General features: G+C 62.1%; 53 protein-coding genes, 1 tRNA gene and 1 pseudogene (1 of these 55 running past the window's edge). 33 read left to right on the top strand and 22 right to left on the bottom strand.

Annotation, left to right across the window (positions count from 1 at the left end):
- Window positions 1–1,043: the 3' portion of a chorismate synthase gene (gene aroC, locus NKH73_RS30210; protein WP_352938685.1), read on the top strand. Its footprint begins 58 nt before the window's first position; the window shows 1,043 of its 1,101 coding nt (coding positions 59–1,101); the start codon falls outside the window, past its left edge; it ends in the stop codon at window positions 1,041–1,043.
- 101 nt (window positions 1,044–1,144) lie between these two features.
- A complete protein-coding gene (ribB, locus tag NKH73_RS30205) occupies window positions 1,145–2,245 on the top strand; it encodes a 3,4-dihydroxy-2-butanone-4-phosphate synthase (RefSeq protein WP_352938683.1) in 1,101 nt (366 codons plus the stop codon).
- A 60-nt stretch (window positions 2,246–2,305) separates the two neighbouring features.
- On the opposite strand, the gene NKH73_RS30200 is transcribed toward ribB, so the two are convergent.
- Complete coding sequence (locus NKH73_RS30200; RefSeq protein WP_352938680.1) at window positions 2,306–3,529, bottom strand: MFS transporter; 1,224 nt, start codon at window positions 3,527–3,529, stop codon at window positions 2,306–2,308.
- A gap of 118 nt (window positions 3,530–3,647) precedes the next feature.
- On the opposite strand from NKH73_RS30200, the gene NKH73_RS30195 reads away from it, so the two are divergent.
- From NKH73_RS30195 to NKH73_RS30150, 10 genes are all read left to right on the top strand, one after another.
- Window positions 3,648–4,313 carry a TetR/AcrR family transcriptional regulator gene (locus NKH73_RS30195; RefSeq protein ID WP_352938677.1) on the top strand — a complete coding sequence of 222 codons (666 nt, stop codon included), beginning with the start codon at window positions 3,648–3,650 and terminating at the stop codon, window positions 4,311–4,313.
- 113 nt (window positions 4,314–4,426) lie between these two features.
- Window positions 4,427–5,353 carry a histone deacetylase family protein gene (locus NKH73_RS30190; protein ID WP_352938674.1) on the top strand — a complete coding sequence of 309 codons (927 nt, stop codon included), beginning with the start codon at window positions 4,427–4,429 and terminating at the stop codon, window positions 5,351–5,353.
- A gap of 3 nt (window positions 5,354–5,356) precedes the next feature.
- Window positions 5,357–5,608 carry an exodeoxyribonuclease VII small subunit gene (locus tag NKH73_RS30185; protein ID WP_352938671.1) on the top strand — a complete coding sequence of 84 codons (252 nt, stop codon included), beginning with the start codon at window positions 5,357–5,359 and terminating at the stop codon, window positions 5,606–5,608.
- A 96-nt stretch (window positions 5,609–5,704) separates the two neighbouring features.
- Entirely contained in the window at window positions 5,705–5,971 is a 267-nt protein-coding gene (locus NKH73_RS30180) for a DUF2277 domain-containing protein (RefSeq protein WP_126039692.1), read from the top strand.
- A gap of 10 nt (window positions 5,972–5,981) precedes the next feature.
- Window positions 5,982–6,902: a pirin family protein gene (locus NKH73_RS30175; RefSeq protein ID WP_352938669.1), complete on the top strand. Its 921-nt coding sequence runs from the start codon at window positions 5,982–5,984 to the stop codon at window positions 6,900–6,902.
- Window positions 6,903–7,008: 106 nt separating this feature from the next.
- On the top strand, window positions 7,009–8,949 hold the full coding sequence (dxs, locus tag NKH73_RS30170) for a 1-deoxy-D-xylulose-5-phosphate synthase (protein WP_352938667.1): 1,941 nt from the start codon (window positions 7,009–7,011) through the stop codon (window positions 8,947–8,949).
- 79 nt (window positions 8,950–9,028) lie between these two features.
- A complete protein-coding gene (locus NKH73_RS30165) occupies window positions 9,029–9,814 on the top strand; it encodes a TlyA family RNA methyltransferase (protein ID WP_352938665.1) in 786 nt (261 codons plus the stop codon).
- Between the two features lie 5 nt (window positions 9,815–9,819).
- Complete coding sequence (locus NKH73_RS30160; protein ID WP_352938663.1) at window positions 9,820–11,061, top strand: class I SAM-dependent RNA methyltransferase; 1,242 nt, start codon at window positions 9,820–9,822, stop codon at window positions 11,059–11,061.
- Window positions 11,062–11,157: 96 nt separating this feature from the next.
- The gene (locus tag NKH73_RS30155) at window positions 11,158–11,526 is read left to right on the top strand and encodes an antitoxin Xre/MbcA/ParS toxin-binding domain-containing protein (protein ID WP_126103242.1); all 369 of its coding nucleotides are present in this window, start codon (window positions 11,158–11,160) and stop codon (window positions 11,524–11,526) included.
- Window positions 11,519–12,025 carry an RES family NAD+ phosphorylase gene (locus tag NKH73_RS30150; protein ID WP_352938660.1) on the top strand — a complete coding sequence of 169 codons (507 nt, stop codon included), beginning with the start codon at window positions 11,519–11,521 and terminating at the stop codon, window positions 12,023–12,025. Before NKH73_RS30155 ends, NKH73_RS30150 begins: the two co-directional genes overlap by 8 nt.
- Window positions 12,026–12,063: 38 nt before the next feature.
- On the opposite strand, the gene tldD is transcribed toward NKH73_RS30150, so the two are convergent.
- Both tldD and NKH73_RS30140 read right to left on the bottom strand, forming a co-directional pair.
- Window positions 12,064–13,476: a metalloprotease TldD gene (gene tldD / locus NKH73_RS30145; RefSeq protein ID WP_352938658.1), complete on the bottom strand. Its 1,413-nt coding sequence runs from the start codon at window positions 13,474–13,476 to the stop codon at window positions 12,064–12,066.
- 139 nt (window positions 13,477–13,615) lie between these two features.
- The gene (locus tag NKH73_RS30140; RefSeq protein WP_352938656.1) at window positions 13,616–14,188 is read right to left on the bottom strand and encodes an invasion associated locus B family protein; all 573 of its coding nucleotides are present in this window, start codon (window positions 14,186–14,188) and stop codon (window positions 13,616–13,618) included.
- A 374-nt stretch (window positions 14,189–14,562) separates the two neighbouring features.
- Between NKH73_RS30140 and coxB the strand changes: the two genes are divergently transcribed.
- The 11 genes from coxB (at window position 14,563) to rnhA (ending at window position 23,862) form a co-directional block, all read left to right on the top strand.
- Window positions 14,563–15,447 carry a cytochrome c oxidase subunit II gene (gene coxB, locus NKH73_RS30135; RefSeq protein ID WP_352938654.1) on the top strand — a complete coding sequence of 295 codons (885 nt, stop codon included), beginning with the start codon at window positions 14,563–14,565 and terminating at the stop codon, window positions 15,445–15,447.
- A gap of 37 nt (window positions 15,448–15,484) precedes the next feature.
- The gene (gene ctaD / locus NKH73_RS30130; protein ID WP_095486177.1) at window positions 15,485–17,137 is read left to right on the top strand and encodes a cytochrome c oxidase subunit I; all 1,653 of its coding nucleotides are present in this window, start codon (window positions 15,485–15,487) and stop codon (window positions 17,135–17,137) included.
- A 77-nt stretch (window positions 17,138–17,214) separates the two neighbouring features.
- The gene (locus tag NKH73_RS30125) at window positions 17,215–18,156 is read left to right on the top strand and encodes a heme o synthase (protein WP_352938650.1); all 942 of its coding nucleotides are present in this window, start codon (window positions 17,215–17,217) and stop codon (window positions 18,154–18,156) included.
- Window positions 18,153–18,320: a cytochrome c oxidase system small membrane protein gene (locus NKH73_RS30120; RefSeq protein ID WP_502894124.1), complete on the top strand. Its 168-nt coding sequence runs from the start codon at window positions 18,153–18,155 to the stop codon at window positions 18,318–18,320. Before NKH73_RS30125 ends, NKH73_RS30120 begins: the two co-directional genes overlap by 4 nt.
- Before the next feature lie 8 nt (window positions 18,321–18,328).
- Window positions 18,329–18,970: a cytochrome c oxidase assembly protein gene (locus tag NKH73_RS30115; RefSeq protein WP_352938648.1), complete on the top strand. Its 642-nt coding sequence runs from the start codon at window positions 18,329–18,331 to the stop codon at window positions 18,968–18,970.
- 1 nt (window position 18,971) lies between these two features.
- A complete protein-coding gene (locus NKH73_RS30110; protein ID WP_352938645.1) occupies window positions 18,972–19,853 on the top strand; it encodes a cytochrome c oxidase subunit 3 in 882 nt (293 codons plus the stop codon).
- 80 nt (window positions 19,854–19,933) lie between these two features.
- Window positions 19,934–20,320, top strand: coding sequence for a DUF983 domain-containing protein (locus NKH73_RS30105; protein ID WP_352938642.1), 387 nt, complete (start codon window positions 19,934–19,936; stop codon window positions 20,318–20,320).
- Window positions 20,317–21,114, top strand: coding sequence for an SURF1 family protein (locus tag NKH73_RS30100; RefSeq protein WP_352938639.1), 798 nt, complete (start codon window positions 20,317–20,319; stop codon window positions 21,112–21,114). Before NKH73_RS30105 ends, NKH73_RS30100 begins: the two co-directional genes overlap by 4 nt.
- Window positions 21,115–21,353: 239 nt before the next feature.
- Window positions 21,354–22,364 carry a 4-hydroxy-3-methylbut-2-enyl diphosphate reductase gene (gene ispH / locus NKH73_RS30095; protein ID WP_352938636.1) on the top strand — a complete coding sequence of 337 codons (1,011 nt, stop codon included), beginning with the start codon at window positions 21,354–21,356 and terminating at the stop codon, window positions 22,362–22,364.
- Window positions 22,365–22,369: 5 nt separating this feature from the next.
- On the top strand, window positions 22,370–23,332 hold the full coding sequence (locus NKH73_RS30090; protein WP_352938634.1) for a homoserine kinase: 963 nt from the start codon (window positions 22,370–22,372) through the stop codon (window positions 23,330–23,332).
- Window positions 23,329–23,862, top strand: a complete 534-nt coding sequence (gene rnhA / locus NKH73_RS30085; RefSeq protein WP_352938632.1) for a ribonuclease HI — start codon at window positions 23,329–23,331, stop codon at window positions 23,860–23,862. Before NKH73_RS30090 ends, rnhA begins: the two co-directional genes overlap by 4 nt.
- A 19-nt stretch (window positions 23,863–23,881) precedes the next feature.
- Here the strand turns inward: rnhA and NKH73_RS30080 are convergent, their stop codons facing one another.
- From NKH73_RS30080 to NKH73_RS30070, 3 genes are all read right to left on the bottom strand, one after another.
- On the bottom strand, window positions 23,882–24,358 hold the full coding sequence (locus tag NKH73_RS30080) for a DUF2938 domain-containing protein (RefSeq protein ID WP_352938630.1): 477 nt from the start codon (window positions 24,356–24,358) through the stop codon (window positions 23,882–23,884).
- 120 nt (window positions 24,359–24,478) lie between these two features.
- Window positions 24,479–24,961 (bottom strand): peroxiredoxin, encoded by a 483-nt coding sequence (locus NKH73_RS30075; RefSeq protein WP_352938628.1) that lies wholly within the window; start codon window positions 24,959–24,961, stop codon window positions 24,479–24,481.
- A gap of 121 nt (window positions 24,962–25,082) precedes the next feature.
- Entirely contained in the window at window positions 25,083–25,889 is an 807-nt protein-coding gene (locus NKH73_RS30070) for a protein-disulfide reductase DsbD domain-containing protein (protein ID WP_352938626.1), read from the bottom strand.
- 192 nt (window positions 25,890–26,081) lie between these two features.
- Here NKH73_RS30070 and NKH73_RS30065 point away from each other — a divergent pair, with 192 nt between their 5' ends.
- Window positions 26,082–26,690 carry a YqgE/AlgH family protein gene (locus NKH73_RS30065; protein ID WP_352938624.1) on the top strand — a complete coding sequence of 203 codons (609 nt, stop codon included), beginning with the start codon at window positions 26,082–26,084 and terminating at the stop codon, window positions 26,688–26,690.
- 25 nt (window positions 26,691–26,715) lie between these two features.
- Here the strand turns inward: NKH73_RS30065 and NKH73_RS30060 are convergent, their stop codons facing one another.
- Entirely contained in the window at window positions 26,716–27,048 is a 333-nt protein-coding gene (locus NKH73_RS30060; RefSeq protein ID WP_352938621.1) for a hypothetical protein, read from the bottom strand.
- 28 nt (window positions 27,049–27,076) lie between these two features.
- Window positions 27,077–27,955, bottom strand: a complete 879-nt coding sequence (locus tag NKH73_RS30055) for a LysR family transcriptional regulator (RefSeq protein ID WP_165848460.1) — start codon at window positions 27,953–27,955, stop codon at window positions 27,077–27,079.
- Window positions 27,956–28,106: 151 nt separating this feature from the next.
- Between NKH73_RS30055 and NKH73_RS30050 the strand changes: the two genes are divergently transcribed.
- Entirely contained in the window at window positions 28,107–28,370 is a 264-nt protein-coding gene (locus tag NKH73_RS30050) for a DUF4242 domain-containing protein (RefSeq protein ID WP_095492388.1), read from the top strand.
- Window positions 28,371–28,459: 89 nt separating this feature from the next.
- On the opposite strand, the gene NKH73_RS30045 is transcribed toward NKH73_RS30050, so the two are convergent.
- Genes NKH73_RS30045 through thrC form a run of 4 tightly spaced genes read right to left on the bottom strand, consistent with a single transcriptional unit; the run spans window position 28,460 to window position 34,668 of the window.
- Window positions 28,460–31,348: an EAL domain-containing protein gene (locus tag NKH73_RS30045; protein ID WP_352938618.1), complete on the bottom strand. Its 2,889-nt coding sequence runs from the start codon at window positions 31,346–31,348 to the stop codon at window positions 28,460–28,462.
- Window positions 31,349–31,351: 3 nt separating this feature from the next.
- Window positions 31,352–31,948: a GNAT family N-acetyltransferase gene (locus NKH73_RS30040; RefSeq protein ID WP_352938616.1), complete on the bottom strand. Its 597-nt coding sequence runs from the start codon at window positions 31,946–31,948 to the stop codon at window positions 31,352–31,354.
- Window positions 31,949–31,963: 15 nt separating this feature from the next.
- A complete protein-coding gene (locus tag NKH73_RS30035) occupies window positions 31,964–33,256 on the bottom strand; it encodes a M16 family metallopeptidase (protein WP_352938614.1) in 1,293 nt (430 codons plus the stop codon).
- A 14-nt stretch (window positions 33,257–33,270) separates the two neighbouring features.
- Window positions 33,271–34,668: a threonine synthase gene (thrC, locus tag NKH73_RS30030; RefSeq protein ID WP_352938612.1), complete on the bottom strand. Its 1,398-nt coding sequence runs from the start codon at window positions 34,666–34,668 to the stop codon at window positions 33,271–33,273.
- Window positions 34,669–34,796: 128 nt separating this feature from the next.
- On the opposite strand from thrC, the gene NKH73_RS30025 reads away from it, so the two are divergent.
- The gene (locus tag NKH73_RS30025; protein ID WP_352938610.1) at window positions 34,797–35,477 is read left to right on the top strand and encodes a hypothetical protein; all 681 of its coding nucleotides are present in this window, start codon (window positions 34,797–34,799) and stop codon (window positions 35,475–35,477) included.
- 38 nt (window positions 35,478–35,515) lie between these two features.
- Here the strand turns inward: NKH73_RS30025 and NKH73_RS30020 are convergent, their stop codons facing one another.
- Window positions 35,516–36,202, bottom strand: coding sequence for an HAD family hydrolase (locus NKH73_RS30020; RefSeq protein WP_352938608.1), 687 nt, complete (start codon window positions 36,200–36,202; stop codon window positions 35,516–35,518).
- A 175-nt stretch (window positions 36,203–36,377) separates the two neighbouring features.
- On the opposite strand from NKH73_RS30020, the gene NKH73_RS30015 reads away from it, so the two are divergent.
- Window positions 36,378–37,511 (top strand): site-specific DNA-methyltransferase, encoded by a 1,134-nt coding sequence (locus tag NKH73_RS30015; RefSeq protein WP_352938606.1) that lies wholly within the window; start codon window positions 36,378–36,380, stop codon window positions 37,509–37,511.
- Between the two features lie 106 nt (window positions 37,512–37,617).
- Here NKH73_RS30015 and vapC read toward each other — a convergent pair whose 3' ends face one another.
- The 4 genes from vapC to mutY form a co-directional block, all read right to left on the bottom strand.
- Window positions 37,618–38,007, bottom strand: a complete 390-nt coding sequence (gene vapC / locus NKH73_RS30010; protein WP_352938604.1) for a type II toxin-antitoxin system VapC family toxin — start codon at window positions 38,005–38,007, stop codon at window positions 37,618–37,620.
- Window positions 38,004–38,216 carry a type II toxin-antitoxin system VapB family antitoxin gene (locus tag NKH73_RS30005; RefSeq protein WP_352938602.1) on the bottom strand — a complete coding sequence of 71 codons (213 nt, stop codon included), beginning with the start codon at window positions 38,214–38,216 and terminating at the stop codon, window positions 38,004–38,006. Before NKH73_RS30005 ends, vapC begins: the two co-directional genes overlap by 4 nt.
- A gap of 348 nt (window positions 38,217–38,564) precedes the next feature.
- Window positions 38,565–39,176 (bottom strand): HAD family hydrolase, encoded by a 612-nt coding sequence (locus NKH73_RS30000; protein WP_352938599.1) that lies wholly within the window; start codon window positions 39,174–39,176, stop codon window positions 38,565–38,567.
- Window positions 39,177–39,214: 38 nt separating this feature from the next.
- Complete coding sequence (gene mutY, locus NKH73_RS29995) at window positions 39,215–40,399, bottom strand: A/G-specific adenine glycosylase (protein WP_352938597.1); 1,185 nt, start codon at window positions 40,397–40,399, stop codon at window positions 39,215–39,217.
- 55 nt (window positions 40,400–40,454) lie between these two features.
- On the opposite strand from mutY, the gene NKH73_RS29990 reads away from it, so the two are divergent.
- From NKH73_RS29990 to NKH73_RS29975, 4 genes are all read left to right on the top strand, one after another.
- Window positions 40,455–40,955 (top strand): DUF721 domain-containing protein, encoded by a 501-nt coding sequence (locus tag NKH73_RS29990; RefSeq protein WP_352938594.1) that lies wholly within the window; start codon window positions 40,455–40,457, stop codon window positions 40,953–40,955.
- Between the two features lie 130 nt (window positions 40,956–41,085).
- A complete protein-coding gene (locus NKH73_RS29985; RefSeq protein ID WP_352938592.1) occupies window positions 41,086–41,823 on the top strand; it encodes a DsbA family protein in 738 nt (245 codons plus the stop codon).
- Window positions 41,824–41,940: 117 nt separating this feature from the next.
- The gene (smc, locus tag NKH73_RS29980) at window positions 41,941–45,399 is read left to right on the top strand and encodes a chromosome segregation protein SMC (protein WP_352938590.1); all 3,459 of its coding nucleotides are present in this window, start codon (window positions 41,941–41,943) and stop codon (window positions 45,397–45,399) included.
- A 168-nt stretch (window positions 45,400–45,567) separates the two neighbouring features.
- Window positions 45,568–46,554, top strand: a complete 987-nt coding sequence (locus NKH73_RS29975) for an NAD-dependent epimerase/dehydratase family protein (protein ID WP_352938587.1) — start codon at window positions 45,568–45,570, stop codon at window positions 46,552–46,554.
- 426 nt (window positions 46,555–46,980) lie between these two features.
- On the opposite strand, the gene NKH73_RS29970 is transcribed toward NKH73_RS29975, so the two are convergent.
- Complete coding sequence (locus NKH73_RS29970; RefSeq protein ID WP_352938584.1) at window positions 46,981–48,624, bottom strand: ABC transporter substrate-binding protein; 1,644 nt, start codon at window positions 48,622–48,624, stop codon at window positions 46,981–46,983.
- Between the two features lie 125 nt (window positions 48,625–48,749).
- Between NKH73_RS29970 and NKH73_RS29965 the strand changes: the two genes are divergently transcribed.
- Entirely contained in the window at window positions 48,750–49,649 is a 900-nt protein-coding gene (locus NKH73_RS29965; protein ID WP_352938581.1) for a LysR family transcriptional regulator, read from the top strand.
- Window positions 49,650–49,726: 77 nt separating this feature from the next.
- Here NKH73_RS29965 and NKH73_RS29960 read toward each other — a convergent pair whose 3' ends face one another.
- From NKH73_RS29960 to NKH73_RS29950, 3 genes are all read right to left on the bottom strand, one after another.
- A complete protein-coding gene (locus NKH73_RS29960) occupies window positions 49,727–50,677 on the bottom strand; it encodes a phytanoyl-CoA dioxygenase family protein (RefSeq protein WP_352938579.1) in 951 nt (316 codons plus the stop codon).
- A gap of 66 nt (window positions 50,678–50,743) precedes the next feature.
- Window positions 50,744–50,818 (bottom strand) — tRNA-Gln (locus NKH73_RS29955).
- Between the two features lie 148 nt (window positions 50,819–50,966).
- Window positions 50,967–51,311: a VOC family protein gene (locus NKH73_RS29950; protein ID WP_352938576.1), complete on the bottom strand. Its 345-nt coding sequence runs from the start codon at window positions 51,309–51,311 to the stop codon at window positions 50,967–50,969.
- 210 nt (window positions 51,312–51,521) lie between these two features.
- Between NKH73_RS29950 and ppdK the strand changes: the two genes are divergently transcribed.
- Window positions 51,522–54,209: a pyruvate, phosphate dikinase gene (gene ppdK / locus NKH73_RS29945; protein WP_352938574.1), complete on the top strand. Its 2,688-nt coding sequence runs from the start codon at window positions 51,522–51,524 to the stop codon at window positions 54,207–54,209.
- Between the two features lie 238 nt (window positions 54,210–54,447).
- Here ppdK and NKH73_RS29940 read toward each other — a convergent pair.
- A pseudogene (locus tag NKH73_RS29940) lies at window positions 54,448–55,547 on the bottom strand (calcium-binding protein); the annotation flags it as partial.

Below are 55,547 nucleotides of genomic sequence, written 5' to 3'. Positions count from 1 at the left end.
GCGCAGCGCTCGGCTGCGTGGTCGACGGCTGTCCACCCGGCATCCGCTTTACGCTGGAGGAGATTCAGGCCGAGCTCGACAAGCGCCGTCCCGGTCAATCGCGTTTTGTCACGCAGCGCCGCGAACCCGACGAGGTCAAGGTCCTGTCCGGCTTCATCCTGGATGAGGACGGCGAGACCATGATCACCACCGGCACGCCGGTGTCGATGATGATCGAGAATGTCGACCAGCGCTCCAAGGACTATGGCGAGATCGCCCGCCAGTATCGGCCGGGTCATGCCGATTATACCTACGACACCAAATACGGCCTGCGCGATCATCGCGGTGGCGGCCGCTCTTCGGCCCGCGAGACGGCGGCGCGGGTGGCGGCCGGAGCCTTGGCCCGCAAGGTCGTGCCCGGCATGACCGTGCGCGGCGCATTGGTGTCGATGGGCGAAAAACGAATAGACCGCGCCAACTGGAACTGGAATTTCGTCGGCGATGCCGAAAACCCGTTCTTCACGCCCGATCCGGCCTCAGTCGCCGTGTTCGCCGCGTATCTCGACGGCATCCGCAAGGCGGGTTCGTCGGTCGGTGCGGTTATCGAGATCGTTGCCGACGGCGTTCCGGCAGGCCTCGGAGCGCCGATCTACGCCAAGCTCGACCAGGATATCGCCTCGGGCCTGATGTCGATCAACGCCGTCAAGGGTGTCGAGATCGGCAACGGCTTCGAGGCCGCCCTCATCACCGGCGAAGAGAATGCCGACGAGATGCGCATGGGCAATGACGGCAAGCCGGTCTTCCTGTCCAACAATGCCGGCGGTATCCTCGGCGGCATCTCGACCGGCCAGGCGATCGTCGCCCGCTTTGCCGTCAAGCCAACCTCGTCGATCCTGACCCCGCGGAAGTCGATCGACAAGGACGGCAACGACATCGAGATCATGACTAAGGGCCGGCACGACCCGTGTGTCGGCATCCGCGCCGTGCCGATCGGCGAGGCGATGGTTGCCTGCGCGATCGCCGATCACTATTTGCGTCATCGGGGACAGACGGGAAGGCAGTAGGGCAGTAGGGCCCGTTGTCGCTGAGCCCCCAGTCATTTTTTCCTTTCCCCTACTCTCTTACTGCCCTATTCCCCTACTCCCTGCGAGTGAAACGAGCGCCCATGCCTTACGACCAGAAGAAAATCGTCGAAGCTCTGCGCGCCTTCGAACGCGGCGAGATTGTCGTCGTCATGGACGATGATGGACGCGAGAACGAAGGCGATTTGATCGTCGCGGCCGTCCATTGCACGCCGGAGAAGATGGCCTTCATCGTCCGCAACACCTCCGGCATCGTCTGCACGCCGATGCCGCGCGAGGAAGCCAAGCGGCTCAACCTGCAGCCGATGGTCGCCGACAATGATTCGGCCCACACCACCGCCTTCACCGTCAGCGTCGATTTCAAGCACGGCACCACAACGGGCATTTCGGCCGACGACCGCACGCTGACCGTGCGCAACCTCGCCAACGGCAATGTCGGCGCTTCCGACTTCGTCCGCCCCGGCCACATCTTTCCGCTGATCGCTAGGGAAGGCGGCGTGCTGATGCGTTCGGGCCACACCGAGGCTGCGGTCGACCTCTGCAAGCTCGCCGGCCTGCCGCCGATCGGCGTCATTTCCGAGCTGGTCAACGACGACGGTACCGTCATGCGCGGACCGCAGGTGCAGGCCTTCGCCGAAAAGAACGGGTTGAAGCAGATTTCGGTCGCCGACCTCATCGCCTACCGCCAGCGCAAGGAAACGCTGGTCGAGCGCGTTGCCTGTTCCGAAATCGACACGCCTGGCGGCAAGGCGCAGGTCTTTACCTACACGCTGCCCTGGGACTCGATGCACCATGTGGCGATCGTCTTCGGCGATATCCGCGACGGCGAGGAGGTGCCGGTGCGGCTGCATTCCGAGGACGTGGTGACCGACGTCTTCGGCACCAGCCACAGGCTGGACGGCATCATGAAATCGATGGGGGAGCGCAAGCGCGGCGTCATCGTTTATCTGCGCGAGGGCTCGGTCGGCGTCGCCCATCAGGAGCGCAACCGGCCGGCTGCCGGCGACCGCGAGGATCATGAAGAGGCGCGTCGCCGCGAAAACGAATGGCGCGAGATCGGTCTCGGCGCGCAAATCTTGAAGGATCTGGGCATTTCCTCGATCAACCTGATCGCTTCGCGCGAACGCCATTATGTCGGGTTGGAAGGTTTTGGCATCCATATCGCCAACACCGAGATCCTCTAGGCGGGCCCAGCGACGCTGGCATTCGTCCGGCCCTGTCGGGACCGGACGTACAGCCGGACATTATTCAGCAGGAACCGCGGCTGCCTCGCATGCGGAGGTGTCGCAATCCCGTGTGGCAAGGCTGCGCTGGCCGGCGAGCACGATGACCAGCGCGATTGCGCCCGCCGCCACCGACACCAGAAACCCGCTCTGCGCGCCGAAGGCGTCCACCACCCAGCCGGCGGCGAAGGAGCCGAGCGCCATGCCGATGCCTATGCCGGTCATCACCCAGGTGACACCCTCAGTCAGCATCGCCTCCGGCACGCGCCGCTCGATCAGGCCGAATGCCGTGATGAAGGTCGGCGAGATCGCTACGCCGCTGACGAAGACGGCCAGCGCCAGAAGAGGCACCGTGTCGGCGACGAGCAGCGGCAGCGCGGTGAGCGCAATGATTGCGACCGCGATGGCGAGCTGAATTTGCAGCGGCGTTTTCAGGTTCAGGGCACCGATGACAATACCGACCACGAACGATCCGAGCGCGTAGACGCCGATGACGAGGCTGGCGGCGCCCGGCTGGCCGAGCTCCTTGGTGATCGCGACGGTGCTCACCTCCGTGGTTGCGAAGGTCGCGCCGATAAAGATCAGGGCCAAGGTGATGATTTGGACTGGCCGCAGGCGGATTGCCGAGCCGCCCGAACCAAGTTCCACCGGTCGCACTCGCGGCTCGGTCGAGCGCTGCATGATGAAGGCGGTCGAGCCGAAGGCGAGAAACAACGTGCTCGCCAACATTCCCGCTTCCGGGAAAAGGGCGACGCTCAGGCCTACCGACAGCGAAGCCCCGGAGATGTAGACCAGCTCGTCGGCCGCCGACTCGAAAGCGAACGCGGTGTTCATCTCGGGGCGATCCCGGAAGAGCTCTGTCCAGCGCGCGCGCACCATTGCGGGGATGCTGGGCATCGCGGCGGCCAGCAGCGCTGACGCGAACAGTGTCCATATCGGCCAGTCCTGATTGGCCGCTGCAATCAGCACTACAAAAGCGAGCACGGAAATGACGGTGGTGGGCACCACAATCCGAGCCTGGCCGAGCCGGTCGACCAGCCGCGATATCTGCGGCGCGGCAAAAGCATTGGCCAGCGCATATGTCGCGGAGACGGCGCCGGCCAGCCAGTACTCGCCATGTGTCTGCGACAGCATCGCGACGATCCCGATCGGAGCCATGGCCATCGGCATCCGGGCAACGAAGCCGGCAGCGGCGAAGCCTTTGGCTCCCCTTGCCTTGAAGATTTCGCGATAGGGATTGGGCATGTGAATACTCCTGGATTTTTGAGGCCGGGCCACTTATATACGTGGCGTATGCAAATCAGATAATGGCATACGGGGCGTATGTCAATTAATATACGAGGCGTATGAGAAAGAAGGGGCAATGGCGCACAAACCACGCAAAGAGATGATCACCGAGACCCGCGCCAAGCTGGTCGCTGCGGCGCGCCATGCCTTTGGCACTGTCGGCTATGCCGAGGCCTCGATGGACGACTTCACCGCATCGGCCGGGCTGACGCGCGGCGCGCTTTATCACCACTTCGGCGACAAGAAGGGCCTTCTCCAGGCAGTTATCGCCGAGATCGATGCGGAAATGTTGGCCCGGCTGAAAATCGTTTCGGCCAGGGCGGACACTCTCTGGCAGGGTTTTGTCGACGAATGCACCGCCTACATCGAGATGGCGCTGGAACCGGAGATTCAGCGTATTGTGCTTCGCGATGGGCCGGCGGTGCTCGGCGATCCTTCGCAATGGCCGAGCCAGAACGTATGCATCCGCTCGATGAGCGAGAACCTTCAAAAGCTAAGGGACGAGGGAACCATCGTTGCCGTCGATCCCGAAGCCGCAGCAAGGCTGGTCAGCGGCGCCTCGCTGCATGCGGCGCAGTGGATCGCAAATTCGGAGGATCCTGAAGCGACGTCGAAAAAGGCGGTGAAGGCGTTTAATGTGCTTTTAGAGGGGCTGCTCAAGCAAGGCCGCAGGCCTGGTCGTCCGCAAGTACTGGCTGAGATTGGAGAAGAGGGCCATCCCCGAGCGGAGGTCGGGGCATAATAGGACGGCTCGCGCTAGATCTAACCAGCACCCGGCATCTAAAGCCTGTTGAACGTCTGCCTTTGGTGGCGTCAAAACATGGTCAAAGCCGCCGGGCGCGCCTATATCGGGGCATGGTCACAAGGCTTTATACCCATCCGATCTTTCTTGAGCATATAACGCCGCCCGGTCATCCGGAGCGGCCGGACCGCCTGCGCGCCATCGAACGCGTGCTCGACGACGGGGCCTTTGCCGCGCTTGATCGTGCCGAGGCGCCGGAAGGCGACGAGGCGACCGTTCTCTACGCGCACCCGCAGGAATTCGTCGATCGGGTCCGCGCAGCGATACCGGATACCGGTATCGCTCGCGTCGACGCCGACACCACCGCCAGCCCGAAAAGCTGGCAAGCTGCGATTACGGCAATAGGTGCCGCCAACGCGGCCGTCGATGACGTTTATCGGGGGCGCGCCGATAATGTTTTTGTCGCTGCGCGGCCGCCCGGCCACCACGCCGAAAAGACCACGGCCATGGGCTTCTGCCTGTTCAACACCGCGGCGATCGCGGCGCGCTACGCGCAAAGGCAGCACCAGGCCGAGCGCGTCGCAATCGTCGACTGGGACGTGCACCACGGCAATGGCACGCAGGACATTTTCTGGGACGATCCGTCGGTGCTCTATTGCTCGACGCACCAGATGCCGCTTTACCCAGGGACCGGGGCCGTGAGCGAGACCGGGGCCGGCAACATCGTCAACGCGCCGCTGGCGCCGCAGACCGGCAGCGAAGTTTTCCGCGATGCTTTCCTGTCGCGTATCTTGCCGGCGCTCGACAATTTCGCGCCCGACCTCATCATAATCTCCGCCGGTTTCGACGCGCATCACCGCGATCCGCTGGCCGAGATCAACCTGACCGAGGACGACTTCGACTGGGCGACCGGCCAGTTGATGCAGCGAGCCGGTCGCCACAGCGACAACCGGCTCGTCAGCCTGCTTGAGGGCGGCTACGATCTGCAGGGATTGGCATTTTCGGTCGCCGCCCATGTCGGGCGACTGATGAAAGGATAGACGATGGATGGTGAGACCAACGAAGACGTCAAGGCGATGAGCTTCGAGCAGGCGCTCGACGCACTGGAGAAAATCGTCGATGATCTGGAGCGCGGCGACGTGCCGCTTGACCAGTCGATCCGCATCTATGAGCGCGGCGAGGCACTGAAGGTGCATTGCGATCGGCTGCTCAAGGCGGCCGAGGACAAGGTCGAGAAGATCAGGCTTTCGCGCGACGGCAAGCCGGTCGGGACAGAGCCGCTGGACGCGGAGTAAGCATGATCCACCCGAAGGTTGCGTTAGCGAACCGATTTTCGGACAAGATCATGCTCAAAGCGAGGATAAAAGCGAGACACGGAGGTCCGGAAAGCAATGTGCAGAAACATCAAGACCCTGTTCAATTTTGATCCGCCGGCAACCAATGACGAGGTCCGCGATGCCGCACTTCAGTTCGTCCGCAAGCTGAGCGGAACGACGCGGCCGTCGAAACAGAACCAGCATGCGTTCGATCATGCTGTCGAGGCCATTGCCGCATCGGCACGCGAACTGCTCGACAGCCTCGAGACGACGCAGCATCCGCGCAATCGCGAAGAGGTGGCGGCCAAGGCGAAAGCCAGGTCCGCACTCCGCTTCGCCTGAGGAAGACCGCATGAGTTTCTTCCCTGGAAACGACCCGCAGGCCGGCGATGCCTTCGCCAGCGACCAGATCGAACTGATGGTCGTTCCGAACGCTAAGGACATTGGCGGCTTCCAGGTCCGCCGCGCTTTGCCGACCGCAAGGCGCCGGCTGGTCGGTCCCTTCATCTTCTTCGACCGCATGGGCCCGGCCATTTTGCGGGCCGGCCAGGCGCTCGACGTCCGTCCGCATCCGCATATCGGCCTGTCGACGGTGACTTACCTGTTCGACGGCAAGATCCGACACCGCGATTCGCTCGGTACCGAAATGGTAATCCAGCCCGGCGACGTGAATTTGATGACCGCCGGCCGCGGTATCGTCCATTCCGAGCGTACGCCGGAAGAGCTGCGCGGCGCGCCTATGTCGGTTTCAGGCCTGCAGACATGGCTGGCGCTGCCCGACGACAAGGAGGAGGTCGCCCCGATTTTCGAGAATACGGCGGCCATCCGCCTGCCCGAGATCGATGCCGACGGCATCAGCGGGCGCGTCGTCATCGGCGCCTTTTCCGGGATGCGGTCTCCGGTTGCGACCGCATCGGACACGCTCTACGCTGACCTCCGCCTGGCACCAGGTGCCAGCGTGAAGATCCCTTCCGATGCCGAAGAGCGCGCCATCTATACGTTGGAAGGCGAGGTTTCGATTACCGGCGACCGCTTTCCGGCGGAGCGGCTGCTGGTGTTCCGGCCCGGCGACGAGATCGTCGTGTCGTCGGAGGGCGGAGCGCATTTCATGCTGTTCGGCGGCGCCTCGCTCGGCTCCAAGCGCTACATCTGGTGGAATTTCGTGTCGTCGTCGAAGGAACGCATCGAACAGGCCAAAGAAGAGTGGAAGACAGGCCGCTTCGACATCGTTCCTGGGGATGAAGAAGAGTTCATTCCGCTGCCGGATAATTAGAATGCTAAGCATCTTTTTGGATGCGCTGAGGGCGCTCTAGCACTTTGGATTTACACCGCGTCATTGACACGCATTTACATTCGCCGGCCAGCGGCCTATTTCGCGTATGAATAAAAAGCAGGCCCCACCGCCAGTGAACGCAAAGCTCCATACGCCGCTTCTCGACAAGGTCCGCATCCCGGCCGACCTCAGGACGCTTGACGAGGGTGATCTGCCGCAGTTGGCATCGGAGCTTCGCACCGAATTGATCGATGCGGTGTCCCACACCGGCGGACATCTCGGCGCTGGTCTTGGCGTGGTCGAACTGACGGTCGCGTTGCACTATGTCTTCAACACGCCCGACGACCGGCTGATCTGGGATGTCGGTCACCAGGCCTATCCGCACAAGATCCTGACCGGCCGCCGCGACCGTATCCGCACGCTGCGACAAGAGGGCGGCCTGTCCGGTTTCACCCAGCGCGCCGAGAGCGAATACGATCCGTTCGGCGCCGCCCACTCCTCGACCTCCATTTCCGCCGGGCTCGGCATGGCAATGGCGCGCGACCTCTCCGGTGGCCGCAACAATGTCATTGCCGTCATCGGCGACGGCGCCATGTCGGCCGGCATGGCGTATGAGGCTATGAACAATGCCGGCGCACTCGATGCCCGGCTGATCGTCATCCTCAACGACAATGACATGTCTATCGCGCCGCCGACCGGCGCGATGAGCGCCTATCTGGCCCGCCTTGCGTCGGGCAAGGCCTATCTGGGCTTGCGCGATTTCGGCAAGAAGCTGACTTCCTATCTGGGTGAACGCGCCGATCGCGCCATCAAGCGAGCGGTCGAACATGCGCGCGGCTACGTCACCGGCGGCACATTGTTCGAGGAAATGGGTTTCTACCACATCGGCCCGATCGATGGTCACAATCTCGAGCACCTGATCCCGGTGCTGAAGAACGTCCGCGATAATGCCGACGGCCCGGTGCTGATCCACGTCGTCACCCAGAAGGGCAAGGGCTATGGGCCGGCCGAGGCGGCCGCCGACAAATATCACGGTGTCAACAAGTTCGACGTCATCACCGGCGCGCAGGCCAAGGCGCCGGCCAACGCGCCGAGCTACACGAAGGTCTTTGCCGAAAGCCTGATTCAGGAAGGCCGGGAGGATGATCGCATCGTCGCCGTCACCGCCGCCATGCCGCAAGGCACCGGCCTCGACCTTTTTGGCGAGGCGTTCCCGGCGAGAACCTTCGACGTCGGCATCGCCGAGCAGCACGCGGTGACCTTTGCCGCCGGCCTTGCCACGGAAGGCTTCAAGCCTTTTGCCGCAATCTATTCGACTTTCCTGCAGCGCGCCTACGATCAGGTCGTCCATGACGTGGCGATCCAGAAACTGCCGGTGCGCTTTCCGATCGATCGCGCCGGCTTCGTCGGCGCCGACGGGGCGACCCATTGCGGCGCCTTCGACACGACCTTTCTGGCGACGCTGCCTGGTTTCGTCGTCATGGCCGCGGCGGACGAGGCGGAACTGCGCCACATGGTGCGCACGGCGGCAAGCTATGATGACGGCCCCATCGCTTTCCGTTATCCGCGCGGTAACGGCGTTGGCGTCGATATGCCGGAGCGCGGCTCCGTACTCGAAATCGGCAAGGGTCGCATCGTCAGGGAAGGCACCAAGGTCGCCCTGCTCTCCTTCGGCACGCGGTTGCAGGATTGCCTGTCTGCGGCCGAGGAGCTCGGTGCGGCAGGGCTTTCCACCACGGTCGCCGATGCTCGTTTCGCCAAGCCGCTCGATGAGGATCTGATCCGGCGGCTGGCGCGCTCGCACGAAGTGCTGGTAACAGTGGAAGAGGGCGCGGTCGGTGGCTTCGCCAGCCACGTGCTGCAATTCCTGGCGCATGAAGGGCTGTTGGAAAACGGCCTGAAGGTACGCCCGCTCGTGTTGCCCGACACCTTCGTCGATCACGCCAAGCCCGAGAAGATGTACGCCGACGCCGGGCTGGACGCTGCCGGCATCGTGCGCACGGTCTTCTTGGCGCTGGGACACACCGCCAGCGCGCAAAGCGCCTGATCTGGCGGCCTGACGCGGCTTTCCGAAGATGTTCGTTGTCTTCCCTTGCCTTCGTGACCGGCTTTCGCCATGAAAGCCGATGAACTCCCCTTTGCCAGCCAGCATACGCCAGCGGCTCGACGAACTGCTCGTCGCGCGCGGCCTGTTCCCCAGCCGCTCTCGTGCCCGTGACGCGATCGAGCGCGGCACGGTGATGGTCGATGGTGTCATCGCCCGCAAGCCCGGCCAGACCGTCTTGGCGGATTGCCTCATCGCCATCGATGATCCGGCGCAGGGTTACGTGTCGCGCGCGGCGCTGAAGCTGATCGCCGGGCTCGACCATTTCGGTCTCGATCCCGCCGGCAGCGAAGCGCTCGACGTCGGCGCCTCGACCGGCGGCTTCACTCAGGTCTTGCTCGAACGCGGCGCAGCACATGTCACGGCGATCGACGTCGGCCATGGCCAGATCCATCCGGATATCGCTGGTGACCCGCGCGTGACGGTGATCGAGGGCCTGAATGCCCGTGATCTGTCGGCAGCCGATCTTGCGGATCGCATTCCGGATTTCATCGTCTGTGATGTCAGTTTCATCTCGCTGAAACTGGCGCTGCCGCCTGCGCTCGCCATTGCCAGGAGCGGCGCCAGAGCAATATTTCTGGTCAAGCCGCAATTCGAGGCGGGCCGTGAGGCGATCGGCAAGGGCGGCTTGCTGAAAGACCCCTACGATGCCGCGCGGATTGCCGGCCTACTGCAAGATTGGCTCGACGGCATCCCCGGCTGGCGCTCGCTAGGCCTGCTTCTGTCGCCAATCGAGGGCGGCGACGGCAATCGCGAATTCCTGCTCGCCGGGAGCAAGGACGCCAGAGCCGAGAACAGGGGGATCTGAGGCCGATGAACGCGCGCTTCACGATCACAAGACTGGGCTCCCAGGGCGACGGCGTTGCCGAGACCGAAACCGGCGAACTTTTCATTCCGTTCACGCTGCCCGGTGAAACCGTCACCGCAGCGCGCGAAAAGGACCGCGCCACGCTGATGTCGGTGCTGGAGGCTTCGCCGCTTCGCATCGATCCCGCCTGCCGGCATTTCACCGAATGCGGCGGCTGCGCCATCCAGCATATCGAGGCCGAAGCCTATCATCGGTGGAAGCGCGACAAGGTTGCGCATGCGCTCAGCAGCAAGGGCATCGCCTGCGACATTGACGCGCTGGTGCCATGCGCGCCGCAGACGCGCCGGCGCGTCGTGTTCACCGCCCGGCGGAGCGAGGCCGGCATGCGGCTCGGCTTCGTTCGCGCGCTGTCGTCGGAAATCATTTCCATCGAGGAATGCCCGATCTCTCTGCCCGAGATCGTCGCAAGCCTCGACCGTCTGAAAGCACTCGCCGAATTGGTTTGCGCAACGACGAAATCATTCCGCATGACGGTCACGGTGACCGGTTCTGGCCTCGATGTCGCAGTTCACGAGTCCGGCAAGCTTGGCGAGAACCAGCGGCGCGTCGCCTCCAACTTCGTCATCGCTCAGGGGCTGGCCAGGCTTTCGATCGACGGCGAGATCATCATCGAGCCCAAAAAGCCGGTTGTCATGTTCGGTGACGTCGCTGTCGCGGTGCCGCCGGGCGCCTTCCTGCAGGCCACCGAGGCCGCCGAGCAGGCGATGGCGGACATCGTCGGCCGGCACCTCGCGCGCGCCAAAAAGGTCGCCGATCTCTTCGCCGGCTGCGGCAGCTTTGCACTACGCCTCGCCGCGAAGTCGGAAGTCCACGCGGTGGAGGGTGACGCGCCGGCCCTTGCAGCTCTCGACCGCGCCTTTCGTTTCGCTAGCGGCCTGAAGCGGGTGACCAGCGAACGCCGAGACCTGTTCCGGCGGCCGCTGACTTTCAAGGAGCTGAATGCCTTCGACGGCGTTGTCTTCGATCCGCCACGCGCCGGTGCGGAGGACCAGTCGAAGCAGATCGCCCGTTCCGATGTGCCGCTCGTCGCCGCAGTCTCCTGCAATCCGGTGACGTTGGCGCGCGACCTGCGCATCCTCATCGACGGCGGCTATGTGCTGAAAAGCGTGACGCCGATCGACCAGTTCCTGTGGTCGCCGCATGTCGAGGCCGTCGCGCTGTTGGAGAAGCCGAGGCGAAGGCGATAGCGTCCAGGAATGCAGTTTGGCATCCATTGAGCTTGAAATGCGCCTTGGTTGAGCATATTTTGACGAGATGTTGTCAAAACGCGGTAGGAAATCGCCATGGCAGTAGCCCTCGACATTCCAGCGTCGCGCTTCGGCGAGGAGCGCACGCCGTTTCTCTCGGCAAGGCGGGTCGCCGAACTGCTCGGCGTCAACCTGACGGAACTGGCCGGCCTGATCGGTGTCGCGCGCAACACACTTGCCGCCAAGGCCGGCGCCCGCAAGGTCGACGCTGCACTTAGTCCCGTCGTTCGCATTCTGGCGATGGCGGGCGAAATGGCCGGCAATGAGCAGCGTGCGGCGATCTGGTTCAAGCATCAGCCGATCCCCGGCTGGGCCGGCAAGACCGCCTACGATCTGGTTCGGGAAGGCAAGACGGATAAGGTCCTTGCCTATCTGGAGGCAGTCCGCTCCGGCATCTATGCCTGAAACCAGGTTGAGCCTATGGCGTGCCTTCGTACCACGTTGGGCGCATCTGCCGCTTTCCGGTGAGGGTGCTGCCCGCTTCGGCGGACGCTGGAATCCGCTGGGCGCCCCAACGATCTATGCGGCACGGGAATTGTCCACCGCCTGGGCCGAATACAATCAGGGCTTCGTCCAGCATCCGGCGTTGATCGCCCAACTCGAACTTTCAGGCGCGCGGCTGGCCGACCTGACCGACGCCGATACGCTGGCTAAGCTTGGCGTAACGGCGGATATTCACCGATGCGAATGGCGCGACATCATGGATCGAGGCCTGGTGCCTGAAGCGCACACGCTGCGTGCGCGGCTGCTTGCCGGCGGGCTGCACGGAGTGATCTATCCGTCCTTCATGTCGCCCGGTGGTACATGCATCGCGCTCTGGCGATGGAATGAGGACGATGCGCCGCGCCTCGACATCATCGATCCCGACCATCGCCTGCCGAAAACGCCGGCTTCGTGGCTATAACGGGAGTTTCAAACAGGTCTGCCTCGACGGCTGGCCGCTCAAACCCGCGTTCCGCCGACCGTCATCTGGTTCATCCTGAGATGTGGCTGGCCGACGCCGACCGGCACGCCCTGGCCGGCCTTGCCGCACATGCCGATGCCGGTGTCGAGCTTCATGTCGTTGCCGATCATCGAAACGCGGTGCATGGCGTCAGGCCCATTGCCGATCAGCATGGCGCCCTTGATCGGCTGCGTCACCTTGCCGTTCTCGATCATGTAGGCCTCGGTGCAGCCGAACACGAACTTGCCTGAGGTGATGTCGACCTGGCCGCCGCCGAAGGAGACGGCATAGACGCCGTTCTTGACCGAGGCGATGATTTCGTCCGGCTCCATGTCGCCTGAGGTCATGTAGGTATTGGTCATGCGCGGCATCGGCTGGTGTGCGTAGCCTTCGCGCCGTCCGTTGCCGGTGGCGTTCATGCCCATCAGCCGGGCGTTCTGGCGATCCTGCATATAGCCGACAAGCTTGCCGTCTTCGATCAGCACGTTGCGGGCCGACGGCGTGCCTTCGTCATCCACGGTCAGTGAGCCGCGCCGTTCGGCCATGGTGCCGTCGTCGACGACCGTGACACCTTTCGCGGCCACCTGCTGGCCCATCAGCCCGGCGAAGGCCGATGTCTTCTTGCGGTTGAAGTCGCCTTCCAGCCCGTGGCCGACGGCCTCATGCAGCATCACGCCCGGCCAGCCGCTGGAGAGGACGATGTCAAAGGTGCCGGCGGGCGCCGGAATAGCCTCGAGGTTGACCAGCGCCTGTCGCAGCGCCTCCTTGGCCGCGTGCTTCCAGCTCTCCTCGACCAGGAATTCGCCAAACGCCTTGCGCCCGCCCATGCCGTAGGCGCCGCTCTCCTGGCGGTCGCCATTGCCGACCACCACCGACACGTTGATCCTGACCAGCGGGCGGATGTCGCGCACCACCTGGCCGTCGGCGCGCACGATCTCGACATGCTGCCAGGAGGCGGCGAGCGACGCCGTCACCTGCCGCACGCGCGGGTCCTCGGCTCGCAGCCACGCATCGATTTCCTGAAGGAGCTTGGCCTTGGCCTCGAAGGAGGGCGAGGGGATCGGGTTCTCTTCGCCATAGAGATGGCGGTTGGTGCGGGCGGGTGCTGCGGCAAGCGTGCCGGAATAGCCGCCCTTGACCGTCGAAACGGCGTCGGCCGCCCGCAGCAGCGATGCTTCGGAAAGATCGCTGGAATGCGCGTAGCCACTGGCTTCGCCGGCGACGGCACGCAGCCCAAAACCCTGGTCGGTATTGAAATTGGCGGTCTTCAGCCGGCCATTGTCGAACATCAGCGCTTCGCTTTCGCTGTATTCGAGAAACAACTCGCCGTCATCGGCACCGTTGATGGTCTCGGCGACGATCTGCTTGATGCGATCGTCGGAAATATCGAATTGGCCGATGAGGCTGTTCATGGCGGTTCCGTCCGTGGAAAGAGATTGTCCCCACGATGTAGGCGCGAAGGTGCGCCCAGACAATCGGCAATGACCACTGTCATCGCTTAAGCCGGTCACAATCTCTTTTCGTTGGTAGGATTTTAAGGTTCTGACCGGATCAGGGCAGGGCGGCAAAACCGTCGGCGAAACCCTTGAGCTCGACGGGAATGCCGATGCCTTCCTCCGGCGTCTGGAAGACGATGAAGGTAGCCGATGTTCCAGTCTTCAGCGTGTCGAGCAGCGGCTTTTCGAGAATGACCTCGGCGTAGCAGCCGTCCTGGAAGCAGCGCACGAAATAGGCCCGGCCGATGTCCTTGCCGTCGACATTGAGGCCGAGTCCATTGGGCAGCAGCACGCCGAGCGGCGCCAGAACGCGCAGGATTTCGGCCTTGTTGTCAGCGGTGCGCAGCACGACGACGGAAAGCCCCATCTCGGGACGGTCCTCGGCGACGACGTTCTGCATCATCACACATTGTTCCGATGTGGCGCCGGCCGGCGTGTCGCAGATGATCGACCACGCGCCATGCGTCGACCGCACCTTGCCGCTTGGCTGCGCGGCATTGGCCTGGCTGACGCCGGACAGGCCAATGCCAGACAAGCCGCAAGACACGGCGGCGAGAAAGATGACCTTGGCCAAGCTTCTCGAAAGTCCAAGCCTCGAAGGCCTCATTGCCCAAAGCCAAGAGTTCATGACGGCTCCATTGCGAATCACGGCACTTTAAGCCGCGCCAAGGGCAAGTAAAGGACGAGACCACTGCCGGTCCGCTTCGACCAAAGCAATTATGCGCTTTTCTGTGCCAAATTCGCCAGAATTGCGACCGCCTGGCGCATTTTGCCGGGACACTCCGCCGCTAGGGCTTCCGCGATCGGCCCACGCCGAGGCCGCAGCCAAAAGACGCAGCCGCGCTTGCGCGCAAAAATGCCGCACGGTTTCCTCCGCTCCTTTCTTGCAGAGGCAAATAGAGTATGGTTTGAACCAGCCTCGGGACTGTCCGGGATTCCCGTCCCGGCGTTGTTCGATATTCTTGCGGTCCGATCGCGAGGAACTGGGAGATAATGAGGGCAATGAGAAAATTCCTAGCAGGCGCCAAATTCCTAGCAAGCGCTTGGGCCGCCGCCACGCTGTTCACTGGTGCATCCGCCCATGCCGCCCAGCCTGCGCCGTGGGAGGTGACCTTCCAGCCCGCCGCCACCGATATGATGCGGCAGATCGCCTGGTTCGAGCACTACACGCTGTGGTTCATCGTGCCGATCACCCTCTTCGTGCTCGCTCTTATCGCCTATTGCATCGTGAAATTCCGCGCCAGCGTCAATCCGACCCCGTCGCGCACCAGCCACAACACGCTGATCGAGGTGATCTGGACGGTCGGGCCGGTCGTCGTCCTGCTCTGTCTCGCCATTCCTTCGTTTCAGCTTCTGACCGCGCAATACACGCCGCCGGAAGAAGCCAAGCTGACCGTCAAGGCGACCGGCAACCAGTGGAACTGGGACTACGAATACCAGACCGAAAACACGCTTTCCTTCAATTCGGCGATCCTGGCGGATTCTGACCGCGCTGCGGCCGGCAAGGAAGATCGCGGCGTTTATCCGCGCCTGCTCGCCGTCGACAACGAGATGGTGGTGCCGGTCAACACCATGACCCGCGTGCTGGTGACAGCGGCAGACGTGATCCACGCCTTCGCCATGCCGTCCTTCGGCATCAAGACCGACGCGGTTCCGGGCCGCATCAACGAGGTCTGGTTCAAGGCGGAAAAGGAAGGCCTCTATTACGGCCAGTGTTCGGAGCTCTGCGGCAAGGACCACGCTTTCATGCCGATCGCGATCCGCGTCGTCTCCGATGCCCAGTACAAGACCTGGCTGGCGGCAGCCGGCACCGACCTTCCCGGCGCCAACAAGGCGCTGATGGCCGAGGTCGACAGCAAAGATAAGGTAGCGGCCGCCGGCAACTGATGCCGCGACCAGAAAAGATCAGGGAACGGAGCCGAACATGGCAGACGCTGCAGCTCACGACGATCACGACCATAAGCCGTATCATGGCTGGGTCCGGTGGGTGTATTCGACCAACCACAAGGATATCGGGACGCTCTATCTGATCTTCGCTATCATGGCGGGCTGCGTCGGCGGTGCCCTTTCGGTCGTCATGCGCATGGAACTGCAGGAGCCGGGAATCCAGATCTTCACTGGACTGGCGCAGATGGTTTACGGCTTGAACGCCGACGCTGCGCTCGACGGCGGCAAGAGCATGTACAACGCCTTCACCACCGCGCATGCGCTGATCATGATCTTCTTCATGGTCATGCCGGCGCTGATCGGCGGCTTCGCCAACTGGATGGTGCCGATCATGATCGGCGCGCCCGACATGGCTTTCCCGCGCATGAACAACGTCTCGTTCTGGTTGCTGCCACCGGCTTTCATCCTGCTGATCATCTCGGCCTTCGTGCCGAGCGCGCCTGGCGCCTACGGCGTCGGCGGCGGCTGGACGATCTATCCGCCACTATCGACATCGGGCCAGCCGGGACCGGCAATGGATCTTGCGATCCTGTCGCTGCACATCGCCGGCGCATCGTCGATCCTGGGCGCCATCAATTTCATCACCACCATCTTCAACATGCGCGCGCCCGGCATGACGCTGCACAAGATGCCGCTGTTCGCCTGGTCGGTGCTGATCACCGCTTTCCTGCTGCTGTTGTCGCTTCCGGTTCTGGCCGGCGGCATCACCATGCTTTTGACCGACCGCAATTTCGGCACCACCTTCTTCGCGCCGGATGGCGGTGGCGACCCGATCCTGTTCCAGCACCTGTTCTGGTTCTTCGGGCACCCGGAAGTCTACATCCTGATCCTGCCGGGCTTCGGCATCGTCAGCCATATCGTCTCGACTTTCTCTAAGAAGCCCATCTTCGGCTATCTCGGCATGGCCTATGCCATGGTCGCGATCGGTGCGGTCGGCTTCATCGTCTGGGCGCACCATATGTACACGACCGGCCTGTCGCTCGACACGCAGCGCTATTTCGTCTTCGCCACCATGGTTATCGCGGTGCCGACGGGCGTGAAGATATTCTCGTGGATCGCCACCATGTGGGGCGGGTCGATTTCGCTCAAGACCCCGATGCTGTGGGCGATCGGCTTCATCTTCCTGTTCACCGTCGGCGGCGTTACCGGCGTCCAGCTTGCCAATGCCGGTCTCGACCGCCCGCTGCACGACACCTATTACGTGGTCGCACATTTCCACTATGTGCTGTCGCTGGGCGCGGTCTTTGCCATCTTCGCCGGCTGGTACTACTGGTTCCCGAAGATGACCGGCTACATGTATTCGCCTGTTATCGCCAACACCCACTTCTGGGTCACCTTCGTCGGCGTCAACCTCGTCTTCTTTCCGCAGCATTTCCTCGGCCTCTCCGGCATGCCGCGTCGCTACATCGACTATCCCGATGCGTTTGCCGGCTGGAACATGGTGTCGTCCTACGGGTCGTACATTTCGGCTGTCGGCGTGGTCATCTTCCTCTATGGCGTATTCGAGGCCTTCCAGAAGAAGCGGGTGGCCGGCGCCAACCCATGGGGCGAGGGTGCAACGACGCTCGAATGGCAGTTGCCTTCGCCGCCGCCTTTCCATCAGTGGGAACAGCTGCCGAAGATCAAATAGGCTTCTGCCTGGACGAATGCGGAACCGCCGGTCCGCCCGGCGGTTTTGGCCAACGGAATAATGGACTTTAAGTACGCATGGCCCTTGTCGACGACACATTGACTGACGAACCGGGCTTTCGCATGTCGGAAGCAACGGCGGGCGATTTCTTCGCCCTGTTGAAGCCGCGCGTCATGTCGCTGGTGGTGTTCACCGCCTTTGTCGGCCTGGTCGCGGCTCCTGTGACCATCAATCCGCTTCTGGCGGTGGTCGCTATCCTGGCTATTGCCATTGGTGCTGGCGCCTCGGGCGCGCTCAACATGTGGTATGACGCCGACATCGATGCAGTGATGACCAGGACCGCCGGCCGTCCGGTGCCGGCTGGCCGCATCCGGCCCGGCGAGGCACTGAGTTTCGGCCTGGTGCTGTCGGTGCTGTCGGTGATGACGCTCGGCGTGCTGGTCAACTGGCTGTCGGCGACGCTCCTGGCCTTCACCATCTTCTTCTATGCCGTCGTCTATACGATGTGGCTGAAGCGCTGGACGCCGCAGAACATTGTCATCGGCGGTGCTGCCGGCGCTATTCCGCCGGTGATCGGCTGGGCCGCGGTGACCGGAACGGTCAGCCTGGAAAGCGTCGTCCTGTTCCTGATCATCTTCCTGTGGACGCCGCCGCATTTCTGGGCGCTCGCTCTCTTCAAGTCGCAGGACTATGCCAGGGCCGGCATCCCGATGATGCCGAATGTCGCCGGCCAAGCTTCGACCCGACGCCAGATCTTCGCCTACGCGCTAATCCTTGCGCCGGTTGGCGTGCTGCCATGGGTGCTTGGTTTCACCACACCCGTCTACGGCGTCGCTGCGGTGCTGCTTGGCGCCGGCTTCGTCTGGTATGCGTGGAAAGTGCTGCAGATGGCGGACGACGACGATGTGATGAAGCCGGCCAAGGCATTGTTCGGTTACTCGCTGCTCTATCTCTTCGCCATCTTCGCCATCTATCTTGCCGACTGCGTCATCGGGCGCGTGCTGGCTGGCGGAGCATGATCATGGCCGACGAAAAGCTTGAACTCGTCACGCTGACGGAACGCCAGCAGAAGGCCCGGCGCAACCGCTCGGTAGCCATCGGCCTGGCGCTGGCGGTGCTTGTCGTCATCTTCTATATCGCGACCGTCGTTAAGTTCGGTCACAACCTCACCGGAACGATGTGAGGCTCAAGATGAACCGCCAAACAGTGACCCATCCTCAAAAGAAGAACACCAACCGCATTGTCGCCGGCGTCTGCATAGCCTTTTTCGGCGGCATGATCGGCATGGCCTATGCCGCGGTGCCGCTCTACGCGATGTTCTGTCAGGCGACCGGTTACGGTGGCACCGTGAGACGTGCAACGCAGCAATATGCCGACCGCGTGCTCGACCGCGACATCACCATCCGCTTCGACGCCAACACGGCGGGCGTGCCATGGCAATTCGAGCCGGTCGCCCGCTCGGTCACCATCAAGATAGGCGAAACGGCCCAGGCGCATTACAGCGCGACCAACAAGTTCAACCGCGCCACCACCGCCCGCGCCACCTTCAACGTGCAGCCCGAACTGGCGGGATCTTACTTCAACAAGGTCGAGTGTTTCTGCTTCACCGACACGACGCTGAAGCCTGGCGAGACGCTGGACATGCCGGTCGTGTTCTATGTAGATCCCGACATCGTCAACGCGCCGGAGCTGAAGGACTTGAAGACGATCACCCTGTCCTACACGATGTTCCCGGTCGAGAAGAACGAGAAGAACAAGCCCGTGGCGGCGTCAGCGCCGGCCGAAGGCCCAAGCAACAAAGTTTCACATACCGAAGGAAGCCTCGGGGGTTGATATGGCAGACGCGCATGCAAGACCACAACATGACTACCATCTCGTCGACCCGAGCCCGTGGCCGTTCCTTGGCTCGGTCGGCGCGCTGGTCACCGCGATCGGCGGCGTCTGTTACATGCAGTATCTCAAGGGCGGCGATTTCCCCATCTTCGGCTTCAACATCGCCAATCCCTGGCTGTTCTACATCGGCCTCTTGATCGTCATCTACACGATGTACGCCTGGTGGTCAGACACCATCAAGGAAGCGCATGAAGGCCACCACACACGTGTCGTGTCGCTGCATCTGCGCTACGGCATGATCATGTTCATCGCTTCCGAGGTGATGTTCTTCGTCGCCTGGTTCTGGGCGTTCTTCGACGCCAGCCTGTTTCCCGGAGAGACACAGCAATACGCCCGCGCCGCCTTCACCGGCGGTGTCTGGCCGCCCAAGGGCCTCGAAGTTCTCGACCCGTTCCACCTGCCGCTCTACAACACCGTCATCCTGCTTCTGTCTGGCACCACGGTGACCTGGGCGCACCACGCGCTGCTTCATGGCGACCGCAAGGGGCTGATCAACGGCCTGGTGCTGACCGTTGGCCTCGGCATGCTGTTCACCATGGTGCAGGCTTACGAGTACATGCACGCGCCGTTCGGCTTCAGGGATTCGATCTACGGCGCCACCTTCTTCATGGCGACCGGCTTCCACGGCTTCCACGTCATCATCGGCACCATTTTCCTGCTGGTCTGCCTGGTCCGCGCGATGAAGGGTGATTTCACGCCGAAGCAGCATTTCGGCTTCGAGGCCGCCGCCTGGTACTGGCACTTCGTCGACGTGGTCTGGCTGTTCCTGTTCGCGTCCATCTATGTCTGGGCTTCGGCCGGCGCGGTGATCGAAGGCCACTGAAATCTTCTTGACGAATTGAGGGGCGGCTGCGGCGACGTGGCCGCCTTATCTTTTGGAGCGAAGGGCACTAAGGTATCGGAATGAGCGACGACAAGGCGATCTGGCCCCCGGTCGATCCGATTTCGGCCGGCCTGCACGGCCGCTGCCCGCGCTGTGGCGAGGGACGACTGTTTTCCGGCTTTCTCACCGTCGGCAAACGCTGCGCCAATTGCGGTCTCGACTATTCCTACGCGGATGCCGGTGACGGGCCGGCAGTGTTCGTCATCCTGATCATCGGCTTCGTCGTCGTCGGGCTGGCGTTGTGGATGGAGGTGACGCTTAGTCCGCCGCTCTGGCTGCATCTCGTGCTGTGGATACCGCTGACACTGGTGCTATGCCTTGGGGCGCTCAGGCTGATCAAGGGCGTGCTCTTGACCCTGCAATATCGCAATAAGGCAGCCGAGGGCAGGCTGGATCTCGGCGAATGAACGCGACATCCGATTCGGTCGCGGGCCGTTCGCGGCCGAAGATGGCATTGCTGCTTGGCCTCGGCCTCGTGCTGTTCGTCATTCTGCTGGCGCTCGGCACCTGGCAAGTTCAGCGCCTGTACTGGAAAGAGGGTCTTCTCCAGACCATAAACGAGCGCACGCATTCGGCGCCTGTGCCGTTGGCGGAAGTCGAAAAGCGGTTTGCCGCCACCGGCGATGTCGACTACATGCCGGTGACCGTGACCGGTACTTTCCTGCATGAGGGCGAGCGACATTTCTTCGCGACCTGGCAAGGCCAGTCCGGCTTCAATGTCTTCACACCCTTGCATCTGGAGGATGGCCGCTTCGCCCTGATCAATCGCGGCTTCGTGCCCTACGATCTCAAGGATGCGGCCAAGCGCCCGCAAAGCCAGGGTGCGGGCCAGGTGACGGTGACGGGGCTCGCCCGCAACCCGCTGCCGGCGAAGCCATCGATGATGCTTCCAGACAATGATCCGCGAAAGAACATCTTTTACTGGAAGGATCGCGATGCGATGGCGGCAAGCGCGAGCCTGCCGGCCGGAGCGGGACTGGTTCCATTCTTCATCGACGCGGACGCCACGCCGAACCCGGGCGGGCTGCCGGTCGGCGGCGTTACGATCATCGACCTGCCGAACAGCCATTTGCAATACGCCGTAACCTGGTACGGCCTTGCCGCTGCCCTTGCCGGCGTCCTCATCTTCATGCTTCGCCGCCCGGCGAAAGACGCATCGGCCCGAAAATCGGAATCGATTTTCGGAAAGCACGATGCGTAGGTTGAAAGTGTCAGAGCAATTCCAGGAAAAGTGTGAACGGTTTTCCGTCCGGAATTGCGTTGAAACAAAGAGGTAGAGCCGTTCCACGAACGGCTCTACAGCGTACTTTGTGCGCCCATTCGGACGCACGTCGCTCTAACGATCACCATCGGCGCCCTTGACAGGGCAGGGGTGCGCCCCTCATTTCGCGCCTTGAGTTCGAGACTTGAGTTCACGATACGACCAACCGGCCGGGAATCATGCTTCACACGACCACAAAGCCACCGCTGACGATAAGGCTCTGCCAGCCCAGGGGCTTTTGCGCCGGCGTCGACCGCGCCATTCAGATCGTCGTGCTGGCGCTGAAGAAATACGGCGCGCCGGTTTATGTCCGCCATGAGATCGTACACAATCGCTACGTCGTGGAGGGCCTGCAAAGCCTCGGTGCGGTGTTCATCGAGGAGCTCTCCGAGATACCGGCGGAGCATCGCCAAAGCCCGGTCGTCTTTTCGGCGCATGGCGTGCCGAAATCGGTGCCGGCGGACGCGCAGGCGCGCGATCTCTTCTATCTCGACGCCACCTGCCCGTTGGTTTCGAAGGTTCACAAGCAGGCGATGCGCCATCAGCGGCTTGGCCGCCACGTGCTTCTGATCGGCCATGCCGGCCACCCTGAAGTGATCGGCACGATGGGGCAATTGCCGGACGGCGCCGTCACCTTGATCGAGACCGAAGCCGACGCCGCGAAATTGGTGCCCGCCGACCCGCAGGCACTCGGTTTTGTCACCCAGACGACGCTCTCGGTCGAAGATACCGCCGGCATCATTCGCGTGCTTAAGGATCGTTTTCCCGATTTGCATGCGGCGGCCGCGGAATCGATCTGCTATGCCACCACCAACCGTCAGGAGGCGGTCAAGGAGACCGCTGCTGGTGCCGATCTCTTCCTTATCGTCGGCGCCCCCAACTCCTCCAATTCGCGGCGTCTTGTCGAAGTGGCCGAACGCGCCGGCGCCTCGATGTCGCTCCTCGTACAGCGCGCTTCTGAAATTCCGTGGACTGACATTGCCGGCATCTCGACGCTCGGCCTGTCGGCAGGCGCTTCGGCGCCGGAAATCATCGTCGACGAGATCATCGATGCCTTCCGGCAGCGCTTCGACGTGACGATCGAGCTGGCGGTGACGGCCACGGAAACGGAGGATTTTCCGGTGATGCGGGTGCTGCGCGACGTCGAACTGACGGCGGCCGACATGGCCTTCGTCAACGGGGCCGCGTAAGGTCCATGGCGGTTTACACCGACGTCAATGAAAGTGAGCTCGGCGCGTTCCTGAAGGCCTATCCGGTCGGTGATCTGCTGTCCTACAAGGGCATCGCCGAAGGCACTGAGAACTCGAATTTCCTGCTGCACACCACCACGGGCTCCTACATCCTGACGCTTTACGAAAAGCGCGTCGACAAGGCCGACCTGCCGTTCTTCCTTGGCCTCATGGGCCATCTAGCCAGGAAGGGCATTTCCTGCCCGCTTCCGGTGACCGCGCATGATGGCGGTGTCATTGGAACGCTCGCCGGCCGGCCAGCGGTCATCATCACCTTCCTCGAAGGTCTTTCGCTGCGGCGGCCGACATCAGCGCATTGCGGTGAGGTCGGCAAGGCGTTGGCGCAACTCCATCTCGCGGGTCAGGACTTCCCCATGACCCGTCCGAATGCCCTTGCCATCGATGGCTGGCGCAAGCTGTGGAACGCGTCCCACGCGCGCGCCGACGAGGTCGAGCCGGGACTTGCGGCCGAGGTCGATGCCGACTTTGCCGATTTCGAACGGAACTGGCCCAAAGGCCTGCCGGAAGGCATCATCCATGCCGATCTTTTCCCGGACAATGTCTTCTTCCTCGGCGAGAAATTGTCCGGGCTGATCGACTTCTATTTCGCCTGCAACGACCTCTACGCCTATGATGTCGCCACCTGCCTCAATGCCTGGTGCTTCGAGAAGGATTTTTCCTTCAACCTGACCAAGGGCACGGCGCTGCTTGCCGGCTACCAAAGCGTGCGGCCCTTGAGCGGCGAGGAGAAAGCGGCGCTGCCGATGCTGGCGCGTGGCTCGGCGCTGCGTTTCATGCTGACCCGGCTTTACGACTGGCTGACTGTTGCCAATGGCGGGCTGGTCATCAAACGCGACCCGACCGAATATATCAGGCGGATGCGTTTCCACCGGGCGATCAAATCTCCTTCCGAATACGGACTGACATGACCAAGCGCGTTGAAATCTTCACCGATGGTGCCTGTTCGGGCAATCCGGGGCCTGGCGGCTGGGGTGCGGTCCTGCGCTTCAACGGCGTCACGAAAGAACTGTCGGGCGGCGAGGCTGCTACCACGAACAATCGCATGGAACTTTTGGCTGCCATCTCGGCGCTCAATGCGCTGAAAGAACCCTGTGCCGTCGATCTTTACACCGATAGCAACTACGTCAAGGACGGTATTTTCAGCTGGATCGACGGCTGGAAGCGCAACGGCTGGAAGACGGCCGCCAGGCAGCCGGTGAAGAATGCCGAACTGTGGCAGGCCCTCGACGAGGCGCGCAATCGTCATCAGGTCGTATGGCATTGGGTCAAGGGCCATGCCGGCCATCCAGAGAACGAGCGTGCCGACGAGCTGGCACGGCTCGGCATGGCGCCGTTCAAGAGCAAGCCGGCCAGGCCAGCGCCCGCTTCGGCTAGGGAAAGCACCCAAGCCAAGCAGCCGGCAGGCAAGAAAGTGCGTCGCTCGACCCAGAGCTACTAACCAGTCTGGTCCGCCGTATTTAGCGGATCAGCAGAGCCGTGCCGAAAAGCCCGAGCGCAAACACCGTATGCGACACGAGGTTGAGGGCGCGGATCTGCATGGGGTTGGGGCGCTTCGATGCGGCCCAGCCGGCGCCCATGCCGGGCGCCAACAGGAACCAGCCGGCGCCCACGGTGACGATGCCGAGAATGAAGGCCGGCAGGAAAGTCGGCGCGGCCAGCCAGCCCGTTCCCGCCACCACGACCAGGATGACGCCGTAGACTATGCCGACAAAATAATGGAACGCCCAGCCCAGCGCCGATTCCTGCGCGTAGGGTGCCGCCTCGCCAATGTCGTCGTGGAAGACTTTGTCACGCAAATGCCAGACCCAGCGACCGACCAGTCCCCAGTTCGGCCGCGGTTGGGCAAACACTGTGTTCAGGAAAATCGCCCATAGGTCCATGAGTGCTGTGGCGCCGATGCCGATCACCACGGCCCGCCAGAAGATGTCAAACATCGAGGTCCCCCAAAACAGGCAATCCTAATGCATGTCGCCCGAACATGTGCAGCGGTGTTAGGAGAACGAAATGCAATGATTTCTTTAAACGCGACGCTCTTTAACAGCCCAAGCGGAAATCTAAAGCTGTCCGAGAATATGAGCGGCCCCGGATTCGTCCACGCCGGGCTTTGTTTCGACATTGAGCGCAGTGACCTTGCCGTTGTCGACGATCATCGAGAACCGCTTCGAACGCAGCCCCATGCCACCACCGGAGAGGTCGGCGTCGAGGCCGATCGACTTGGCGAAGTCGCCATTGCCGTCGGCAAGATAGAGAATCTTGCCTTCGCCGCCGCTGAAGCGGGCCCAGGCCCCCATGACGTGAACGTCGTTGACGGCGACGACGGCGATGGTGTCGACGCCGCGCGCCAGGATGGCGTCGTAATTATCCAGATAGCCAGGCAGATGGTTGTTGCTGCACGTCGGCGTGAAAGCGCCTGGGACGGCGAACAGCACCACCTTCTTTCCCGAGAAAATCTCGGCCGTCGTGATCGGTTTTGCCCCATCGGCAGTCATCGTCTTGAAGGTCGCTTGGGGCAGCTTGTCGCCAACGGCAATCGTCATGATGGTCCTCATTTGCCAAATGGAAGGGAGTATCCTTGCGATAGCGGACTCAGCCGTTTCCCGCAACCGTCGGAGGCGCTTGGATTAGAGGATGTTCGAACTGAACAGCCTCTGCTCGGGATCAAGGGAAAGGCAGCAGTCCCTCGACCGCGCCGGCTCCAGTTGTCAGCGTGTAGTAAAGTCCGCCATCCGTCGGCGTCGTCGTCGGCCTGTCGAGGATCGGCACGGTGAACACCAGCTTGCCGTCCTTTTCACTGCGAGCCGGGACGCCGAACATGTAATCCCGCTCGCCTGCGACGAAGAAATCCGCCGCCTCCGGATCGCCCGGAAAGCTCGCCTCGACAATCAGTGTCTCGTGGCCGCCCGGCAGGACGTCGATGCCGAAATCGGGTCTTGCGGGAGCAGGCAGGGTTGCCAGCGCCGCCTTCACCAGCGCTGCGTCTTCGACATTGTCCGGATCGGAGGCCGGATCGATGGTCAGCTTCGTCTGTACCGGGATGCAGATCGTCTCGCAAATGCCGAGAAAGATGTCGGCATCGATGACAGCTGGTTCGTTCGGCGCCGACAGCGTGAACGTCACCGGCAACGAAACCGGATGGTCATAGCCGGCCCATTTGCCGTAGCCTTCGTCGTGGCGCTGAGGCGGCGGAAACGAAAGCGTCGCGTTGGCAATGTTGGTGCTGGCCGAGATATCGATTTGCGGCGGCACGCCCGCGTCGCCCGGATCGCGCCAGTAGGTTTTCCAGCCGGGCTTGAGCGCAATGTCGAGGACGCCATGGATACGTCCGGCTTCGTCGGGCTTGCCGCTGGTCACAAGCCGCACTTTGCCGCCTTCGGTGTTGTACCAGATCGACGACGAGGCTGCGGCGGGAAGGCCGGTTCCACATCCAATGGCAGCGCCGAGCAGCAGGATCTTCAGGCTTTGCATGGCGGTGATTTGAGCGTCCGTTCATGGTTGCGCAATGATTTCATGGCGTCGCTGTTATCATATTTGCGTGACCTCGGGCACGGCTTTGCGTGACCTCGAGCACAGCATTGCGTGACCTTAGATGCGCAGCTGGGACCAAATCGCGCGAGGCGCATCTTTTCGGCGCTCCAGAAACGCGTTACGCTCCCGGTTATGGACTTGTTGCGCCACAAGAGGATGGTCGCAGGACGCGGCTTTCTCGACGATCAGTTCCTGATTGCCATGCCTGGCATGAAGGACGACCGCTTCACGCGCTCCGTCATCTACATTTGCGCGCACAGCGACGAAGGCGCGATGGGCCTGATCATCAACCAGACGCAGCAGATGCTGTTTCCCGATCTTCTCGTGCAACTCGGCATCATGAACGAACAGGAAGCGATCCGCTTGCCCGCGCAGGCCCGCGATTTCGTCGTGCGCAACGGCGGACCGGTGGACCGCAGCCGGGGCTTCGTCCTGCATTCTGGCGACTATCGGGTGGAATCGTCGCTGACCGTCTCCGATGACATCTGCCTGACCGCGACCGTAGACATATTGCGCGCCATTTCGTCGGGCCGCGGCCCCCGGCACGCGCTGATGGCGCTTGGCTATTCGGGCTGGGGCGCGGGCCAGCTGGAAAGCGAAATCGCCGAGAACGGCTGGCTGACCTGCCCGGCAACTGCGGAGCTCCTGTTTGATACCGACATAGAGCGCAAATACGACCGGATTCTCGCTTCGATCGGTATCGACCTCGCGCATCTCAGCCTGGCGGCTGGTCACGCCTAGAGGTGAAAATCCGATACCTGGCTGGTTACCGCCGCATTGCCAGCGCCAGCCGTTTGCCCAGATCGTAGACGAGATTTTCGATGTCGGCTGTCCAGGACGACAGGGCAGCCTCTTTCACGCGGGTCTCGACATCGCTGTGTTTGCCGATGCGGGCTTCCAAGAAGGAGCGCAGGCGCTGGTGAAACTGGCCGACGGTGAGCTGTTTTCCCTCGGCCTTGAATATCGCGGTATTGAAGCGTGCCGCCTTGGGGAAGAGTTTGCTGGCTTTGGCATCTGGCTTCTCATCGGCATTCGACAGGAGCGTTGCTGCCCCGTTCGTGCCAAGGAAATGTGGGAGGTAAAGATCCCTTTCGTCCATCGCCTTCTCGAGCCTCAGCAATAAACGCCTAGCCTGGCCAATCGAACGTCTGGGCAGCTCGGACCATTGCCGCCGTCGCCGGGCTATAGGGCCGGCCCGGAACGCTAGCCAGGGACACCGTGCGTGCCACCGCGGGTTCGATCAGCGGACGCTGCAAAAGTTCAGGCGATGTCACCGAATATTCAGGCATGAAGGCGAAGCCGATCCGCGCCAGCACCATTGATTGGATCCAATCCTCGCGCTCGGAACGAAAGCGGGCATAAAGGCTGACGTTTCTTTCCCGGCACACGCCCATTACCAGGTCCCGCATTTCGCAGGACAGACGATCGACATAGGGTTCTTGAGAGAGATCGACCAACTTGATTGCATTGAGGCTCGCAAGCCGGTGATCCGGCGCGAATACGACGACGTAACGCTCACTGTAGAGATCATGGACGCGGAACGCCGTTCCCAATCCCTCCAGCGGATTGAGAACGGCAAGATCGAGATCGCCTTGCTCAAGCCTGTTTTTCAGTTCCTGAACGCTCGCCTCGCTGACTTCAAGCTCGACGCCATGATAGTCGCGCTGAAACTTTGCGAGGAACCGGGCGAGTTTCACATGGCCGATGGTCGACATGACGCCGAGGCGGATCGGCACCTGGTTGAGCAGCCTGAAATTGTCGGCAAGCGTTCTGGTTGCGTGGGCCTCCTGCATGATCTGCTGAAGATGCGGCAGAATGGAGCGCCCGAACTCACTCAGGAGGACGCGCTTTCCCTCGCGGTGGAACAAGGGCGCGCCAAGCTCATCCTCGAGCGTCTTGACCGCTTTGGTGAGCGCCGGCTGAGACACATTGCAATCGGTGGCGGCCTTGGTGAAGTTCAGCATCTTCGCGGCGGCAAGCACGTAGCGGACCTGAAACATCTCCATGGCGAGCCCTCCCGAGGCGGTTCCACGAACCGACATCGTAACCCTTTCATCGATAACTGTCGGCTATCAATCGATAGAAAAAATGTCGTTCTCTTTCGCCCACCGCTGAATTCAACTCCTGCGATCACTGTTCACAGGAGGAGATCTGGAAATGACTGTCTACATGGTGGAACGCGACCTCAAGGGCATCAGCATGGAAGCTTTGGGAGGTGCGCAGAAGGCGGCGATCAGCAAAGCCGCCGAGATGACCTCCAACGGCACCGACATCAGCTATCTGCGCTCGACCTTCGCTCCGGAGGACGGCCGCTGCATGTGCCTGTTTGACGCTGCCTCCGACATCGACGTGAAGCGTCTAAACGACGATGCGGGGCTGCCCTATCACAGGATCGTACCAGCGCTCGATCTTACCCCATAAGGCCAGCCGACCGGGCTCGTGATGACCATCCGGGTCCGGTGTTCTTCGGAGGTATGCGCAGCGGTTTAGGGACAACGACATGCACAAAATCAAGCCTGAGTCAGCGGATACTGTTCCTTCAGTGTCTTCAGCACCTGATCGCCGGGCATCGGCGCGCCGAACATGAAGCTCTGCACATATTCGCAGCCCATCTGGCGCAACTCGAGCGCATCGCTTTCGTCCGAAATGCCCTCGGCCACGACCGAAAGGCCGAGCTCATGCGCCATGTTGACCATGGATTTGAGCAGCACCGCGCGCTTCGGTGTCGCATCGTCGACAAAGCTCTTGTCGATCTTGATCGTGTCGAAAGGGAAGCGCGTCAGATAGGCCAAGGATGAATAGCCGGTGCCGAAATCGTCCAGCGACAGGCCGATGCCCAGTTTCTTCAGCTTGTTCAGCACATGCGCTGTCTGCTCGGGATTGTCCATCACCAGCGATTCGGTGAGCTCAAGCCGAAAACAGCGCGGCTTCAGATTGGCCCGCGCGATCACCGAGCGGACATCGCTGACCAGATCGCGGCGGATGAGCTGACGGCTGGACAGGTTGACCGAAACCGACAGCGGCACGTCGCCGATCTGCTTTTGCCAACCCGCCAGATCTTCAGCGGCCTGTTGCATGGCGAACAAGCCAAGCTGCACGATCAGGCCGCAGCTCTCGGCGACCGGGATGAAATCGCCCGGCGGGATCATGCCGCGGCGCGGATGGTCCCAGCGCAAAAGCGCCTCGAAACCGGCAACACTGCCATCTTCCAGCCGCACGATCGGCTGGTAGGCGAGTGTGAATTCGCGCCGTTCGATGGCGCGGCGCAGGTCGGACTCGAACTGCAGCCGGTCAGTGCCGACGGTGCGGAAGGCGGGGCGGAATGGCTCGATCCTGTCGCCGCCGAAACGCTTGGCCTGGTGCATGGCAAGCTCGGCGTCCTTGACCATGTCCTCGGCCGAACTCTGCGCCGAGGTCCAGGTGACCAGCCCGATCGAGGCGGTCAGCACGATCTCGCGTTTGGCAAAGGTGATCGGATTGTTGATCGCATGCTTGATGGCGTCGGCGACCGCCGCGATGCGGGCCGGATCCTGTTCGGAAAGCAGCATCAGCGCAAACTGGTCGCCGGCAAAGCGCGACAGCGAATCCTTCGGCTTGAGCAGCCGGTGCAGCCGGCGTGCAATGGTCAGCAGGATCGTATCGCCGGCCGAGATGCCGAGCCCGTCATTGACCTGCTTGAAACGGTCGATATCGATGACGAAAACGGTCGGGCGTACCTTCTCTTCCGTGCGCGCGATCGAAATGATCGCCTCCAGCCGGTTCATCAGCAATTCCCGGTTCGGCAGGCCGGTCAGATTGTCGTGCACGGCATCGTGCAGCAGCCTCTCTTCCGACTTCTTCTGCTCCGTCACGTCGACCATGGTGCCGACGCAGCGGATGACCTCGCCGTCCGATCCGATCACCGGCCGGGCGCGCAGCAAAAACCAGTGATAGTGCCCGTCGGCGCCGCGCAGGCGGAAATTCTGCGACACTCGGCCGCGCCGGTGTTCGAGCACCACGTCAAGCGTGGTGCGGAACGTGTCGCGATCGTCGGCATGCAGCACCGGCAGCCAATTGCGAGCGGCCCCGCCCAGGCTGTCGGGCGCAAGGCCAAGCTGGATACTGACATCCGGTCTGGTGACGACGCGGTCGCGCATCACGTCCCAGTCCCAAACCGTGTCGCCCGATCCGGCCACGGCCAGCGCCTGCCGTTCGAGATCGGAGAACAGGCCCTGATGCAGAGCGCCGCCGGCAAAGGCGTGCTGCATGACGGTGAAGCCGATCAGCAGGATGATGAGGATCAGCCCGCCGCCCAGCGCCGGCTGGGCGATGTCGTTGTCCAGCATGCCGGTGATCGCCATCCACGACCCGCATAGCCACAGCAGGACCATGACCCAACTGGGCACCAGCATGATGGCACGGTCGTAGCCGCGTATACCGAGGAAGATGATAAGGCCGAGGCCGGTCAGGGCGGTGGCGGCGAAGGACAGCCTGGCGATGCCGGCGGCGACCGCCGGATCGACGATTGCGACGCCTGCGATCAGCACCAGCCCCAGGATCCAGACCAGCGCACCGTAGCTGAAATGGCCGTGCCATCGGTTGAGGTTGAGATAGGCGAACAGGAACACCACAAAGGTCGCCGCAAGCGCCACCTCCGTTCCGGCTCGCCACATTTGCTCGTTGCCGGGCGATATTTCCAGGACCTTGTTGAGAAAGCCGAAATCGATGCAGATATAGGCGAGCACCGCCCAGGCGAGTGCTGCTGTTGCCGGGAACATCGAGGTTCCCTTGACGACGAAAAGGATGGTCAGGAATAGCGCCAGAAGGCCCGCGATGCCGATGACGATGCCGCGAAACAGCGTGTAGGAATTGACCGAGTCCTTGTAGGATTCCGGATCCCACAGATAGACCTGCGGCAGTTTGGGCGAGGCAAGTTCGGCAATGAAGGTGATCACAGTTCCGGGATTCAGCGTCACCCGGAACACGTCGGCGTCGGGGCTGGTCTGGCGGTCAAGCGCGAAGCCCTCGCTGGGCGTTATCGCGGCAATGCGGGTCGAGCCGAGATCCGGCCAGAAGATGCCGGAATTCACCAGCCGGAAATGCGGTGCGACGATCAGCCTGTCGAGCTGCTGGTCGGTGGTGTTGGCAAGCGCGAACACCGCCCAGTCGCCGGTCGAGCGCGCATCATTGGCCTCGACCTCGATGCGCCGCACGATGCCATCCGGTCCCGGCGCGGTCGATACCTGGAAATTCTCGCCCTGATTGCGATAGATTTCGACGGCGCCCGAAAGGTCGAGCGCCACGTCGTCGCGAGCGATCTTGATCGGTTCGACGGCGAAGGCCGAGGACGCCGCGCAGAGCGTGACGATTGCCGTCAGGATAAAGGCGAACAGCGACCCGATTCGCAGGAAATTCGTCAAAAATCAGTCCTTCGTTCCCGCGCCCGGCGGATCGTCCTCGATCCGGGCGTAGAGGTAATGGTCCTGCCACATGCCGTTGATCCTGAGATAGGATCGCAGAAGTCCTTCGCGCCGGAATCCGGCTTTTTCAAGCACGCGGATCGACCGGGCGTTGTCGGGAATACAGGCAGCTTCGATCCGGTGCAACCTCAGCGTATCGAAGGCGAAGCGCGTCACCAACTTGACCGCGTCGGTCATCAGACCACGGCCGCTGTAGCGCTCGCCGATCCAGTAGCCGATGTGGCCGCTTTGCGCGACGCCGTGGCGAATATTGCCGAGGGTGATTCCGCCGACAAGCTTGCCGCTGTTCTTTTCGAAGATGAAGAAGGCTATGGCCGTTCCCTGCGCGTAATCTTCGCGGTAGCGGCTGAGGCGATGGCGCCAGGCCGTGCGGTCGAGTTCGTCGGGGTTCCACCGCGGCTCCCACGGCTCCAGGAAGGCACGGCTCTCTCCGCGCAGCACCGACCATTCGCGGTAGTCGTTGGTCAGCGGCACGCGCAGCGTGACCCGGTCGCCCTTCAGTGCCGGCAGGTCGCGCCGAAAGAAAGGGAGCGCGAACATGGCGCTTTGATGGGCTTAGCCGGCGAGCTTTCGGGCCGTGGTCTGGGTGCCCGAAAGCGAGTCGAGGATCGCCTCATAGGGAGCGAGTGTGCCCACTGGTCCGACGGCAGTCAGCGTCGGCTTGGTCGAAAACAGTCGTGACGACAGGTCCGTCAGCCGCTCGACCGTCAGCGCCGCCAGCCGTTCCATCAGCTCTTCCTTGGCGATCGGCCGGCCGAACAGAAGCATTTGCCGGGCGATCTGCGAAGCGCGGCTGGCCGGGCTTTCGGCGGACATGATCAGGCCTGCGCGGTACTGGGCGCGCGCCCGGTCGAGTTCTTCCTGCAGTATGTTTTCGCCGGCCTTCTGCAACTCGTCGATGACCACCGGCACCAATTCGGCGATGTCGCTCTGTCCGGTCGCGGCATGGACGCCGAATATGCCGGTGTCGGAAAAACCCCAGTGGAAGGCATAGACCGAATAGCACAGGCCGCGCTTTTCGCGGATCTCCTGGAAAAGGCGCGACGACATGCCGCCGCCAAGGATCATCGAAAGGACCTGCGAGGCGTAGAAGTCGCGCACATGATAGGCGCGGCCCTCGAACCCCAGCACGATCTGCGCGTCCATCAGGTCGCGGTCCTCGCGGAAATCGCCGCCGACATATTGTGCATATTGCGGCATCGTGTTGTCGGACTTGCTGCGGAAACCGCCGAGATGTTTCTCGACCTCGCGCACGAAATTGTCGTGCTTGATGTCGCCTGCGGCGACGACCACCATGCGCTCGGCGCCATATTGCCGTTCGATGAATTTGTGCAGTTGCTTCGAGGTGAACGATTTGACGGTCTCGGGCGTGCCGAGGATAGAGCGTCCGATCGTCTGGTGGCGGAAAGCCGTCTCGGTGAAGCGGTCGAAGACGATATCGTCGGGCGTGTCGTGCGCGGCGCCGATCTCCTGCAAGATCACATGCTGCTCGCGCTCCAGCTCTTGCGGGTCGAACTCGGATTCCTGCAGGATGTCGGAGAGGATATCGACGGCCAGGGGCACGTCGTCGCTCAGCACCCTGGCATAGTAGGAGGTGGTCTCGACACTGGTGGCGGCATTGATCTCGCCACCGACATCCTCGATTTCCGAGGCAATCTCGAAGGCGCTGCGCCTTCTGGTTCCCTTGAACGCCATATGTTCAAGCAGGTGGGCCATTCCGTGCTCTTCGATACGCTCGTTGCGGGCGCCTGATTTGACCCAGGCACCAAGAGCGACGGATTCGAGGCTTGGAAGGGTTTCGGTGGCGACTGTCAGGCCGTTCGACAGACGGCTTACCTCAACACCCATATAGCAAATACTCCCTAACTTGCCGCCCGCGTGTGGCGGCTAACATAATCTTCCACCATTTTCAGGTCGGATGGAAGTACCGTGTGTTTTTCCTCTGACGTCATCAACCCGCCTAGCCATTCGGGCAGGGCAGGCGAGACGCCACTGGCGGCTTCGACGGCGGCCGGAAACTTCGCCGGATGGGCGGTGCCCAGCACCACCATGGGCACTGCATTGGTAGCCTTGGCAGCTGCAACGTGCATGGCCGCAGCCGTGTGCGGGTCGAGCAGATAGCCGCTGGCTGCGCGTGTCGAGCGGATCGTGGCGGCGACTTCGTCCATCGTCGAGCGGCCGGCATCGAATTCGGAACGGATCCTGGCGATCTCGCCCGCTTCGATGGTAAAGGCGCCGGATTGCTTGAGGCCGCTCATGTAGCGCCGCACGGTCGAGGCGTCGCGGCCGGCCGCCTCGAACAGCAAGCGCTCGAAATTCGAAGAGACCTGGATGTCCATCGACGGCGAGGTGGTCGAAAAGACCCCTTTCGTGCGGTACTCGCCGCTCGACAGCGTGCGCGCCAGAATGTCGTTGTCATTGGTCGCGATGATTAGACGCTCGATCGGCAGGCCCATCTTCTTGGCGGCGTAACCGGCGAATATGTCGCCGAAATTGCCGGTCGGCACCGTGAAGGAAACCGGCCGGTCGGGCGCGCCGAGCGACAGCGCCGATGAGAAATAATAGACGATCTGGGCCATGATGCGGGCCCAATTGATCGAATTGACGCCGGACAGCGACACTCGGTCGCGAAAACCGTGATCGTTGAACATGTCCTTCACCAAGCTTTGGCAATCGTCGAAATTGCCTTCGACCGCCAGTGCATGGACGTTTGCGGCGGTGGATGTCGTCATCTGCCGCTGCTGCACCGGCGAGACCTTGCCATGCGGGAACAGGACGAAGATGTCGGTGCGATTGCGCCCGGCGAAAGCGTCGATGGCAGCCCCGCCAGTATCGCCTGATGTGGCGCCGACAATGGTGGCGCGCTGGTCGCGTTCGGCAAGCACATGGTCCATCAGCCGGGCGAGAAGCTGCATTGCGACGTCCTTGAAGGCAAGTGTCGGCCCATGGAAGAGTTCCAGAACGAAGATGTTCGAGCCGGTCTGCACCAGCGGGCAGACCGCCTCGTGACGGAAGGTCGCATAGGCTTCGCGCACCAGGCGCTCGAACACCGGCATCGCGATCTCACCGCCGAGAAACGGCGACAGCACGCGGATGGCTAGGTCAGGATAGGCAAGGCCGCGCATGGCGCGGATCTCTGCCGTCGAAAACTGCGGCCACGTGTCAGGCACATAAAGGCCGCCATCACGTGCCAGACCTGTCAGCACCGCGTCGGAAAATCCAAGCACGGGCGCTTCACCGCGGGTACTCACATATCGCATCGTCACATTTCCATTGCTGCCGGGCGGCTTCATCCGCGGCAAAGTGGTTAATTTCGCTACTTGCTCAGTCGCATTTTTGCCGCGCGGTTGATATACGTCACCCGCTTTGCGAGAGGGAAGTGCAGTTCATGGCGTTTCATTCATTCAACGTTCGTCTTGTCGCGGGTCTGGCGCTCACCGGCTTTATGCTTACCGCCGCCGGCTGCCAATCAGGCGGCAATGGCATGCTCGGCTTCGGAAAGAAGGACACGACACCGCCACCACCTCCGGACCCCAAGGTTCTTGCCAGCCAATTGCAGGCCTATTGTCCGAAAGTGACGCTGCGCGACGGCACCGCTTTCTTCAACACCTATGCCAAGGGCAGTCAGAAGCCCAAGAAAAAAGCCGCCGCTCAGGATGCCGAAGCTGCCGCGCTCGACGCGGGCAGCGAGCAGCGGGACGATTCCGCGAAGATCATCTATCAGGCCTCGATCACCGACGTGACCCGCGACTGCAGCCGCGCCAACGGCTCTTTGACGATGAAGATCGCAGTCGCCGGCAAGGTCGTTCCGGGACCGATGTTCAGCCCGGGCACGATTAAAATGCCGATCCGTGTCGCCGTGATGCATGGCACCGAGGTCCTTTACTCGCAGCTTCACCAACATCAGGTCCAGGTTACCAATCCCTCGAGTGCAACCCAGTTCGTCTTCACCGATTCGAACGTCGTCGTTCCCGAGCCCACTGCGCAGGACTATCAGGCGTTCGCCGGCTATGACGAAGGCCCGGCGAAGAAGACGACCGACAGGAAGAAGGTTGCCGCGGCCGAATAGCGGCGGCGTGAAGCCATCTCCGGCCTGAAGCGTATGCATCACGCATCCGACCATTCCGACAGGGCGGCGATCACGCTTTTCAGTTCCGCCCAGCGACGGATGACCGTTTCGGCGCCAGCCTCGGTCAGCGCGTCGGCATGCCCGGGATAGCTGTGCGCTGCTCCGGTAAAGCCGATCACACGCATGCCAGCTGTCCTGGCGCCGGTCACGCCATGCACGGAATCTTCGATGACGAAGGTGTTCGCTGGGTCCGCCTTGAGCTTTTCCGCGGCAAAGAGAAACACGTCTGGGGCCGGCTTGGACTTTCCGCTAGGCGTTTCCAGCGAGGAAAAAATCCGGCCAGTGAAAAACGGCAGGAGATGCACCTTCTCCAGCATGAACTCTATCCGCTCGGAGCGCGAATTCGAGCAGATGCAGCGTGGCGCGGTCACCGCAGCGACCGCCTCGTGCACCCCGTCGACGGCGCGCACGTCGCTGCGTAGCCTGCGGTCGACCAGGTCTTCGGCACGGTCGATCAGCGAGGCCTGGAACGGGATGCGGGATTTCTCCTCGACCCGCATCATGATGTCCTTGAAGGTCAGCCCGGCATAGGTCTCGGAAATCTCCTCGGCCGATATCTCGTACCCGGCCGACGTCAAAAGCTCGGCTTCGATGCGCGCGGCGATGATTTCGGAATCGACGAGCACGCCGTCGCAATCGAAGATGACAAGGTCTGGCTGGGGCATTGGCGATCCGGAAAGCGGGAGGGATGAGGCTGAGACGCTCGGGCGGCGCGGCATACACCAACAGGCCGGCCTTCGCAAATTACTGGGGGTTCGGACCCTCAGCCTTCACCGAATATTTACGCTGATCGGTAACCATAACGGGGAGTAAACAGTAACGCGTGCTTTGGGTGTCACAATGTCTGCCGTGCGTCTTCTCGACGACCTTTCCCATGCTCCCCAGCAATCCGAATGGCTGGATACGATCCTGAAGGGCGATTGCGTCGCTGCGCTCGAGCGACTGCCGGAAAAATCCATCGACGTGATCTTTGCCGATCCGCCCTACAATCTGCAGCTCGACGGCGATCTGCACCGGCCCGACCAGTCCAAGGTCGATGCCGTCGACGACGACTGGGACCAATTCGCGAGTTTTGAAGTCTACGACGCCTTCACCCGAGCCTGGCTGCTGGCGGCGCGCCGCGTGCTGAAACCCAACGGCACCATCTGGGTCATCGGCTCCTACCACAACATTTTCAGGGTCGGTGCGAAGATGCAGGATCTGGGGTTCTGGATCCTGAACGACGTCGTCTGGCGCAAGACCAATCCAATGCCGAATTTCCGCGGCCGCCGTTTCCAGAACGCCCATGAAACGATGATCTGGGCCTCGCGCGACCAGAAGGGCAAGGGCTACACCTTCAACTACGAAGCGCTGAAGGCGTCGAACGACGACATCCAGATGCGTTCCGACTGGCTGTTTCCGATCTGCACCGGAGCCGAGCGCCTGAAAAACGAAAATGGCGACAAGCTGCATCCGACCCAAAAGCCCGAAGCGCTGCTCGCCCGCATCATGATGGCTTCGACGAAGCCCGGCGATATCGTGCTCGATCCCTTCTTCGGCTCCGGCACCACCGGCGCGGTGGCCAAGCGTCTTGGTCGCCATTTCGTCGGCATCGAGCGCGAGCAGACCTATATCGACGCGGCCAATGAGCGCATCGATGCAGTCCGGCCGCTGGACCGCGCTGATCTTACTGTGCTTACCGGCAAGCGCGCCGAGCCGCGCGTTGCCTTCGTCAGCCTCATCGACACCGGGTTGATGCTGCCGGGCGCCACGCTCTATGACGCCAAGAAGCGCTGGGCGGCCAGGGTGCGCGCCGACGGCACGGTGGCGATCGGCGACAGCGCCGGATCGATCCACAAGATCGGCGCTGAAGTGCAGGGACTGGACGCCTGCAACGGCTGGACCTTCTGGCACTATGAGCGCAGCGGCGGCCTGACTCCGATCGACGAGCTTCGCCGCATCGCTCGTCTCGGCATGGAGCGGGCAGGGGCCTGACAATAACCGCTATGGCGATTTCGTTGCACATGGTTTCCGAAGGAAGCAGGATTGCGCTTTCTTGACCGAGAGGTGCCGCGAAGCGTCCCCCGTCGTCGGACCGTCGTCAAGCGAGTTGCAGACCGAGGTGTTGAACCATCGGATCGAAGTCTCGGTCATCATGCAGCAGCGCGTGTCCGCCTTGGATGCAGAATGTGCCGATGATCATATCGATTGTCTTGCGGATGGTGATGCCCCGCTGCCGGAGCATGCGGTAGTTTCGGGCAGCTTCGACTGCCGTCACCGGATCCAGCATCGGCACAATAGCGAACTGTCGAAGGTTCCGCTCAATCAGTTGGGCATGCCGTTCGTTGCGCGCGCCTTGTAACACCTCCAGCAGGATCAAGTCTCCGACCAGAATCTCCTGAGTGTCGTCGAGATGCCTGAGCTTACCTACCGAGACGCTGTCCGTATTGCGGAGATGGGCGATCCAGACGGAACTGTCGACAACGATCATCGACGCTGATCGGGCGAACGACCTTCCCGCATGGTATCAAGATCGCCGTCCCAGCCGGCGCCAGCAAGTGCGGCGATAGCCATATCTTGCCGGTGCCGGCGTATCAGAGTGCGCAAAGCCGCCTCGATCGTCGCTTTCTTCGTCTTGAGACCGGAGGCGGCCATGGCCTCCGTGATCAGTTTGTCGTCAAGTTCGATGTTGGTTCGCATGGCTATACTCGATGTGTATAAATTGGACTAAATATACACATTCTGCTCCTGACCAACAAGCCGTCACGACGAAAGAGTGGACATCTTCGATACCTCGGGCAAACTCCCCCTAGTTGCCGACGCAGCAGATCGAGCTTGGCATGGCCAAAAACGGACGACCGCACCACCATTACACGCCGTCTTGTCCATCGGCTTGCCCGCTTTCGATTCAGAGGACAAACACAGACTCAGCCCTTGCGTGCTCTGTCACCTGTTAAGTCACCCCGATTGCCCTGGGCCTGACAACGGATCCTATTGTAATCTGCCACCTTAAAGCGGGTTATCATCGGCCTGTCGAAGTGATTCAAATCACACTCTGATCCCCAGCCCTTTGAGGTCTGCCTCGAGCGTCTTGGCGTCGGTGAACAGCACCGACTGCCAGCCAGCCGCCTTGGCGCCTTCGACATTCTTCGGGCTGTCGTCGATAAACAGCGTCGCCGCGGGCTCGAGGCCGAACGCGGCGACGTGATGATCGTAGATGCCGCGATCCGGCTTGATCAGGCCGATCTCGCCCGAAATGGTCACCCCGCGCGGACGGTTGAGAAAGTCGAAACGCTGCCGGGCTTCGGCCAGCGTATCGGAGGCAAAGTTGGTCAGCATGGTGACATCGTGGCCGCTTTCGATCAGACCGACCATAATGGCGACGCTGTCCTCATAGGCATGAGGCACCATCTCGTGCCAGTGGCGGCGGAAATTGCGGATGTTTTCGGCATGGTCCGGATGCTCGGCGATCAGCAGGGCCTCGGCTTCTTCCCATGTCCGCCCGCGATCCTGCTCGATGTTCCAGTCATGCGTGCAGACATTGTCGAAGAACCACTTTCTCTCCTCGGCATCCGGAATGATACGGCTGAACGGAAGGTTCGGGTCGTAGTGGATCAGCACTCTGCCGATGTCGAAAACGATGTGGCGGATCTCGGTCATTCTTGTCCTCGTTCAATGCGATTCAAATGTGAGGCGATTCAATGCGGGCGCGGCTTCTTCGTCGCGCCCGGTATCGCCGCTTCGATTACCTTTTTCATGACACTGGGCAGCGCTTCCCCGGAAATTTCATGGACCAGCGACCAGAAATGCCCGTCTGGGGCGGCGCCATCGGTCACCGTTTTGAAGACCTCGAGTTCGAGCGCGAAATGGGTGAAGACATGGCCGATCCGCCCGGCTGGCCGCCAGTTGCCAGGGAAGGGTGCCGCCGCGTCCGTGGTGGCGCCGTCGACCCGTGCGGTCCAGTCGGTCGTCGGCACCTCGGTCATGCCGCCAAGCAGGCCTTTATCCGCGCGTTTGCGCAAAAGGATGGCGCCGTCATCGCGTACGGCAACGAAGGCAGCCCCACGCCGCAATGGTTTCTCGCCCTTCGGCAGGCGCACAGGGAAGCGTTCGGGATCGCCGGAAACAGTGGCGCTGCAATCCTCGCGCAGCGGGCACAGCATACAGCGCGGCCGGCGCGGCGTGCAGATCGTCGCGCCCAGATCCATCATCGCCTGGGCGAAATCGCCCGGTCGGGTCGCAGGAACCATGCGCTCGACATAGGCGCGTATGTCGCCCTTGGCTTCGCTCAGCGGCGTGGCAATCGAGAACAGCCGCGAAACGACCCGCTCGACATTGCCATCAACGACCGCGGCTGGTTGGTCGAAGGCGATCGCCGCGATCGCCGCTGCCGTGTAGGCGCCGATGCCAGGCAGCTCTCTCAAGCCAGCTTGCGTATCTGGAAACCTGCCGCCTTGCCGTGCGACGAGATCGGCGCAGGCCTTGAGATTGCGCGCGCGGGAATAATAGCCGAGCCCGGCCCATGCCTTCATGACATCCTCGGTCGGTGAAGCGGCCAGTGCATCGACATCAGGCCATTTCTGGACAAAGGCCCGGAAATAGGATTTTACCGCTTCGACCGTGGTCTGCTGCAGCATGACTTCGGATAGCCAGACGCGGTAGGGATCTGGCCGTATGCCGCGTGCTAGCTCGCGCGGCGCAATGCGCCACGGCAAATCTCGATGATGCGCATCGTACCAGCCGAGCAGGCGGGACGCGATCTCGCCGCTATCTTCGGATCCAGCTTTGCTGGTATCTCCAGACGCGGCTCTGCCGCTGTCTCCGGATCCAGCTTTGCTGGTATCTCCGGATGCGGTCTTGCGGGTCTGGTCGTGCAGTGCCATTGATCGAGGACTGGCCTAACCGATATGTGGTGATGGTCGTGACTGGAGAACGCACATGGCAGGGAAAAAGCCCTTCGGCAATCCCGTTCCGGTGAGCGATCTCGCAACCGAGATCCTCGATCCGGTGTTGCGCAAGCGGGCCGGCATGTCGATCGGGCTCGTCCAGTCATGGGAAGAGATCGCCGGACCGCGGCTCGCCAGCCGCTCGCGCCCTGAAAAGATCCAGTGGCCGCGCCGCATGCATGAAGACGATCCGTTCGAGCCGGCGGTGCTGGTCATTGCCTGCGAAGGCATGGCCGCGCTCCATTTGCAGCACGAGACCGGTGAGATCATCAACAGGGTCAACGCCTTCCTCGGCTTCAACGCTATCGGCCGCATCAGAATCGTGCAAAAGCCGGTGACGACGGACCAAGGGCGGCCTAAACCAAGCTTGCGGCCGCTAACCGCGGCCGAGAAGGCGACGTTGTCCGGCGCCGTCGGAATGATCGAGGATGACGGCGTTCGCGCTTCGCTGGAGCGGCTGGGCGCCACCATTCTCGGTCAAAAGAAAGTATAATCTCGCGGTTTCGTGATCGCGTATCCAAGATTTGGCCATTGGAATGGGGATGGCTATGCCTTAATTCGCGCCAACTCTCGCCTTTTCTAGCCTTTGCATTGCAAAATCCAACCATTGTCAGGTGATTCGTATGCCCCGTCGTTTGTCCCGTAGAAACCTGCTGTCATCGCTTGCCGCCATTCCGGCGGTGGCTCTACTCGCCGCTTGCAGCGATTCGGGCGAGAAAGCTGTGGCGCAGGATGCGACGCCTGCGGCTCCTGCCGACGCGATGAAGCCGGCCGATCCGGCGAAGCCGGCCGCGGTCAAGGCGCCCGAGGCCCAGGGCACGGTGGACATGGCGGCCCTGCTGAAGCCCGGCGCATTGCCCGACGAGCAACTGGGCAAGGACGATGCCAAGGTCACCATCGTCGAATATGCCTCGATGACCTGCCCGCACTGCGCGCATTTCCACGAAACCACGCTCCCGGAGCTGAAGACAAAATATATCGACACCGGTAAGGCCCGCCTTATCCTGCGCGAATTTCCGTTCGACCCCAGCGCCGAAGCCGGCTTCATGCTGGCGCGCTGCTCCAAGGACAATTATTTTCCGATGGTGGACGTTCTGTTCAGGCAGCAGGCGAACTGGGCAGGCGTTGCCAATACCAAGGACGCTCTGCTGCAAATCTCCAAGATGGCCGGTTTTACACAGGAGTCCTTCGAGGCCTGCTTGACGGACCAGAAACTTCTGGAAGATGTGAGGTCGGTCCAGAAGCGCGGCGCCGATGAATTCAAGGTCGACTCGACGCCGACCTTCTTTATCAACGGGAAGACCTACAAGGGGGCGCTGTCGATTGAGGAAATATCGGCCATCATCGACCCTCTGCTCTGACGTTTCGGCAGCGCCGAAGCGGCTGCGCTTCGGCGTGCGCGACTTTTTGCTGTGCCGCGGATTCTCTTCGCGAGACCGCGGAACAGTTTTGCGGAATTTGGCTATGGGGCGGCGCGAATGAAGTTCTCGCGCCTTCGCCTGCTCGGTTTCAAGTCCTTCGTCGAACCCGGTGAGTTTGTCATCGAACGCGGCCTGACCGGCATCGTCGGACCGAATGGCTGCGGCAAGTCGAACCTTGTCGAGGCTTTGCGCTGGGTGATGGGCGAAAGCTCGTACAAGAACATGCGTGCGTCCGGCATGGACGACGTCATCTTTTCCGGTTCGGGAACGCGTCCGGCCCGTAACACCGCCGAAGTCACGCTTTTCCTCGACAACAGCGACCGCACTGCGCCGTCGGCCTTCAACGACGCGGACGAGTTGCAGGTTTCGCGCCGCATCGAGCGCGAAGCGGGTTCGCTCTACCGCATCAACGGCAAGGAAGCCCGCGCCAAGGACGTGCAGCTGCTGTTTGCCGACCAGTCGACCGGCGCTCGCTCGCCCTCGATGGTCGGCCAGGGCCGCATTGGCGAGCTGATCCAGGCCAAGCCGCAGGCGCGTCGCGCGCTTCTCGAAGAAGCGGCCGGCATTTCCGGCCTGCATACGCGCCGCCATGAAGCCGAACTGCGCCTCAAGGCGGCCGAGCAGAATCTGGAGCGGCTGGACGACGTCGTCGGCGAACTGGAAGGCCAGATCGAAAGCCTGAAGCGCCAGGCACGCCAGGCGTCGCGGTTCAAGAACCTGTCGGCTGATATCCGCAAGGCCGAAGCGACGCTGCTGCATTTGCGCTGGACACTGGCCAAGACCCAGGAAGCCGAGGCGCGCTCGGCGCTGGCAATTGCCACGGGACTGGTTGGTGACCGCGCTGCCGCCCAGATGGCTGCCGCCAGGGAGCAAGGGATCGGCGCCCATCGGCTGCCCGATCTGCGCGACGCGGAAGCTGCCGCTGCTGCCGCCTTCCAGCGCCTGTCGATCGCCAAGACGCAGATCGAGGAGGAAGCGGGCCGCATCCGCGCCCGCCAAGTGGAACTCGACCGCCGGCTCCAGCAGCTCGACGGCGACATCGACCGCGAGGAGCGGATGGTCCGCGACAATGCGGATATCCTCGAGCGCCTCGCCACCGAAGAAGCCGCCCTCAATACCGAAAACGCCGGTGCCGGTGAGCGCGAGGCCAGCACCCGCGCTGCATTCGAACAGGTGGCGTCGACGCTTGCCGCAAGTGAGGCCAAGCTCGCCGCATTGACCGCCGAACGGGCCGAGGCCGCCGCCTCCCGCAACCAGATCGAACGAACGCTGCGCGACACTGCTGAGCGCCGCGACCGTTTCGCCCGCCAGCTCGCCGACGTCGACCGGGAATTGTCCGACATCGCCTCCAAGGTCGCCGGCCTCCCCGATCCCGGCGAAAAGCGGCTTCTGGTCGAGCAGGCCGTGGGGTTGCTCGATGAGGCCGAAGCCGCCGCGATTGCCACCGAACAGGCTGTCGCCGAGGCGCGCGCGGCGGAAAGCGCCGCCCGCCCGCCGGTTCAGGATGCAAAGGCCGAGCTGGCGCGGATCGAGACCGAGGCCCGAACTCTGGCCAAGATCCTGAATGCCGCGAGCGGCGACCTCTTCCCCTCCGTCCTTGAGCAGATCAGCGTCGAACGCGGCTACGAGACGGCGCTGGGCGCCGCCCTTGGCGAGGATCTCGACGTGCCGCTCGACCGCAGCGCGCCGGTGCATTGGGGCCAGAGCGAGGTTAAGCCTGGCGACGCCGCTCTGCCCGAAAGCATCAAGAGCCTTGCCAGTGTGGTGCGCGCTCCGGCGCAACTGGCTCGCCGATTGGCGCAGATCGGCATCGTCGAGGCCGGCGACGGAAAGCGGCTGCAGGCGCTGCTTGCTCCCGGGCAGCGGCTGGTCAGCCGCGAAGGGGCGCTCTGGCGTTGGGACGGGTTCACCGCCAGCGCCGACGCGCCGACCGCGGCCGCACAGCGGCTGGCGCAGAAAAACCGGCTGGCCGAGCTCGACGCCGAGGCGGTCCATGCGACCCGTATCCTGCGTCAGGCAGAAGAGGCTCTTGTCCATGCCGAGCAGGCGCTTGCCAAGGCCACCGAAGCCGAGCGCGACGCCCGTCAGGCTGGGCGCGATGCCCAGCATGGACTGGACGCTGCCCGCAATGCGCTGGCCGAGGCCGAGAAGGCCGGCGGCGAGCTGTCGAGCCGACGCGCAGCACTTGACGAGGCGCGCGCGCGTATCGTCGATAGCCATGAAGAGACGGCGGCGGCTTTCGTCGAGGCGGAGATGCTGCTGCAAAGCGCTCCCGATCTTGGTGATCTGCAGTTGCAGCTCGAACAGTCGGCCGCCAACGTCGCTCGCGACCGCGCCACCCTTGCCGATGCACGCGCCGTCCATGAAGGATTGAGGCGGGAAGCCGAAGCGCGAATGCGCCGCCTTGAGGCCATCGGCGCGGAACGCCGCAATTGGGTGGCGCGTGCCGAAAACGCCTCGACGCAGATCGCTGCACTCGGCGAACGCAAGGCCGAGGCCGAGGCCGAGCGCGAGAGACTGGCCGACGCGCCCGACGAGATCGATGCCAAACGGCGCGCTTTGCTGTCGCAGCTTGCCGAGGCCGAAAGCCTGCGGCAGGCAGCCGGCGACCGCTTGCAGGAGGCGGAGAACCGGCAGTCCGAGCTGGACAAGGCCGCGACCGCTGCGATCCAGTCGCTGGCCGAAGCGCGCGAAACACGCGTCCGTGCCGAAGAGCGGCTGACCGCTGCCGACGAGCGGCGGCTGGAAGTCGAAGCGCGCATCCAGGAGACGCTGAACACGCCGCCGCATCTAGTCATTCGCCACACCGGCCTGGAGGCAGACAGCCCGATGCCGGAAATGGCCGAGATCGAGCGTCAGCTCGACCGGCTGAAGATCGAGCGCGAAAGGCTGGGCGCCGTCAATCTGCGCGCCGAGGAAGAACAGAAGGAACTGTCCGATCGGCTGGAGACCATCGTTTCCGAACGCGACGACATCATCGAGGCCATCCGCAAGCTGCGGCAGGCGATCCAGAGCCTGAACCGCGAAGGCCGCGAACGGCTGCTGGCTGCCTTCGAGGTGGTCAATGGCCATTTCCAGCGGTTGTTTTCGCATCTGTTCGGTGGCGGTACGGCGGAACTGCAACTGATCGAGTCCGACGATCCGCTCGAGGCCGGCCTCGAAATCCTTGCGCGCCCGCCCGGCAAGAAGCCGCAGACCATGACGCTGCTTTCCGGCGGCGAGCAGGCCTTGACGGCGATGTCGCTGATCTTCGCCGTGTTCCTGACCAATCCCGCGCCGATCTGCGTGCTCGACGAGGTCGACGCGCCGCTCGATGATCACAATGTCGAGCGTTTCTGCAATCTGATGGACGAGATGGCCGCCACTACCGAGACGCGCTTCGTCATCATCACACACAACCCGATCACCATGGCTCGCATGAACCGGCTGTTCGGGGTGACCATGGCCGAGCAGGGCGTGAGCCAGCTCGTGTCGGTCGACTTGCAGGCTGCCGAGGCCCTGCGCGAGGCGAGCTGACGCGTCGAAGGCAACGCTTGTCGGTAGCGCCTATCGCGACTTTCGGCTATAGCACCGATAGGATCGGCTCCCTTCATTCGGATGTAGTATTTCGATGTTGTGCATGATCCTTTCCGAAATCGACCTCGATTTCGCGATCGTGTGTCTGCATGCGCGTGGAGAATCTTGTTGCCTATACTTGTCACCGGTGCCGCGGGATTCATCGGCAGCCATGTTTGCCACCACCTCTTGAACAGGGGGGAAGCAGTCGTCGGTGTCGATAACATGAACGACTACTACGACCTTGCGCTTAAAAAGGGGCGTCTCGCCCGCCTGCAGCCTCACAAGGATTTTTCATTTCGCCAGATCGACATTGCCGAACAGGGCGCTCTTGCCGGCGCTTTGGGTGGGCAAGGGATAGTAAGGATTGTCCACCTCGCCGCGCAGGCGGGCGTGCGTCATTCACTCGACAATCCGAGGCTCTATGTCCGTTCCAATGTCGTGGGCCACCTCGAAGTCCTCGAATTCTGTCGCGCACAGCCTGGATTCGAGCATTTGGTCTATGCTTCGTCGAGCTCAGTCTATGGCGGCAACCGCAAGGTTCCGTTCAGCGAGACCGATCAGGTCGACAGACCCGTCTCGCTTTACGCTGCTACCAAGAAAACAGATGAGTTGATGAGCCACACCTATGCCCATCTGTTTGGCGTTCCACAGACGGGCTTGCGATTTTTCACCGTCTATGGCCCCTGGGGCCGGCCAGACATGGCCTATTGGATATTCACCAAGGCGATGCTCGAGGGCAAGCCGATCCGGGTGTTCAATAACGGCGAGATGTGGCGGGATTTCACTTATGTAGATGATGTTGTGAGGGCGGTTGTTGCGGTGCTCGACAAGGCGCCCATGGACGAGGTTCCGCCCAGCAGGGTTTACAATGTCGGCAACAACCGGCCGGTGCGGCTGGGAGATTTCATCGACACTCTGGAAAAACTGCTCGGTCTAAAGGCGATCCGCCAAAGCGAGCCGATGCAGAGCAGCGACGTCGAGCGGACCTATGCCGACATGACGGCGCTGGAGCGCGATTTCGGCTTCAAGCCGAGCGTCTCGATCGAAGATGGGCTGAAGAAATTTGTCGACTGGTACCGGTCGGAATGGGCTGCGGAAGCAACGACAAGATGATTGCGGCCTGAGTACCGCTGCTTGTGGGATTCGAGGGCCTGACTTAACGGCGTTCCTCTTAGTTCGCGGCATCTAAATTTTCCCGGTTTTCGGGAAAGTCGTTGCCTTTCAAAACAGGTTTCACTCCGTTCGGGCAAAAGTAAGCTCCAGTCTTGAACCTGGAGCTTACCGATGACGAATGCAGAGCCTATGACTTCCAAGCCTCAAATGCTCGGCGCTTTCGCCGGTCCGCAGCGCGAGGCCGATTTGGACCGGTCCCTGCGAGGGCGGTGCGGTCGCATATGTTCGCTATGCCCGTTGCGGACGCCTCAATGTCCGAGCGACCTCACCGGGTTACTGTTTTCAGGGCAACCGGCGCTGTGATCAGATACAAGAAAGGGCGGCGCACCGAAGCGCGCCGCCTTGGTTCGCGGCTACCTTCTTCAATCAGGCAGCAAGCCAGGCCCGAGTGAAATCCTGCTCGTAGGCTTGATGCATCTGATAGCCCATTACGTGGGGTTTCATGTGGCAGAACAGTTTTCGCCAGTAGGGTTGGATGATAATGCCCGAGTCCTGCAGGATCATCTGCAATTCCTTCATCAGGGCACGACGCTGGTCTGCGTCGGCGATGGCATTGGCCTTCTGGACCTTGGCATCGAAGTCGGGGTCGGCGAAGCCGGTCTCATTCCAGGCGGCGCCGCTCTGGTAGGCAATTGCATAGGTCTGGATGCCCAGCGGACGGGCGTTCCAGTTGGTTGTCGCGAACGGATATTTCGTCCAGTCGTTCCAGAACGCCGATTCAGGAATGACGGTGCGTTTAACTTTGAAGCCGGCATCTCGCATTTGCTGGGCAACGACGTCGGAGCTCTCTTTGCGATAATCGGCTTCGACCGAGATCAGATCGAACTCGAAGTCGATCTGGCCGGCTTCCTTGAGCAGTGCTTTCGCTCCGGCGGGGTCGTGCTTGATCGGCGGCAAGTCGGCATGTTCCGGGTGCATCGGCCCGACATGGTCGTTCTGCGCCACCATGCCCATGCCGTTCGCGCCCAGCTGCAACACCGCTGCGTTGTCGACCGCGAGTTGGATGGCATTACGCACACGCTTGTCGTCATAGGGCTTGGCATTGACGTTGCAGCGCGTGACCAGTGTTGCTGCCGTGACAATCTCGGATTTCTTCAGGCCGAACCCGTCAAGTATGCTGACATCATAGGACTGCGTCTGGCCGTTCAGATCGATTTCGCCGGACTCGAAAGCGGAGATGGTGGAAGCCGAATCGGTGCCGTAGTCGATCCAGTCGATGCCATCGAGGAAGACCTCGCCGCCCCACCACGCGCCTTCAGGCCGCCTGCGAACGGAGGCGGCAACGCCGACATCGAGCTTCTTGAGTTCGAATGGACCGGTGCAGACGGGGTTGGCCGAGAGGGCGGCCTTGCCTGGGTCGAACGCGCGGTGAACGATCAGAGCCGGATAGTCGGTCATCGCCGGGATGATGGTGATGTCCGGCCGGGACAGTTTCAAGACCACGGTATGGTCATCGCGGATTTCGACGGCGCCCGCACGTGCCACCTTCGTCTCGGGATCGATCAGCGCGGTCATGCGGCCAGCCATCGAATTGCCGATGGCGTCCTTCTCGCACCAGCGCGAAATATTGAAGGCCACGTCCTCGGCTGTGAAATCGTCGCCGTTCGACCATTTTACATCAGGCCGCACCTTGAGCACGTATTCGCTCGCGTCGGCATTGATCTCCCAGCTTTGAAGCAGCATCGGCTCGAAGGTGAAATCCGGCTTCCAGCGAACCAGCGGCTCGAGAAACTGCATGGCGATATTGCCCATCTGCGAGACTTTGAAACTGCGCGGGTCTTCCAGTTCCATAACCTGCATGGCGACACGGATCGTGCCTCCCATCTTTGCCTCGGGGTCGGCCTTCTCTTCGGCGAGAGCCGGAATTGGCAGGCCGATAAGGCCGTAGGCGATGGCGGTGCTGGCTCCGAAGGCGCTGGCGAGCGCCAGGAACTCGCGACGAGCCAGCGTGCCGTTTTTCGCGCTTTGCGCAAACACGCCAATCGCGGGGTGAAGAGGCTTGGATGTCATGTCGTTTCTCCCATTGTTGATTTCGCGTCCGAAGTCGGTGGAATGCGCTTGTCGCTCGGTCGACCGTCACTGTTTTCTGTAAGTCGGCGCCGATGCGACAGCTCACCGGCCGAAAGGAAAGCGAAATGAATCTTCTGACGGCGATGCGCGTATTCGATCGCGTCTGCCTGCTGGGTAGCCTTTCGGCGGCGGCGCGCGATCTCAACATGTCGACGACGGCTGTCAGCCGGATGGTCAAGGATCTGGAGGACGACCTCGGTGTCCGGCTCATCAACCGCACCACCCGACGCCTCAGCCTCACGGAAGCAGGCCGCGACTATGCGCCCCGTGCTCGCACCCTGCTGGACGACATTTCGGAGTTGCAGGATTCCACACGTGGCCTGCATAAGGAAACGCGCGGACTGATCCGGGTCTCTTGCTCCAACGTTCTCGGCCACACGCGCATCACCAAGCTGGTGCCGAAATTCCTTCGCGAGAACCCCCTCACTACAATCGAATTCGACCTCACTGCGCGCTATGTGGTCGGCATTGTAGAGGAGGGATATGATGTCGCCATACGCTTTGGCGGACAGGCGGACTCTGCTCTGATTGCGCGGCGGCTTGGCGAAGTGCGCAACTACGTCTGTGCCACACCAGACTACTGGGATAACCATGGCCGGCCGACACATCCAGGCGAGCTGGCAAGCCATTCGTGTGTGCTGAGCAATTTCGCCAAGCGTCTCGGCACATGGCCATTCGTCGGTCCGGAGGGCGCATTCGATGCGGCCGTCGGCGGACGCATCTCGACCAACAGCGTGGAGGCTGCCTACCAGATGACGATCGCCGGCTTCGGCGTCGGAAACCTGCCGAGCCTTCTGGTTGACCCTGCGATCAGGGACGGCCGGCTGGAGGTACAACTCGATGAGTTTCGTCCGGGCTCCAGTCCGATCTATGCTCTCTACCCGCACCGCACCTACATCGCCGCCAAGGTTCGCACCTTCGTGGATTTCCTGATCCGCGAATTGTCGGCCGACTTCACCGCGTAGGACGCCGGCGCCAACGCAAACGGGGACCCAGCGCGAAAGCCGGATCCCATCTGCTTTTTTCGCGTGACGCAGCAGCGTCATTTCCACCAGGTGGTAGTGTCGTACATCGGTCCCGGTTCCTCGAAGAGCTTTTCGTATTTGCAAAGCGTCGGCGTTTCGCCGAGCGGCACGGAAATGCCATCCCTGAACGCCCATTCGCCGCGCTGTGTCGAGTCGGCGCGAACATAGCTGGACAGCGCAAATGCTCGATCGTGCTGCGACTTGTTGGGTGACGAGCCGTGCACGGTCAGCAGCCCCCACATCGCGAGGTCGCCTGGCTCCAGCACAAGCGGAACGATTGTTACTGGATCGATGCCTACCTTGCGCAGTTCTTCCTCAGCCGTTAGGCCCTTCATCAGTTCACCCGTCCCCTCGTCCGACAGTCCGAGATAGCCCAGTTTGTGGCTACCCGGCACGACCTGAAGGCAGCCATTGTCGAGCGTCGCCCGATCGACCGCGAGGCCCGTTGTCACAGTGGCATCGGCGACATTGTCGAACGCGCTCTGGTTGCGGAAACGCAGGTCTTGATGAAAGCGATAGCCAGTGACGTTGGCGCCGGGCGGCTTCCAGTGCAGCTGTTGTGCGATCTGCCGGATATCACGGCCGATCAGGCCCTCCAGCAGCTTCAGATAGTCTGGATTGCGTCGAAATTTTTCAAAATAGCTGTTGATCCATGAAAACCAGTAGGCCTGCAGCACGTAACGCTGGCCAAAATCAGATTCAGGCAGGATTTGGAAATTGAGATTTCCATGCCGGAAAGTGGCGTGATGCTTCAGGCCTTCCGCGTAGACGGCGTCGGTTTCCTTTTTCAGCCGGATCATTTCGTCGCCGTCGACGAATTGTCGAACGACCGCATAGCCTTCTTCGCGATACTGCTCCACTGCTTCGCGGGCTTGTGCATCCGTCAGCATCTTTATGGCACCCTTGGCTGTTGATCGGATTTGATCGTAGCGGAAGGATTCCAGGCGATAAGCTGCGGATTCCGGCATCGACTTTCCCGAATATCGGAAAAATGCCGGGGGACATGGCTGGCCCAGAATGGACCTGACATGTGATGGCTGGGGCGCCAGGATTCGAACCTGGGATTGTCGGTACCAAAAACCGATGCCTTACCACTTGGCTACGCCCCAACAGCCGGAACATGGCCGCTGCGCGCGGCCTTATAGGACGAGCCGACGGAAAGCTCAATGCCGAGAATAGCGAGTGCGCGGAACTGATCCACCGGTTCCCGCATATAGGGGTTTCGGACATTATCCCCTGCTGTTGGGGGCATGGCGTCTATTCGCCCCAAGCCGCCATCTCATTGCCGGCCGGGTCGAGGAAATGGAACCGCCTGCCGCCGGGGAATGAGAAGATCGGCTTGACGATCGTGCCGCCGGCATTTTCGACGGCGCCCAGGGTTTCTTCCAAATCCTCGGAGTAAAGCACGGGAAGCGGCTTGGCGGGCGCTTCGCCGGCATCAGCCTGAAAGCCTCCGTCAAGACCTTCCGAAAAGGCCGAATAGGTCGGCCCGTAATCGGTGAACGACCAGGAAAAGGCGGTGCTGTAGAAAGCCTTCACCCTGTCCAGCGTTCCACCGGTCGCCGCCATTTCCACATAATCGAGTTTTCCGGTCAGTCTCATGGTCTCGCCTTTTGTTCACTGTTTGTTCTACTACAAAAGCGACCCAATTGCAAGTCTTTTCGGCGCCGCTTTCCCTTAATCGATTGTAGAAGCCGGCTGGCTTTGCCGACGCCTTGCCTTTCGCACTGCAGCATCATATCGCTCGGGTAGGGACACGGCGAAACTTCGGCTTCGTCAATCTTTTCAATCTCCTGCAACCGGAGAGCAAGCATGACCAAATGGGTCTACACCTTTGGCGACGGCGCTGCGGAAGGCCGTGCCGGCGATAGGAACCTTCTGGGCGGCAAGGGCGCCAATCTGGCCGAAATGTGCAGCCTGGGCCTGCCCGTGCCGCCGGGGTTCACCATCACCAGCGAGGTCTGCAACGCCTATTACGCCAACGGCCATACCTACCCCGCCTCGCTGGAGGCGGATGTCGCGGTCGCCCTCGACCATATCGGCCGGCTGACCGGGCGGCGTTTCGGCGATCCCTCGAAACTGCTTTTGGTGTCGGTGCGTTCCGGTGCCCGCGCTTCCATGCCCGGCATGATGGACACCGTGCTCAATCTCGGCCTCAACGACGAGACGGTCGAGGCGCTGGCCGCCGATTCAGGCGATGCGCGCTTTGCCTATGACAGCTACCGCCGGTTCATCCAAATGTATTCCGATGTCGTCATGGGCCTCGACCATGAGGTGTTCGAGGAGATCCTCGAAGACCAGAAGGGCGGGCTCGGCCATGAACTCGACACGGAACTGTCCGCCATCGAATGGCAGGGCGTGATTGCCCTCTACAAGGCCAAGGTCGAAGAAGAACTCGGCAAGCCGTTTCCGCAGGACCCGCATGAGCAGCTATGGGGCGCGATCGGCGCTGTGTTCTCGAGCTGGATGAACAACCGCGCCATCACCTATCGGCGCCTGCATGACATCCCCGAAAGCTGGGGCACGGCGGTCAATGTCCAGGCCATGGTCTTCGGCAATATGGGCGAGACCTCGGCCACCGGCGTTGCCTTCACCCGCAATCCGTCGACCGGGGAAAAGATGCTCTATGGCGAGTTCCTGGTGAATGCGCAGGGCGAGGATGTCGTCGCCGGCATCCGCACGCCGCAAAACATCACCGAGGCGGCGCGCATTGCAGCGGGCTCCGATAAGCCGTCGCTGCAGAAGCTGATGCCGGAAGCCTTCCAGTCATTCGTCACCATTTCAGACCGTCTGGAAAAACACTACCGCGATATGCAGGATCTCGAATTCACTATCGAGCGCGGCAAATTGTGGATGCTGCAGACGAGGTCCGGTAAGCGTACCGCCAAGGCCGCGCTCAGGATCGCCGTCGAGATGGCAAAGGACAAGCTCATTTCGAAGGAGGAAGCGGTCGCCCGCATCGATCCGGCCTCGCTCGACCAGTTGCTGCACCCGACCATCGATCCGAAGGCCGCGCGCGACGTCATCGGCGTCGGCCTGCCGGCTTCTCCGGGGGCTGCCACCGGTGAGATCGTCTTTTCCTCCAACGACGCCGAGGAACTCAAGACGCAAGGCCGCAAGACGATCCTCGTGCGCATCGAGACCAGTCCCGAAGACATCCACGGCATGCATGCCGCCGAAGGCATCCTGACGACGCGTGGCGGCATGACCAGCCACGCTGCGGTGGTGGCTCGCGGCATGGGCAAGCCTTGCGTATCGGGTGCGGGTTCGCTGCGCGTCGACTACAGGGCCGGCACGCTGATGGCGATGGGATCGACGTTCCGCAAGGGCGATATCATCACCATCGACGGCGGTAACGGCCAGGTGCTGAAAGGCGCCGTGCCGATGCTGCAGCCGGAGCTCTCGGGCGATTTCGCCGCCATCATGGAATGGGCCGATGCCGTGCGCCGCATGAAGGTGCGCACCAACGCCGAAACGCCGCTCGACGCGCGCATGGCGCGTTCCTTCGGCGCCGAAGGCATCGGGCTTTGCCGCACCGAGCACATGTTCTTTGACGGCGACCGTATCGTCGCCATGCGCGAGATGATCCTGGCCGACACGGAAAAGGGCCGGCGAACGGCGCTCGCAAAACTCTTGCCCATGCAGCGCTCGGATTTCCTCGAACTGTTCGAGATCATGGCTGGCCTGCCGGTGACGATCCGCTTGCTCGATCCGCCGCTGCACGAATTCCTGCCCAAGACCGAGGAAGAGGTGGCCGAAGTCGCCGCCGCCATGAACGTGTCGCCCGACAAGCTCAGGCAGCGCACCGAGGCGCTGCACGAGTTCAACCCGATGCTCGGCCATCGCGGCTGCCGGCTTGCGGTTTCCTATCCCGAAATCGCCGAGATGCAGGCGCGCGCCATTTTCGAGGCCGCCGTCGAAGCCGGCAGGAAGGCCGGCGCGTTGGTGGTTCCGGAAATCATGGTGCCGCTGGTCGGTCTGGTCAAGGAACTCGACTACGTCAAGGCGCGCATCGACGACGTCGCCAGAAACGTGATGGAGGAGACAGGCGTCAAGATCACCTATCTTACCGGCACGATGATCGAATTGCCGCGCGCGGCGATCCGCGCTCATGTCATCGCTGAGGCGGCCGAGTTCTTCTCTTTCGGCACCAACGATCTGACCCAGACCACCTTCGGCATCTCACGCGACGATGCGGCCTCGTTCCTGGAGACCTATCGCCAGAAGGGCATCATCGAGCAGGACCCGTTCGTGTCGCTCGATATCGAGGGCGTCGGCGAACTGGTGCGGATGGCGGCGGAAAAGGGCAGGGCGACGCGGCCGGGGATCAAGCTCGGCATTTGCGGCGAACATGGCGGCGATCCGGCGTCGATCCATTTCTGCGAGAAGGTCGGCCTCGACTATGTGTCGTGCTCGCCCTACCGCGTGCCGATCGCCAGGCTGGCAGCCGCCCAGGCGGCGGTGAAGGTCGCAAAGAATGCCACGCCGCGCGTCGTTTAGGAGCGCAGCACTTTGATCTTTGCGCATGCCCCCAGAATCGAAGCGCAGCGCAAGCCGATTCCGATATTTGCTGACGCGCACTTTGGGCAGTGCTTTCGAAGCGCATTTCTCGGCACCCACAGATGCCGCAGCGGTTCGCGCCAGAGCATCCACGCTCGCCAGTAGAGACAGACTTCACTATCCACCTGGCTCTGTTGGCGACCGCTGCCCTGGCGCGATCTCGTTTCCGCTAGCGCCTTCAGGTCACAAAGAATGCACCTGCCGTAAGCGACAGACCTGGATTGAGAGTGGCGAACTCTGTTTGAGCTGCGCCGCCGATCCCGTCGCTGTCGAAGGAGAGCGCTCCGGTCGAGCTGTTGTAGATGATATGGTCGGAACTATCGTGCGCGGCCTTACCGGCAAAGAAAGCGTCGGATGAAAGGCCTCCCAATTTAAGCCCGGCAAAAACGGCATCGTCGAGGTGGATCTTGTCCTGGAGCCTGTTGAAGTCAAGGACCTTGTCGATATTGCCGGCTCCAAGAGCAGTATTGAAAACGAAGGCATCGTTGCCGCCAAAGCCCCGCAACTCATCGGCACCACCGCCGCCCTTGATGACGTTGGCGCCAGCATTGCCGTGGATGGTTTGGGCCAACGCGTTGCCAGTCAGGTTGATTGCCGTGGTGCCGTCGTCGTTCGTGGTGCCAAGGACTTCAATCGACGAGCCGGCCGAGAGCGCATAGCTCACGGAGCTCCATACCCTGTCTTGACCTTGGCCAGAGGACTCGAACACCTTGTCGCCGGCGTTGTCGACGTAGTAATCGTCATCGCCGCCAAAGCCCCTCAACTCATCGGCACCACCGCCGCCCTTGATGACGTTGACGCCGGCATTGCCGTGGATGGTTTGGGCCAACTCGTTGCCGGTCAGCTTGATGGCCGTGGTGCCGTCGTCGTTCGTGGTGCCAAGGACTTCAATCGACGAGCCGGCCGAGAGCGCGTAGCTCACGGAGGTCCATACCCTGTCTTGACCTTGGCCAGAGGACTCGACCATCTTGTCGCCGGCATTGTCGACGTAGTAATCGTCGTCGCCGCCATGGCCGGTCATTGTCTGGGCACCGGTTGCCTTAAGTACATCGGCTCCGCTGGTGCCATAGAGAAGATCCCCGACTGGGGGCGGCGTGGTCGGAGATGGGGTGGTCGGAGATGGGGTGGTCGAAGGCGGGGTGGTCGGAAGAGGGGCGGTCCCGGTGTTGCTGGTGTTGTGCTCGCGAAAGACTGCTTGCAGTTCCGAGGAGCTTTCAAGCGCGGTGTCGCCGTTCTGCGTTCCCCACTTGTAGGTATAGTCGAAGGCGGGTGACGGAA

The sequence above is a fragment of the Mesorhizobium sp. M0938 genome (assembly GCF_040319125.1).
Lineage (GTDB): Bacteria > Pseudomonadota > Alphaproteobacteria > Rhizobiales > Rhizobiaceae > Mesorhizobium > Mesorhizobium robiniae.
Note: the sequence above shows the minus strand (reverse complement) of the source record. Positions and strands in the feature narration are given on the sequence as shown.

What these genes read in the sequence shown, in the direction of transcription:
- NKH73_RS30005 (WP_352938602.1), bottom strand. Translation starts at nt 38,216, where the DNA reads ATGCGAACCAACATCGAACTTGACGACAAACTGATCACGGAGGCCATG.
- NKH73_RS30035 (WP_352938614.1), bottom strand. Translation starts at nt 33,256, where the DNA reads ATGGGTGTTGAGGTAAGCCGTCTGTCGAACGGCCTGACAGTCGCCACC.
- NKH73_RS30140 (WP_352938656.1), bottom strand. Translation starts at nt 14,188, where the DNA reads ATGAACTCTTGGCTTTGGGCAATGAGGCCTTCGAGGCTTGGACTTTCG.
- smc (WP_352938590.1), top strand. Translation starts at nt 41,941, where the DNA reads ATGAAGTTCTCGCGCCTTCGCCTGCTCGGTTTCAAGTCCTTCGTCGAA.
- thrC (WP_352938612.1), bottom strand. Translation starts at nt 34,668, where the DNA reads ATGCGATATGTGAGTACCCGCGGTGAAGCGCCCGTGCTTGGATTTTCC.
- NKH73_RS30100 (WP_352938639.1), top strand. Translation starts at nt 20,317, where the DNA reads ATGAACGCGACATCCGATTCGGTCGCGGGCCGTTCGCGGCCGAAGATG.
- NKH73_RS30080 (WP_352938630.1), bottom strand. Translation starts at nt 24,358, where the DNA reads ATGTTTGACATCTTCTGGCGGGCCGTGGTGATCGGCATCGGCGCCACA.
- NKH73_RS30040 (WP_352938616.1), bottom strand. Translation starts at nt 31,948, where the DNA reads ATGTTCGCGCTCCCTTTCTTTCGGCGCGACCTGCCGGCACTGAAGGGC.
- NKH73_RS30115 (WP_352938648.1), top strand. Translation starts at nt 18,329, where the DNA reads ATGAACCGCCAAACAGTGACCCATCCTCAAAAGAAGAACACCAACCGC.
- NKH73_RS30195 (WP_352938677.1), top strand. Translation starts at nt 3,648, where the DNA reads ATGGCGCACAAACCACGCAAAGAGATGATCACCGAGACCCGCGCCAAG.
- NKH73_RS29970 (WP_352938584.1), bottom strand. Translation starts at nt 48,624, where the DNA reads ATGACATCCAAGCCTCTTCACCCCGCGATTGGCGTGTTTGCGCAAAGC.
- NKH73_RS30055 (WP_165848460.1), bottom strand. Translation starts at nt 27,955, where the DNA reads ATGGAGATGTTTCAGGTCCGCTACGTGCTTGCCGCCGCGAAGATGCTG.
- ctaD (WP_095486177.1), top strand. Translation starts at nt 15,485, where the DNA reads ATGGCAGACGCTGCAGCTCACGACGATCACGACCATAAGCCGTATCAT.
- NKH73_RS30105 (WP_352938642.1), top strand. Translation starts at nt 19,934, where the DNA reads ATGAGCGACGACAAGGCGATCTGGCCCCCGGTCGATCCGATTTCGGCC.
- NKH73_RS30200 (WP_352938680.1), bottom strand. Translation starts at nt 3,529, where the DNA reads ATGCCCAATCCCTATCGCGAAATCTTCAAGGCAAGGGGAGCCAAAGGC.
- NKH73_RS30180 (WP_126039692.1), top strand. Translation starts at nt 5,705, where the DNA reads ATGTGCAGAAACATCAAGACCCTGTTCAATTTTGATCCGCCGGCAACC.
- NKH73_RS29985 (WP_352938592.1), top strand. Translation starts at nt 41,086, where the DNA reads ATGCCCCGTCGTTTGTCCCGTAGAAACCTGCTGTCATCGCTTGCCGCC.
- NKH73_RS30015 (WP_352938606.1), top strand. Translation starts at nt 36,378, where the DNA reads ATGTCTGCCGTGCGTCTTCTCGACGACCTTTCCCATGCTCCCCAGCAA.
- NKH73_RS30025 (WP_352938610.1), top strand. Translation starts at nt 34,797, where the DNA reads ATGGCGTTTCATTCATTCAACGTTCGTCTTGTCGCGGGTCTGGCGCTC.
- NKH73_RS30050 (WP_095492388.1), top strand. Translation starts at nt 28,107, where the DNA reads ATGACTGTCTACATGGTGGAACGCGACCTCAAGGGCATCAGCATGGAA.
- NKH73_RS30165 (WP_352938665.1), top strand. Translation starts at nt 9,029, where the DNA reads ATGAACTCCCCTTTGCCAGCCAGCATACGCCAGCGGCTCGACGAACTG.
- mutY (WP_352938597.1), bottom strand. Translation starts at nt 40,399, where the DNA reads ATGGCACTGCACGACCAGACCCGCAAGACCGCATCCGGAGATACCAGC.
- NKH73_RS30065 (WP_352938624.1), top strand. Translation starts at nt 26,082, where the DNA reads ATGGACTTGTTGCGCCACAAGAGGATGGTCGCAGGACGCGGCTTTCTC.
- ppdK (WP_352938574.1), top strand. Translation starts at nt 51,522, where the DNA reads ATGACCAAATGGGTCTACACCTTTGGCGACGGCGCTGCGGAAGGCCGT.
- NKH73_RS29990 (WP_352938594.1), top strand. Translation starts at nt 40,455, where the DNA reads ATGGCAGGGAAAAAGCCCTTCGGCAATCCCGTTCCGGTGAGCGATCTC.
- NKH73_RS30000 (WP_352938599.1), bottom strand. Translation starts at nt 39,176, where the DNA reads ATGACCGAGATCCGCCACATCGTTTTCGACATCGGCAGAGTGCTGATC.
- coxB (WP_352938654.1), top strand. Translation starts at nt 14,563, where the DNA reads ATGAGAAAATTCCTAGCAGGCGCCAAATTCCTAGCAAGCGCTTGGGCC.
- vapC (WP_352938604.1), bottom strand. Translation starts at nt 38,007, where the DNA reads ATGATCGTTGTCGACAGTTCCGTCTGGATCGCCCATCTCCGCAATACG.
- NKH73_RS30190 (WP_352938674.1), top strand. Translation starts at nt 4,427, where the DNA reads ATGGTCACAAGGCTTTATACCCATCCGATCTTTCTTGAGCATATAACG.
- ispH (WP_352938636.1), top strand. Translation starts at nt 21,354, where the DNA reads ATGCTTCACACGACCACAAAGCCACCGCTGACGATAAGGCTCTGCCAG.
- NKH73_RS30175 (WP_352938669.1), top strand. Translation starts at nt 5,982, where the DNA reads ATGAGTTTCTTCCCTGGAAACGACCCGCAGGCCGGCGATGCCTTCGCC.
- dxs (WP_352938667.1), top strand. Translation starts at nt 7,009, where the DNA reads ATGAATAAAAAGCAGGCCCCACCGCCAGTGAACGCAAAGCTCCATACG.
- NKH73_RS30185 (WP_352938671.1), top strand. Translation starts at nt 5,357, where the DNA reads ATGGATGGTGAGACCAACGAAGACGTCAAGGCGATGAGCTTCGAGCAG.
- NKH73_RS30155 (WP_126103242.1), top strand. Translation starts at nt 11,158, where the DNA reads ATGGCAGTAGCCCTCGACATTCCAGCGTCGCGCTTCGGCGAGGAGCGC.
- NKH73_RS29950 (WP_352938576.1), bottom strand. Translation starts at nt 51,311, where the DNA reads ATGAGACTGACCGGAAAACTCGATTATGTGGAAATGGCGGCGACCGGT.
- NKH73_RS30150 (WP_352938660.1), top strand. Translation starts at nt 11,519, where the DNA reads ATGCCTGAAACCAGGTTGAGCCTATGGCGTGCCTTCGTACCACGTTGG.
- NKH73_RS30120 (WP_502894124.1), top strand. Translation starts at nt 18,153, where the DNA reads ATGATCATGGCCGACGAAAAGCTTGAACTCGTCACGCTGACGGAACGC.
- NKH73_RS30020 (WP_352938608.1), bottom strand. Translation starts at nt 36,202, where the DNA reads ATGCCCCAGCCAGACCTTGTCATCTTCGATTGCGACGGCGTGCTCGTC.
- rnhA (WP_352938632.1), top strand. Translation starts at nt 23,329, where the DNA reads ATGACCAAGCGCGTTGAAATCTTCACCGATGGTGCCTGTTCGGGCAAT.
- NKH73_RS30160 (WP_352938663.1), top strand. Translation starts at nt 9,820, where the DNA reads ATGAACGCGCGCTTCACGATCACAAGACTGGGCTCCCAGGGCGACGGC.
- tldD (WP_352938658.1), bottom strand. Translation starts at nt 13,476, where the DNA reads ATGAACAGCCTCATCGGCCAATTCGATATTTCCGACGATCGCATCAAG.
- NKH73_RS30060 (WP_352938621.1), bottom strand. Translation starts at nt 27,048, where the DNA reads ATGGACGAAAGGGATCTTTACCTCCCACATTTCCTTGGCACGAACGGG.
- NKH73_RS29965 (WP_352938581.1), top strand. Translation starts at nt 48,750, where the DNA reads ATGAATCTTCTGACGGCGATGCGCGTATTCGATCGCGTCTGCCTGCTG.
- ribB (WP_352938683.1), top strand. Translation starts at nt 1,145, where the DNA reads ATGCCTTACGACCAGAAGAAAATCGTCGAAGCTCTGCGCGCCTTCGAA.
- NKH73_RS30075 (WP_352938628.1), bottom strand. Translation starts at nt 24,961, where the DNA reads ATGACGATTGCCGTTGGCGACAAGCTGCCCCAAGCGACCTTCAAGACG.
- NKH73_RS29960 (WP_352938579.1), bottom strand. Translation starts at nt 50,677, where the DNA reads ATGCCGGAATCCGCAGCTTATCGCCTGGAATCCTTCCGCTACGATCAA.
- NKH73_RS30090 (WP_352938634.1), top strand. Translation starts at nt 22,370, where the DNA reads ATGGCGGTTTACACCGACGTCAATGAAAGTGAGCTCGGCGCGTTCCTG.
- NKH73_RS30125 (WP_352938650.1), top strand. Translation starts at nt 17,215, where the DNA reads ATGGCCCTTGTCGACGACACATTGACTGACGAACCGGGCTTTCGCATG.
- NKH73_RS30070 (WP_352938626.1), bottom strand. Translation starts at nt 25,889, where the DNA reads ATGCAAAGCCTGAAGATCCTGCTGCTCGGCGCTGCCATTGGATGTGGA.
- NKH73_RS30110 (WP_352938645.1), top strand. Translation starts at nt 18,972, where the DNA reads ATGGCAGACGCGCATGCAAGACCACAACATGACTACCATCTCGTCGAC.